49 protein-coding genes (1 of these 49 running past the window's edge) are annotated in these 57,671 nt (G+C 56.3%); 21 read left to right on the forward strand and 28 right to left on the reverse strand.

Annotated features, from left to right (window positions below; translation table 11 throughout):
* Positions 1–246, forward strand: a 246-nt coding sequence (locus L991_RS17825) for a hypothetical protein (protein WP_231550561.1), incomplete at its 5' end; no start/stop codon positions are given.
* A 135-nt stretch (positions 247–381) separates the two neighbouring features.
* Positions 382–1,149: a nuclease-related domain-containing protein gene (locus L991_RS13725; RefSeq protein ID WP_047396571.1), complete on the forward strand. Its 768-nt coding sequence runs from the start codon at positions 382–384 to the stop codon at positions 1,147–1,149.
* Between the two features lie 38 nt (positions 1,150–1,187).
* Here the strand turns inward: L991_RS13725 and L991_RS17880 are convergent, their stop codons facing one another.
* Positions 1,188–1,319, reverse strand: a complete 132-nt coding sequence (locus L991_RS17880) for a hypothetical protein (protein WP_255350792.1) — start codon at positions 1,317–1,319, stop codon at positions 1,188–1,190.
* Between the two features lie 213 nt (positions 1,320–1,532).
* Here L991_RS17880 and L991_RS13730 point away from each other — a divergent pair, with 213 nt between their 5' ends.
* Positions 1,533–2,564 (forward strand): GTPase, encoded by a 1,032-nt coding sequence (locus tag L991_RS13730; RefSeq protein WP_047396573.1) that lies wholly within the window; start codon positions 1,533–1,535, stop codon positions 2,562–2,564.
* Between the two features lie 22 nt (positions 2,565–2,586).
* Here the strand turns inward: L991_RS13730 and L991_RS13735 are convergent, their stop codons facing one another.
* The 7 genes from L991_RS13735 to L991_RS16660 all read right to left on the reverse strand — a co-directional run bounded on the left by L991_RS13735 (position 2,587) and on the right by L991_RS16660 (position 11,135).
* Positions 2,587–3,186, reverse strand: a complete 600-nt coding sequence (locus L991_RS13735) for a metal-dependent hydrolase (RefSeq protein ID WP_052190902.1) — start codon at positions 3,184–3,186, stop codon at positions 2,587–2,589.
* Between the two features lie 144 nt (positions 3,187–3,330).
* The gene (locus tag L991_RS13740; protein WP_047396576.1) at positions 3,331–4,242 is read right to left on the reverse strand and encodes a DUF808 domain-containing protein; all 912 of its coding nucleotides are present in this window, start codon (positions 4,240–4,242) and stop codon (positions 3,331–3,333) included.
* Between the two features lie 51 nt (positions 4,243–4,293).
* On the reverse strand, positions 4,294–4,524 hold the full coding sequence (locus tag L991_RS13745) for a DUF1653 domain-containing protein (protein WP_047396579.1): 231 nt from the start codon (positions 4,522–4,524) through the stop codon (positions 4,294–4,296).
* Positions 4,525–4,631: 107 nt separating this feature from the next.
* Positions 4,632–7,250 (reverse strand): alanine--tRNA ligase, encoded by a 2,619-nt coding sequence (gene alaS, locus L991_RS13750; protein WP_047396581.1) that lies wholly within the window; start codon positions 7,248–7,250, stop codon positions 4,632–4,634.
* A 298-nt stretch (positions 7,251–7,548) separates the two neighbouring features.
* A complete protein-coding gene (recX, locus tag L991_RS13755) occupies positions 7,549–8,046 on the reverse strand; it encodes a recombination regulator RecX (protein WP_047396746.1) in 498 nt (165 codons plus the stop codon).
* A gap of 94 nt (positions 8,047–8,140) precedes the next feature.
* Positions 8,141–9,187 (reverse strand): recombinase RecA, encoded by a 1,047-nt coding sequence (gene recA, locus L991_RS13760; protein ID WP_028450780.1) that lies wholly within the window; start codon positions 9,185–9,187, stop codon positions 8,141–8,143.
* Positions 9,188–9,281: 94 nt separating this feature from the next.
* Entirely contained in the window at positions 9,282–11,135 is a 1,854-nt protein-coding gene (locus L991_RS16660; RefSeq protein ID WP_051259096.1) for an ATP-binding protein, read from the reverse strand.
* Positions 11,136–11,365: 230 nt separating this feature from the next.
* Between L991_RS16660 and L991_RS13770 the strand changes: the two genes are divergently transcribed.
* On the forward strand, positions 11,366–12,625 hold the full coding sequence (locus tag L991_RS13770; protein ID WP_047396583.1) for a D-amino acid dehydrogenase: 1,260 nt from the start codon (positions 11,366–11,368) through the stop codon (positions 12,623–12,625).
* 108 nt (positions 12,626–12,733) lie between these two features.
* Here L991_RS13770 and L991_RS13775 read toward each other — a convergent pair whose 3' ends face one another.
* From L991_RS13775 to L991_RS13785, 3 genes are all read right to left on the reverse strand, one after another.
* Positions 12,734–14,323 (reverse strand): peptide chain release factor 3, encoded by a 1,590-nt coding sequence (locus tag L991_RS13775; RefSeq protein ID WP_047396585.1) that lies wholly within the window; start codon positions 14,321–14,323, stop codon positions 12,734–12,736.
* Positions 14,324–14,389: 66 nt separating this feature from the next.
* Positions 14,390–17,194 carry a PAS domain S-box protein gene (locus L991_RS16665; protein WP_052190903.1) on the reverse strand — a complete coding sequence of 935 codons (2,805 nt, stop codon included), beginning with the start codon at positions 17,192–17,194 and terminating at the stop codon, positions 14,390–14,392.
* Between the two features lie 97 nt (positions 17,195–17,291).
* Positions 17,292–19,208 (reverse strand): ATP-binding cassette domain-containing protein, encoded by a 1,917-nt coding sequence (locus L991_RS13785; protein ID WP_047396587.1) that lies wholly within the window; start codon positions 19,206–19,208, stop codon positions 17,292–17,294.
* 109 nt (positions 19,209–19,317) lie between these two features.
* Between L991_RS13785 and L991_RS13790 the strand changes: the two genes are divergently transcribed.
* From L991_RS13790 to L991_RS13800, 3 genes are all read left to right on the forward strand, one after another.
* A complete protein-coding gene (locus L991_RS13790; protein WP_047396589.1) occupies positions 19,318–20,721 on the forward strand; it encodes a transglycosylase SLT domain-containing protein in 1,404 nt (467 codons plus the stop codon).
* Positions 20,722–20,932: 211 nt separating this feature from the next.
* On the forward strand, positions 20,933–22,402 hold the full coding sequence (gene pyk, locus L991_RS13795; protein ID WP_231550562.1) for a pyruvate kinase: 1,470 nt from the start codon (positions 20,933–20,935) through the stop codon (positions 22,400–22,402).
* Between the two features lie 97 nt (positions 22,403–22,499).
* Positions 22,500–23,348 carry a S4 domain-containing protein gene (locus L991_RS13800; RefSeq protein WP_052190904.1) on the forward strand — a complete coding sequence of 283 codons (849 nt, stop codon included), beginning with the start codon at positions 22,500–22,502 and terminating at the stop codon, positions 23,346–23,348.
* A gap of 58 nt (positions 23,349–23,406) precedes the next feature.
* Here the strand turns inward: L991_RS13800 and L991_RS13805 are convergent, their stop codons facing one another.
* Positions 23,407–24,534: an HD domain-containing phosphohydrolase gene (locus L991_RS13805; protein ID WP_081986686.1), complete on the reverse strand. Its 1,128-nt coding sequence runs from the start codon at positions 24,532–24,534 to the stop codon at positions 23,407–23,409.
* Between the two features lie 129 nt (positions 24,535–24,663).
* Here L991_RS13805 and L991_RS13810 point away from each other — a divergent pair, with 129 nt between their 5' ends.
* Both L991_RS13810 and L991_RS13815 read left to right on the forward strand, forming a co-directional pair.
* A complete protein-coding gene (locus L991_RS13810) occupies positions 24,664–25,302 on the forward strand; it encodes a YceH family protein (protein WP_047396592.1) in 639 nt (212 codons plus the stop codon).
* Positions 25,303–25,527: 225 nt separating this feature from the next.
* The gene (locus L991_RS13815) at positions 25,528–25,731 is read left to right on the forward strand and encodes a cold-shock protein (RefSeq protein ID WP_028450771.1); all 204 of its coding nucleotides are present in this window, start codon (positions 25,528–25,530) and stop codon (positions 25,729–25,731) included.
* Between the two features lie 147 nt (positions 25,732–25,878).
* Here L991_RS13815 and L991_RS13820 read toward each other — a convergent pair whose 3' ends face one another.
* Both L991_RS13820 and L991_RS13825 read right to left on the reverse strand, forming a co-directional pair.
* Positions 25,879–26,457 carry a lysophospholipid acyltransferase family protein gene (locus tag L991_RS13820; protein WP_028450770.1) on the reverse strand — a complete coding sequence of 193 codons (579 nt, stop codon included), beginning with the start codon at positions 26,455–26,457 and terminating at the stop codon, positions 25,879–25,881.
* Positions 26,457–26,732: a hypothetical protein gene (locus L991_RS13825; protein ID WP_028450769.1), complete on the reverse strand. Its 276-nt coding sequence runs from the start codon at positions 26,730–26,732 to the stop codon at positions 26,457–26,459. Before L991_RS13825 ends, L991_RS13820 begins: the two co-directional genes overlap by 1 nt.
* Positions 26,733–26,798: 66 nt before the next feature.
* Here L991_RS13825 and L991_RS13830 point away from each other — a divergent pair, with 66 nt between their 5' ends.
* The 3 genes from L991_RS13830 (at position 26,799) to L991_RS13840 (ending at position 28,489) form a co-directional block, all read left to right on the forward strand.
* Complete coding sequence (locus L991_RS13830; RefSeq protein WP_047396594.1) at positions 26,799–27,113, forward strand: nucleotide pyrophosphohydrolase; 315 nt, start codon at positions 26,799–26,801, stop codon at positions 27,111–27,113.
* Positions 27,114–27,184: 71 nt separating this feature from the next.
* On the forward strand, positions 27,185–27,955 hold the full coding sequence (locus L991_RS13835; RefSeq protein WP_231550563.1) for an HAD-IIA family hydrolase: 771 nt from the start codon (positions 27,185–27,187) through the stop codon (positions 27,953–27,955).
* 63 nt (positions 27,956–28,018) lie between these two features.
* Positions 28,019–28,489 carry an SRPBCC family protein gene (locus L991_RS13840; RefSeq protein ID WP_028450766.1) on the forward strand — a complete coding sequence of 157 codons (471 nt, stop codon included), beginning with the start codon at positions 28,019–28,021 and terminating at the stop codon, positions 28,487–28,489.
* A 27-nt stretch (positions 28,490–28,516) separates the two neighbouring features.
* Here the strand turns inward: L991_RS13840 and L991_RS13845 are convergent, their stop codons facing one another.
* From L991_RS13845 to L991_RS13860, 4 genes are all read right to left on the reverse strand, one after another.
* Entirely contained in the window at positions 28,517–29,434 is a 918-nt protein-coding gene (locus tag L991_RS13845; protein ID WP_047396596.1) for an RnfABCDGE type electron transport complex subunit D, read from the reverse strand.
* Positions 29,431–30,780, reverse strand: a complete 1,350-nt coding sequence (gene rsxC / locus L991_RS13850) for an electron transport complex subunit RsxC (protein ID WP_052190905.1) — start codon at positions 30,778–30,780, stop codon at positions 29,431–29,433. Before rsxC ends, L991_RS13845 begins: the two co-directional genes overlap by 4 nt.
* Before the next feature lie 109 nt (positions 30,781–30,889).
* Positions 30,890–31,195: an RnfH family protein gene (locus L991_RS13855; RefSeq protein WP_047396599.1), complete on the reverse strand. Its 306-nt coding sequence runs from the start codon at positions 31,193–31,195 to the stop codon at positions 30,890–30,892.
* 3 nt (positions 31,196–31,198) lie between these two features.
* Entirely contained in the window at positions 31,199–31,627 is a 429-nt protein-coding gene (locus tag L991_RS13860) for a type II toxin-antitoxin system RatA family toxin (protein WP_028450763.1), read from the reverse strand.
* Between the two features lie 108 nt (positions 31,628–31,735).
* On the opposite strand from L991_RS13860, the gene dnaB reads away from it, so the two are divergent.
* From dnaB to L991_RS13885, 5 genes are all read left to right on the forward strand, one after another.
* On the forward strand, positions 31,736–33,184 hold the full coding sequence (gene dnaB, locus L991_RS13865) for a replicative DNA helicase (protein WP_047396601.1): 1,449 nt from the start codon (positions 31,736–31,738) through the stop codon (positions 33,182–33,184).
* 102 nt (positions 33,185–33,286) lie between these two features.
* Positions 33,287–33,658, forward strand: coding sequence for a cupin domain-containing protein (locus L991_RS13870; RefSeq protein WP_052190906.1), 372 nt, complete (start codon positions 33,287–33,289; stop codon positions 33,656–33,658).
* A 2-nt stretch (positions 33,659–33,660) separates the two neighbouring features.
* A complete protein-coding gene (locus L991_RS17085; RefSeq protein WP_231550564.1) occupies positions 33,661–36,978 on the forward strand; it encodes a DNA translocase FtsK in 3,318 nt (1,105 codons plus the stop codon).
* Between the two features lie 182 nt (positions 36,979–37,160).
* On the forward strand, positions 37,161–39,491 hold the full coding sequence (locus L991_RS13880; protein ID WP_047396603.1) for a serine/threonine protein kinase: 2,331 nt from the start codon (positions 37,161–37,163) through the stop codon (positions 39,489–39,491).
* A 105-nt stretch (positions 39,492–39,596) separates the two neighbouring features.
* Complete coding sequence (locus L991_RS13885; RefSeq protein WP_028450759.1) at positions 39,597–40,151, forward strand: phasin family protein; 555 nt, start codon at positions 39,597–39,599, stop codon at positions 40,149–40,151.
* A gap of 47 nt (positions 40,152–40,198) precedes the next feature.
* Here L991_RS13885 and putA read toward each other — a convergent pair whose 3' ends face one another.
* Both putA and L991_RS16670 read right to left on the reverse strand, forming a co-directional pair.
* The gene (gene putA / locus L991_RS13890; protein ID WP_052190907.1) at positions 40,199–43,687 is read right to left on the reverse strand and encodes a bifunctional proline dehydrogenase/L-glutamate gamma-semialdehyde dehydrogenase PutA; all 3,489 of its coding nucleotides are present in this window, start codon (positions 43,685–43,687) and stop codon (positions 40,199–40,201) included.
* A 29-nt stretch (positions 43,688–43,716) separates the two neighbouring features.
* Positions 43,717–45,348 (reverse strand): methyl-accepting chemotaxis protein, encoded by a 1,632-nt coding sequence (locus tag L991_RS16670; protein WP_052190908.1) that lies wholly within the window; start codon positions 45,346–45,348, stop codon positions 43,717–43,719.
* A 158-nt stretch (positions 45,349–45,506) separates the two neighbouring features.
* Here L991_RS16670 and L991_RS13900 point away from each other — a divergent pair, with 158 nt between their 5' ends.
* Positions 45,507–45,896, forward strand: a complete 390-nt coding sequence (locus L991_RS13900; RefSeq protein WP_047396605.1) for a group II truncated hemoglobin — start codon at positions 45,507–45,509, stop codon at positions 45,894–45,896.
* Between the two features lie 265 nt (positions 45,897–46,161).
* On the opposite strand, the gene L991_RS13905 is transcribed toward L991_RS13900, so the two are convergent.
* Positions 46,162–46,626, reverse strand: a complete 465-nt coding sequence (locus tag L991_RS13905; RefSeq protein WP_028450757.1) for a tRNA (cytidine(34)-2'-O)-methyltransferase — start codon at positions 46,624–46,626, stop codon at positions 46,162–46,164.
* A gap of 90 nt (positions 46,627–46,716) precedes the next feature.
* Here L991_RS13905 and L991_RS13910 point away from each other — a divergent pair, with 90 nt between their 5' ends.
* Together L991_RS13910 and purU are read left to right on the forward strand one after the other, a co-directional pair.
* Positions 46,717–47,091: a hypothetical protein gene (locus L991_RS13910; protein WP_047396608.1), complete on the forward strand. Its 375-nt coding sequence runs from the start codon at positions 46,717–46,719 to the stop codon at positions 47,089–47,091.
* A gap of 76 nt (positions 47,092–47,167) precedes the next feature.
* Positions 47,168–48,022: a formyltetrahydrofolate deformylase gene (gene purU, locus L991_RS13915; protein WP_028450755.1), complete on the forward strand. Its 855-nt coding sequence runs from the start codon at positions 47,168–47,170 to the stop codon at positions 48,020–48,022.
* A gap of 140 nt (positions 48,023–48,162) precedes the next feature.
* Here the strand turns inward: purU and L991_RS13920 are convergent, their stop codons facing one another.
* The 7 genes from L991_RS13920 to L991_RS13950 all read right to left on the reverse strand — a co-directional run bounded on the left by L991_RS13920 (position 48,163) and on the right by L991_RS13950 (position 55,989).
* A complete protein-coding gene (locus L991_RS13920; protein WP_231550565.1) occupies positions 48,163–50,736 on the reverse strand; it encodes a [protein-PII] uridylyltransferase in 2,574 nt (857 codons plus the stop codon).
* Between the two features lie 76 nt (positions 50,737–50,812).
* Entirely contained in the window at positions 50,813–51,622 is an 810-nt protein-coding gene (gene map / locus L991_RS13925; protein WP_047396612.1) for a type I methionyl aminopeptidase, read from the reverse strand.
* An 87-nt stretch (positions 51,623–51,709) separates the two neighbouring features.
* Positions 51,710–53,023, reverse strand: coding sequence for a chloride channel protein (locus L991_RS13930; protein ID WP_047396614.1), 1,314 nt, complete (start codon positions 53,021–53,023; stop codon positions 51,710–51,712).
* Between the two features lie 127 nt (positions 53,024–53,150).
* Entirely contained in the window at positions 53,151–53,414 is a 264-nt protein-coding gene (gene minE / locus L991_RS13935; RefSeq protein WP_028450751.1) for a cell division topological specificity factor MinE, read from the reverse strand.
* 3 nt (positions 53,415–53,417) lie between these two features.
* Positions 53,418–54,227: a septum site-determining protein MinD gene (gene minD, locus L991_RS13940; RefSeq protein WP_028450750.1), complete on the reverse strand. Its 810-nt coding sequence runs from the start codon at positions 54,225–54,227 to the stop codon at positions 53,418–53,420.
* 38 nt (positions 54,228–54,265) lie between these two features.
* Positions 54,266–55,009 carry a septum site-determining protein MinC gene (gene minC / locus L991_RS13945; RefSeq protein ID WP_047396616.1) on the reverse strand — a complete coding sequence of 248 codons (744 nt, stop codon included), beginning with the start codon at positions 55,007–55,009 and terminating at the stop codon, positions 54,266–54,268.
* 161 nt (positions 55,010–55,170) lie between these two features.
* Positions 55,171–55,989, reverse strand: a complete 819-nt coding sequence (locus L991_RS13950; protein WP_028450748.1) for a pyruvate, water dikinase regulatory protein — start codon at positions 55,987–55,989, stop codon at positions 55,171–55,173.
* 169 nt (positions 55,990–56,158) lie between these two features.
* Here L991_RS13950 and ppsA point away from each other — a divergent pair, with 169 nt between their 5' ends.
* On the forward strand, positions 56,159–57,671 hold the 5' portion of the coding sequence (gene ppsA, locus L991_RS13955; protein WP_047396619.1) for a phosphoenolpyruvate synthase. It continues 860 nt past the right edge of the window; the window shows 1,513 of its 2,373 coding nt (coding positions 1–1,513); the start codon lies at positions 56,159–56,161; the stop codon falls past the right edge of the window.

Consider the following 57,671-nt stretch of genomic DNA (forward strand, 5'->3'; position numbering starts at 1 on the left):
CACCGCCTGCGCCAGCAGGCTAAGCATCACCTGCAAGATCGCATTCAACTTGGATTGGCGGCTGCGCAACTTGGCCTGCGGCCTTCGAACAGTGCTCGCCGAAACACCGCCCCGCTTGTTCCTCGCTCGGCGGCGCTGAAGGGGAGAACCCGCCCCAGCTTCACCAGCGCGGTAAATACTGGCGGCAGTATTGTGCTGAAGGTATTGCTGTACTTTGGTTTGGTGCATATACCCCTGCTGGTGTGAGCACGGATCGCCTTTTGAGCTGCGACGCTAGCGTGCAGCGAGTTTTGCGGCGCAAAAGCGACGCGATAATTAGCTCGCCTGCGAGCCACTCCCTGAGCTGATATATTGCTTACACAATATTGATGGGAGAACAGGATGAATCCTTTAATACAGCAGCTGAGCACAACTTTGCTGTGGTTGGTGCCATTCGCAATTGTGGCGGGCTTCTTTCGTTCGGCGACATTCAAGGGCTGGATGGGGGAACAGATGGTGCGTTGGTCTGCTCGATGGCTACTAGATCGCGAAAGCTATCAGGCGATTCACAATGTTACGCTCCCAACTCTGGATGGTACGACCCAGATTGATCATATTTTTGTTTCCCAGTACGGCATTTTTGTCGTGGAAACCAAAAACTATAGCGGGTGGATTTTTGGCAAGCCAGAGCAGGCAAGTTGGACGCAGAAACTCTATCGCCATTCCAATCAGTTTCAAAATCCATTGCTGCAAAACTATAAGCATGTCAAAGCGCTGGAGGCGGCATTAAATCTGCCCGCTGAAAAGTTCAAATCAGTGATCGTGTTTGTTGGGGGGAGTACGTTTAAAACAGACATGCCGCCAAATGTGACTTACGCCGGCGGTTATGTGCGGTACATCAAGTCTTTTCGTGAGGTCATCTTGAGCGTGCAACAGGTTGAGGCAGCGGTGGGCGCCATCCAGTCCGGTCGTCTCAAACCCAGCATGGCGACCAATGCGGCACATGTGCGTCATTTGCAGCAACGTGCCGATATAACAGCAGAACGACTCTGCCCGAAGTGCGGCTCTGCCCTAGTGGTTCGTACCGGTAAAACTGGCAAACAGGCTGGCCAGCGGTTTTGGGGTTGTAGCCAATATCCGCGCTGTCGCTTCACACAGTCTGTAGGTTGAGCTGGGGGCATAGCCGCCGAGCACACTGCCACTTCGCATCACTGCACATAGCGCTTGCGCGCTGTTTTGCTGTGCTGCAGCCAACCCACCACCGCGCTGATCGGTAAGATCAGCAAGGGAAAAAAGATCACGGCTGCCAGCAGGGCGAGTAAGAGTTGAATGTCGTTCATACGAGCTCCGCGCACAAGATAGTCGCTATAGCCTACGGGGCTGGGGCTTAAAATAGTGTCAATTCTGCGGCGGGCGGAATATAAAATGCGTAAAAATCTGGCTGACTCTTTGGTCAGTGGCTATGCGGCGGCCGAGTGAAGTCTCAGCCGTTTAGCAAATTGGGAACCCTCAGCCCCTGCGCTGGTCGCATTTATTTTGGGCGGAACTTTGCGATGACAGCCACCGAACAACAAGCCATTCTGGCGATTACTTTGCTGGCCGCGTTTTGCGATGGTGATAAAGATCATCGCGAGCGTGATGCGATTAAGGGTATTGCGGCTAATCTGGGCACGCAGGGCGTCGATTTGCCGCGGCTGTATCAAGATGTTTTGCTGGCGCGCTATACCCTCAGCGATGCCGTAGCCGCCTTGCCGCTGGGGCCGCTGCGGCAATTGGCCTATGAAATGGCGGTGTGTGTGGTGGATGCCGATGGGCGGCAAACGGCGGCGGAGGCGGATTTTTTACTGCAATTGCGCGAGGCGCTGCAGCTCAAACACGAGGCCAGCCAGATCGAGGCGGAAGCCAATGCCTGGTTCGGCTACGATAGCGCCCCAGCCGCTGTGCCGGCGGCGGCGATGGGCGCCGGAATGGGGGCAGCGACTGCTGCGGCAACGCTCAACCCGGCCGCAGGGATTAGCCCAGCAACACGCCCAGATCCGACCGGCCTGATTGTATTGCCCGAGGCGGCGGCACAGCAGCTGGATCAAAGCGTGCTGCGCTTTGCGATTGTATGCGGGGCGCTGGAGCTCTTGCCGCAATCCTGGGCCACCATGGCGATTGTGCCGCTGCAGCTCAAGCTAGTGCACAGCGTGGGCAATGCCTATGGCGTCGAGCTAGATCAGGGCCATGTGCGCGAGTTTCTGGCCGCGGCTGGTGTGGGGCTCACCTCGCAATATGTCGAGCAATTTGGCCGCAAATTGCTGGGCGGGCTGCTGGGTAAATACGTGGGCAAAACCGCCGGCAAAATCGGTGGTGCGGCCACGGGCGTGGCGATGTCGTTTGCCACCACTTACGCGCTGGGGCAGCTTGCCAAGCGCTATTACGCTGGCGGGCGGCAAATGCAGATGGCGGTGCTCAAAGACACCTTTAACCAGCTGCTGGGGCCGGCCAGACAGCTGCAGGCGCAGTATTTACCGCAGATTCAGCAACAAGCGCGCCAGCTGGATGCGGCCACGGTGATGAAGCTGGTAAAAACCGGGGTGTGAGGCAGGCTGGTAATCTGTGCGGCTAGGCGAGGGCGCGCACCAGGGTGACTACCCATTCGGCCAGTCGGCCGCTGCTGTAGATCACCTGCGCTTGCCCCCACTGCCATAGGCTTTCGCGCAGCGGGCGCAGCCAGGTTTCACCGGGGCGGTGCATGGCCACCCAGATGAAATACAGCACGCCCGCCCAGCAGGCGAGGAATATCAGGTTTTCCATCGGGCCATTGGCTTTAAAGAGATTAAGGCTGAATTTCTTGCGCACCGGCCACAGCAGCGGTACGCCCGAGGGCGTGAGCAAATCGCCCAGAATATGCGACAAATAGCCAATCACCAGCGGCAATACCGGCCATTCGCGCTCACCTGGGTGCGTGAGCAAAAACCAGATCACCAGCCCCACCATCAATAGCGAATGGGTAATGCCACGGTGGCCAAACAACTTGGCCAGCGGTATCGAGATATACGGCACAATCCGCCCCAGTGTGGATTTGGGGTGATCCAGATCGGGCAATAGCCCAGCCGCGCCGGCGATAGCCACTTCATAAATATGCGGCATGCGCCCTAAAATTCCCACACTGCAGCCAACCATTAGCAGCGAAGCAAAGGCAATATGGGTTTTGGCGATCATGATGGCGGGGCGCTAAATCTAAACGGCGGCGGCGGGGCAGCGAGGGTAGCTGATTTTTGACCGTTTGTCAGCTCAAACGCAGCCAATACGCCATAAAAAAACCGCCTAAGCCGGCGGTTTCGTTATGTTGGTGCTGCGCGAGCTTTAGCGGCCGCGCAGTTTACCCACCAGGGTGACGACTACCAGCGCTACCGCACCGGCAATCACACCCACTAGCAGATTGCCAATACTGGGCACTACGGCGCCAAGCACATTGCCACTTTCGGCGGCCAGATGTTCCAGCCCGTGATGCAGCTGCGGAATACCGTGCACTAAAATCCCGCCCCCCACGAGGAACATCGCGGCGGTGCCGACGATGGTCAACAGCTTCATCAGCTTGGGCGCCGTGGCGACAAAGCCGCTGCCCAATAGCTGCGCCACGGGGCGATCTTGTTTTTGCAGCCAAAAGCCGATGTCATCCAGCTTCACAATCCCGGCCACCAGCCCATACACCCCCACGGTCATAATCACGCCAATGCCGGCCAGTACGGCAAATTGGGTGCTCATCGGTTGGCCCGCCACCGTGCCCAGCGCAATCACAATAATCTCGGCCGAAAGTACAAAATCGGTGCGGATCGCGCCTTTGATTTTTTCTTTTTCCAGCGCGGCTAGGTCAATGCTGCCATCGGCCAGGGCTTGCAGATGGCTATCGTGCTCGGCGCTGTCTGCGGCTTCATCATGCGGCAGGAATTTATGCGCGAGCTTTTCGACGCCTTCAAAACACAGATACAGCCCGCCGATCATCAGGAGCGGAATCACCGCCCACGGCGCCAAGGCGCTGATCAATAGCGCAGCCGGTACCAGAATGATTTTGTTTTTCAGCGAACCCACGGCCACCGCCCAGACCACTGGCAATTCGCGCTCGGCACGCACACCGTTGACTTGCTCGGCATTGAGCGCCAGATCGTCGCCCAGGACCCCAGCGGTTTTCTTGGCGGCTACTTTGGTCATGACGGCGACGTCATCCAAAATGGTGGCGATATCGTCCAACAGCGTCAGTAAACTGGCTCCAGCCATGATGTTTCCTCTCCGTGCAGATTAATTTTTATTAAGCTTGGCAGTGTGCCGTTACTCGTCCACTTTGGCAAATCGCGGCTGGGCTTGGCCATCAATGGTGACGTCTTCCAGAAACATCGCCAGCGGGCGCGCCCACCAGCCCCGCTCGCCATACTGCGGCTGATAGATCACCAGCCATTCATCGGTTTCGGAATGACGGGCGATGTCGAGCGCGCGATACAGATTGCCTTTGTAATGCCGGTAAAGGCCGGGGGTGAAGTCGGGTTTTGGGATGTCGCTCATAGGTATGTCTCGCTAAATTACGATGGGATTGGCTTGTGGGGCCATACCCTATAAATCTAGGGCAAAAAAATGGCCACCCGCAGGTGGCCATGTGCTGTGTACTGCGTTTACAGCTTGCCTTCCAGCCAGCTGGCAGCGGCTTGCAGCGCGTCGCCGACTTTGTCGGTGTCCGGGCCACCAGCTTGAGCCATGTCTGGGCGGCCACCACCTTTACCACCGACCACTTGCGCGGCCACATTCACCAGCTCGCCCGCTTTCACTTGGCCAGTCAGATCTTTGGAAACGCGCGCGATCAGGCTCACTTTCCCTTCGTTCACGCAGGCCAGCAGCGCGATACCGCTTTGCAGGCGATCCATCAGCTTGTCGCTCATCTCGCGCAGCATGCCGGCTTCTACGCCTTCCACCACGCTGCCGATGCATTTCACGCCACCGATGGTGCGCATGCCCACGCCAATCAGCTGATCAAGCTGCGTGAAGGCCATCTGGCCTTTCAGCGCCGTCACTTCTTTTTGCGCGGCTTTGAGTTCGGCTTGCAGTTTTTCCAGCTTGCTGATCAGCTCGCCACCTTGGGCGCCAGTCAGGCTGGCGGCGGCTTTAAGCTCGGCATCTTGCGCTTGCACTGCGGCCAGCGCCGCAACGCCGGTAATGGCTTCAACGCGGCGTACGCCTGCGGCCACGCCACCTTCCGATACGATCTTGAAGAGGCCGATATCGCCAGTGCGGCCAACGTGCGTACCGCCACACAGCTCGGTCGAGAAGTCGCCCATTTTCAATACGCGCACTTCATCGCCGTATTTTTCGCCAAACAGCGCCATCGCGCCGGATTTGATCGCATCGTCGTAGCTCATCAGCTTGGCCACGGCTTCTTCATTGGCCATGATCACGTGATTCACCAGGCTTTCGACTTTGCTCAGCTCTTCGGCGGTCAGCGCTTTGGGGTGCGAGAAGTCAAAACGGGTGCGCTCGTGAGTAACCAGCGAGCCTTTTTGCTCCACGTGGCTGCCCAGCACTTCGCGCAAAGCGGCATGCAGCAAGTGCGTGGCGCTGTGGTTACGCTGGCTGGCTTGGCGCTTGGCAATGTCGATGCTGGCCGTGACCGCATCGCCCACTTTCAGGCTACCGCTGATCAGCACGCCCTGATGGCCAAATACATCGGCTTTGATTTTCTGGGTGTCGGTGACGTTAAACACGCCCGCGCCAGCGATCACACCGGTATCACCGGCCTGACCACCAGATTCGGCGTAGAACGGCGTGTGATCCAGCACGATCACGCCTTCATCGCCATCGGCAAGGCTGTCTACCGGCTCATTGCCTTTGTACAGCGCCACCACTTTGGCCGCGCGGCTTGCTTCGGTGTAGCCGTGGAAGCACGACGCCTCGCCTTCGTAAGCCAAACCAGCGGCCATTTTGAATTGGCCCGCGGCTTTAGATTGCTTGCGCTGCGCTTCAAGCGCGGCTTCAAAGCCCGCGATATCAACAGTGACATTGCGCTCGCGGCACACGTCAGCCGTCAGATCGATCGGGAAACCATAGGTATCAGACAGCTTGAATGCTACATCGCCATCGAGCACTTGCTTGCCGCCGGCCAGTACCGTGTCGAGCAGGGTCATGCCGTTTTCCAGTGTGCGGCCGAAGATTTCTTCTTCGGTCTTAAGTGCATCAATGATGTGCTCTTTACGCTGGCGCAGCTCAGGGTAGGCGTCACCCATAATCTCGGCCAGTGGGGCCACCAGTTTATGGAAGAAATAGCCTTTCTGGCCCAGTTTGTAACCGTGGCGGATGGCGCGACGGATGATCCGGCGCAATACATAGCCACGGCCGTCATTACTTGGTAGCGCGCCATCGGCGATCAGGAAAGCACACGAACGAATATGGTCGGCAATCACTTTCAGCGAAGGAGAATCTGCATCCGTGGCGCCGGTTTCGCGTTGCGCCGCAGCCAGCAAGTGCTGGAACAAATCGATTTCGTAGTTGGCATGCACGCCTTGCATCACGGCCGAAATCCGTTCCAGCCCCATACCGGTGTCAACCGATGGTTTGGGCAGTGGATGCAGCACGCCCGCTTCGTCGCGGTTGAACTGCATAAATACGTTATTCCAGATTTCGATATAGCGGTCACCGTCTTCTTCCGGCGATCCTGGAGGGCCACCCCAGTGTTGTGGGCCGTGATCGTAGAAAATTTCGGTACATGGGCCACATGGGCCGGTATCGCCCATCTGCCAGAAGTTATCCGACGCGTACGGCGCGCCTTTATTGTCGCCGATGCGGACGATCTTTTCCGCCGGTACGCCGACTTCTTTGTGCCAGATGTCATACGCTTCGTCGTCCGTGGCGTAGACGGTGACCATCAGCTTTTCTTTTGGAATGGCCAGCCACTCGGGCGAAGTCAGAAATTCCCAGGCATACAAAATGGCTTCGCGTTTGAAGTAATCGCCAAACGAGAAATTACCCAGCATTTCAAAGAAAGTGTGGTGACGCGCGGTGTAGCCGACGTTTTCCAGGTCATTGTGCTTACCGCCGGCGCGCACGCATTTCTGGCTGCTGGTGGCGCGGGTGTATGGGCGCTTATCAAAGCCCAGAAACACATCCTTGAACTGGTTCATCCCGGCGTTGGTAAACAGGATGGTCGGATCATTGGCCGGAATCAGCGATGAGGAAGCCACCACCTGATGGCTCTTGCTGGCAAAAAAGTCCAGGAACTTCTGGCGAATCTGGGAAGATTTCATAAGACGTTACACACGGGCACGGTTTAAATTCAAGACCATCGATTTTAAAGCAAAGCGCGGCGGGCGGGTAGGGTAACAGCCCAGACTGTGCTGGTCTTTGGCGCTGATGGCAGCGGTGGCGTTGCTGTTGGGGCTTTGCACCAGCCCGCGGGGTGCGGGCACCGTGCTTGCGCTGCGAGATTGAGCGGGCTTTAGGCTGCGCTATTGCGCAAGTAGGGTGCTGCCTGATGATTTAGGTTGGGGTATATGGCTGTAGCTTAATTGAATTATTGATCTTAAGCTTATACTTGGCTGGGTATCAATCAAAATCGGGTGCGAAGTCCATGTCGTCCTCATCCATGCCGCCACCCTGTACCACTTTGTAAATCACACCGGTGCTAAAGCCACGGCTGGCTAAAAAGCGCAGTTGCTTGGCGCGCTCTTTGGCGTCTTGCGGCGGCTGGCCAAATTTTTTCTGCCACAGGCGGCGCGCGGTGGCTTCTTCCTGATCAGCTACTTGCTCCAGACTCTGCTCAATCAGCTCGCTGGCCACGCCTTTTTGCCGTAATTCTTGCTTAAGCCGCCCGGGACCATAGCGCTGGCTGCGAAAATGTGTCCATTGCTCTGCAAAGCGCTCATCCGAGAGCCAGCCTCGTTGCTCGAAATCATCCAAAATCTGCTGCAGCTCGGCCTGTTGGGCTTCTAGCTGCTCGGGGTCGAGCTGTAGGCGTAGCTTGCCGGCTAGCTCGGCGCGCGAGTATTCGCGTTTGCTTAAAAATTGCAGCGCCTTATTGCGCAGACTGAGCGGTGGTTTCATCTGGGTAGAGGCTGGTGAGTGGATTAAGTGAGGCGTGTGCTGGTTTGGCAGGGCCAAGAAAAAGCCCCCGCAGGGCGGGGGCTGTGGGGTGGGCTTATTCGCCCAGATCACCATCCAGATCGCCGCCCATTTCGATCGGCAGCGGTGCGCCGCCAATTTTCTCGCGGACTTTATTCACGATTTCTTCGGCCAGCTCGGGGTTGTCTTTCAGGAATTGGCGGGCGTTTTCCAGGCCTTGACCAATCTTATTGCCGTTGTAGCTGTACCAAGCACCAGATTTATCGATGATCTTGTTGGCCACACCTTGCTCGATGATCTCGCCTTCGCGGGAAATGCCTTCGCCATACATGATGTCAAAGGTGACCACGCGGAATGGCGGTGAAACTTTGTTTTTGGCGATTTTGACTTTGGTTTGGTTACCGATGATGTCTTCGCCTTTTTTCACTGCACCAATCCGGCGGATATCCAACCGTACAGAAGCGTAGAATTTCAGCGCATTACCACCGGTGGTGGTTTCTGGGCTTTGCCCTGGCATCATTGCGCCGATCTTCATGCGCAACTGGTTAATAAAGATCACCAGGGTGTTGGTGCGTTTGATGTTACCGGTGAGTTTACGCAGCGCCTGGCTCATCAGACGTGCCTGCAGGCCCACGTGCACATCACCCATCTCGCCTTCGATCTCGGCTTTGGGCGTCAACGCGGCAACAGAGTCCACCACGATGATGTCTACCCCGCCTGAGCGCACCAGCATGTCAGCGATTTCCAGCGCTTGCTCACCGGTGTCAGGTTGGGAAATCAGCATTTCTGATACGTTTACGCCCAGTTTTTGGGCATAGACTGGGTCGAGCGCGTTTTCTGCGTCGATATAGGCAGCCACACCGCCCAGTTTTTGAATTTCGGCCACCACATGCAGACACAGCGTGGTTTTACCGGAAGACTCTGGCCCGAAGATTTCAACAATCCGGCCACGTGGCAAACCACCCACACCCAGCGCCAGATCCAGGCCCAGCGAGCCGGTAGAGACGACTTGCAAGTCGTTTTCAATCTGGTTGTCGCCCATTTTCATGATGGCGCCTTTACCAAACTGGCGTTCGATTTGGGCTAGGGCGGCGGCGAGGGCCTTGCTTTTGTTGTCGTCCATGGTCATGTCCTGCGCGATTGGGTTTGGATGGAGTGATTATAGAACAATCGTTCTGTATTGCAATAGCTGGCGCAAAATTGTTGCGTGCAGCAAATTAGAAATTGAGCGAGATCTCGGGGCTACTTGGCAAGGTGAAGTAGAAAATCGTGCCTTCGTTCGGGGTGGATTTGGCCCAGATGCGCCCGCCATGGCGGCTGATAATCCGCTGGGTGGCGGTGAGGCCAATACCGTTGCCGCTGTATTGACTTTGCGAGTGCAGGCGGTAGAACGGGGTAAAGAGCTGCTTGGCCTGCGCCATATTAAAGCCGACGCCTTCATCGGCCACATAAAACACCCGCTGGCCATTGACCAAGGTCTGGCTGAAGGTGATTTTAATGACATCGCAGTGCTGGGAGAATTTCCATGCGTTTTCCAGCAGATTGTAGAGCGCGATGCGGATCAGTTTGGGATCGGCTTCGGCGCTCAGCGCCTCGCTGATATTGATGTCTTTGGCCCGATCTGGCTGCAGCATGGTGATTTCATCCATGATGTCTTGCGCCATTAAGCTCAGGTTGATTTCCTGCGGGCGAATTTCGGTGGCGAGGAATTGCTGCAGCATCAGCAAATCATCAATCCGGCTGCTCATGCTGCTGATGCTGCTGCGTATCCGCTGCAGATAATTGCGCGCATTGTTATCGAGCTGATCTTGGTAGTCTTCCAGCAAGACCTGATTAAAGCCTTCCACCGTGCGCAGCGGAGTGCGTAAATCCTGCGTGAGAATATTGATCAGAATTTCCAGCTCATGCTTGGTGGTGGCGAGCTCGCGGCTGCGCTCTTCCACCACTTCTTCGAGGTGATTGCGATAGTTTTCCAGCTGAATTTCATTGGCGCGGCGGCTGGAAATATCAAACAGAAAACCCTGCAAATGCGGCAGGCCGTTGGGGTCGAGATCGCAGCTGGCGCTGATTTGTACCCAGACTTCTTTGCCGCTGGCGGCCAGCAGCCGACATTCAAATTCATAAATCTGCCCCGGCTCATGTACATCGGCAAACAATGGATAGGCAAAATGCCGGTCATCCGGGTGCAGATAGCTGGTTAAAAAGCCTTCGCTATACCATTCGGACAGCGGATAGCCCAGTAATTGCTCGGCCTGCGGGCCCACATAGGTAAAGCGCCATTCTTCCGGGCGCGCATCCCAAGGGATCAGGCGGGTGGATTCCACCAGCCGGCGCATGCGATCTTCACTCACCCGCAGGGCGGATTCGATCTGCCGGCGGCTCATCAAGTCAGCTTCGAGCTGCAGGTTTTTTTGCTCGAGGGCGCCAATCATGTCTTTCAGTGCCAGGCGGTTGCGTTCCAGCGCGCTACCCAGCTGGCCGATTTCATCTTCGCGCTGCCATAAAAACGGCTGATCAAGCTGATGGCTGGCCAGCTGGCCGGCCTGTTTGGTTAAGCGCTGCAGGGGGCGCAAGACGCGGGAATTAAGCAAAAAGAGAATCAGGCCCAGGCTAAACACCACCTGTAGCACCACCGCCACCAGATACTGGCGTAGCTTATTGCGGATATTTTCGGTCGCAAGGCCGTCATCCAGCTCCAGCGTGACATTGCCGATCACATTGCCTTGCTTGCTCACCAGATGCGAGAGTGACGAGAGCTGGCCTTTGCGGCGCTCGGGTTTGTCACTACTTAGAAAAATCCCCAGCGAGGCATCGTTCACCACGATGCGCACCACGCGCTGATCGCTCATCACCGATTCGAGTAGCGGTTTGCCCGATTCGGGGGCCAGATTCCACAGCGGCTCCTGCATGCCCAGCACCAGAATGTCCACCAGCCGCTCGTGGTCTTGCTGCATATAGTTTTCGGCTTGTTGCAGTTCGGTGCGGATGCTCAGGTAGCCATTGAGCGTTGCGGGCAGCAACAACCCAAGCAAAATTGCCAGAATAACCGCCGGACGCAGAGACAGATTCATGCCGGAATGCTCGATTCATACGGTCTTAACACAGATACCTTGCAGTCTAATCGAGTTTATTTATTCAGACCATGTCTTGTTCTGGCGCAAACTTGATCTGCACAACCGCGCCATCTGGGGCCTTGCCCGCATGGGATTTGATTTGTAGCAGCTTGCGCCGAAAATCCGCTGGGGATCACTGCACGCGCACGGCATAATAGCGGGCAAACAAACCATAACAGGGGCTCGCCATGAAAGTGATTGTTTTGGGTGCCGGGGTCATCGGGGTGACCACCGCCTGGTTTCTGGCGCGGGATGGCCATCAGGTCACCGTGATCGAGCGGGCGCAAGAGCCCGCGCGCGAAACCAGCTATGCCAATGGCGGGCAAATCTCGGTGTGTCACGCCGAGCCATGGGCTAATCCGAAAGCGCCGTGGAAAACCTTGCAATGGCTGGGCGAGGAAGACGCGCCGCTGTTGTTCCGCCTCAAGCTGGATTGGAATCAATGGCGCTGGGGTCTGCGTTTTTTGCAGCAGTGCACGCGCGAAAAAGCCAAATTCAATCTGCAAAATCTCGTCCGTTTGGGCCTGTATAGCCGCGATACCTTGCAAGGTCTGCGGGCGCAAACCGGGGTGGAATACAAACAGCGCACCGAAGGGATTTTGCATTACTACACCGATCCGGCCGAATACGCGGCAGCGATTCCGGCGGCGGCACTGATGCGCGAAGTAGGGCTAGATCGGCAAGTGAAAACTGCCGCCGAGTGTTTGGCAATTGAGCCAGCGCTGGCCAAGTCGCGGCATCCGATTGTCGGCGGCACCTATACGCCAAGCGATGAATCGGGCGATGCGCGGCTGTTTACCAATGAGCTGGCGGTGCGCTGTAGCGAGCTGGGCGTGGAGTTTCGCTACGACTGCGCCATCGAGGCGCTAGAGAAAATCGGCGACGATGTGCAAACCGTACGGGTGCGCAGCGCCGAGCAGGGCGTAGAGCGGCTGAATGCGGATCAAATCGTGGTTTGTCTCGGCAGCTACAGCCCGCTGCATTTGGCGCCGCTGGGGATTACGCTGGATATTTACCCTGCCAAGGGCTATTCGGCGACGATCCCGGTACTTGACCCGAGCCAGGCGCCGACTGTGAGCCTGACCGATGATGGCTACAAGCTGGTGTTCTCAAGGCTGGGCGATCATTTGCGTGTGGCCGGTACGGCCGAATTTAATGGCTACAATCTGGAGCTTAATCCGATCCGCTGTAAGGCGCTGATTGAGCGAACCAGCCAGATTTTCCCTGAGGGCATGGATTACGCGCGCGCTGAATTCTGGACGGGTTTGCGGCCGGCGACGCCGGGCAATCTGCCCTATATCGGCCAAACCCGTTATCCAAGTTTGTGGCTCAATACCGGCCACGGCACGCTGGGCTGGACGGAATGTTGCGGCTCGGCCAAGGCGATTAGCGATCTGATCGCCGGGCGGGTGCCTGAGGTGGATTATCCCTTCCTGCGGGGGATTTAATCGGGGCGAACTCGAAATGACAAAAGGGGTATTGCTCACCAAGGCTTGTAATAAAAAGCTTGGCGGGCAATACCCCTTTGATTCGGTGCGGGCACTCGCCGCGACGTATTACAGCTTCACCGCATGCTCACGCGTGGCGTGGAATTTCAGCTCAGGCCAGCGTTCCGTGGTCAGATCCAGATTCACGCGGCTGGTCGCCAGATAAGCCAGGCTATCGGCGGCATCGCGGGCCAGATTGTTCACCAGATTTTTCTCGAAGTCGGCGAGTTTTTTCGCGTCTTCACAGCTGACCCAACGGGCGGTGTAGATGGGCGACGATTCAAAAATCGCTTCCACGCCGTATTCGTTCAAGAGGCGTGAGGCCACCACTTCAAACTGCAGTACACCCACTGCGCCCAGAATCAAATCGCCGCCATTGAGCGGCTTGAATACCTGTACCGCGCCTTCTTCGCCCAGCTGTTGCAGGCCTTTTTGCAGCTGTTTGATTTTCAGCGGGTTTTTGATCCGCACCACGCGGAACATTTCTGGCGCGAAGAACGGAATACCGGTAAAAGTCAGCAGCTCGCCTTCCGAGAATGAGTCGCCAATCTGGATATTGCCGTGATTGGGCAGACCGATAATGTCGCCGGCGTAGGCTTCTTCGACTTGCTCGCGGCCTTGCGCCATGAATGTCACCACCGAATTGGCGGCGATTTCACGGTTGAGGCGCAAGTGTTTGAATTTCATCCCGCGGGTAAATTCGCCCGAGCATACGCGCAAGAACGCAATCCGGTCGCGGTGTTTCGGATCCATATTGGCCTGAATTTTGAATACAAAGGCCGAGAATTTTTCTTCGGTAGGCGCCACGTCGCGCTGCATGGTTTCCGATTCGCTCGGTTGCGGCGCCCAATCGACCAGCGCATTTAAAATCTCGCGAATACCGAAGTTATTAATCGCCGAGCCAAAGAACACCGGCGTGAGCGTGCCGGCGAGGAATTCTTCCAGATCGAACGGGTGCGATGCGCCGCGTACGAGCTCAAGCTCCATGCGGGTTTGGTCGATTTCGAGTGGGAACAGCTCATCCAGGCGTGGGTTATCAATGCCTTTGATGATTTCCACTTCATCCAGCGGGCCTTGGCCGGGGGTGAAGAGGATAATTTCATCCGACAAAATGCTGTACACCCCACGGAAGGTTTTGCCCATCCCGATCGGCCAGGTAATGGGCGCGCAGCGAATGCCCAGTACGCTTTCCACTTCGTCCAGTAGCTCCAGATTATCCCGCACTTCACGGTCGTACTTATTCATGAAGGTGATAATTGGCGTATGGCGCATGCGGCAGACGTTCAAGAGTTTGATCGTTTGCGCTTCCACCCCCTTGGCGGCATCAATCACCATCAGCGCCGAATCCACGGCGGTGAGTACGCGATAGGTGTCTTCCGAGAAATCCTGGTGACCCGGGGTGTCTAGGAGATTGACCACGTGCTCGCGGTAATCGAACTGCATGACCGAAGAGGCCACGGAAATGCCGCGCTGCTTCTCGATTTCCATCCAGTCGGAGGTGGCGAACTTGCCGCCTTTTTTGCCTTTGACGGTACCGGCGGCCTGAATCGTGCCCGAAAAATACAGCAGTTTTTCGGTCAAGGTGGTTTTACCCGCATCCGGGTGGGAAATAATGGCAAACGTACGACGACGCGCCACTTCGCTGCGAATATCCGGCATAGTCAAAAGAGGGACGGCAGAAAAACCCGCCATTGTACGCGCAAGCGGCGTTGGCGGGTAGGGCGCTTAGGCGGTCGGCAGGGTGATCGGCAGCAAGATGGTAAACACCGCACCGCCTTGCAGGTGATTACGGGCGGCAATATGGCCGCCGTGATCAAGCATGATCTGCCGACTGATCGCCAGCCCCAGCCCGGTGCCGCCGCCGAGGCGTACCCGGCTACTCTGGATAAATTTATCGAAGATGGTTTCCAGTTCGTTATCTGGAATACCGGGGCCATGATCGCGTACTTCCAGCCCGATGGCCGGGCTGCCATCGTCGAGCAAGGCCACCGGTAGGGTCTGGATTTCGATCCGGCTGTGGTTGGCGCTAAATTTGATCGCATTCGAGAGCAGATTCACGATAACCTGCGTGATCCGCGCTTTATCAAACACGGTAATCAGCTCTTGCTCGCCTTCTTGGAACTCGATCTGCAGCTGTTTGCCGGCAATGAGCGAGCCCATTTCGGCAATGGCTTGGCGAGTGATCACCTGCAGGCTGTGCTGGCCTTTGTCGTAGCTCATCTTGTTGGCTTCCAGCCGCGACATATCCAGCAGATCATTCAGGAGCAACAGCAGCCGCTTGCCCGAGGCATTGATGCGCTCGTAATAGCGGTTGAGGTGATTGGTTTCCGGCCCATCGAGCTTGCCGGTTTTGGCCAGCCCCATTTCGGAGAAGGACAAAATCGCATGCATCGGTGTGCGCAGCTCGTGGCTCATATTGGCGAGGAAGGACGACTTCGCCAGATTGGCGTTTTCGGCCACTTCTTTGGCATCGACCAGCCGGCGCTCGATTTCTTTAAGTTGAGCAATATCGGTAAAGAAGGCGTAGGCGTATTCAATGTTTTCCTGCTCATCCAAGACCACGCCGCTGTTGATCAGGAAGGGGCGGATCTTGTGATGCTGATCGAGTAATTCGATATCCTTGGTGGTATGTTCCTGCAAGGCAAGATCCATCAGGTCGTCCGGGAAGAACTGGGTACAGGTATCGCCCCAAATCGATTTCGGATTCAGCCCGATCAGCGCTTCGCGCTGATATCCCAGCAGGCGGGTGAACGATTGATTCACCTCGCGGATGCGATGGTCTGCATCAATCAGCAAGAAGCCATCCGCGGTCTGGTCAATAATCGTCCGGTTCAGACGCTCGGATTGGCGCAGCGACTGGGCGGCAATTCGTTGTGAGGTGATGTCTTCAATTACCGCAATCATGCCCTTGCTCATATCGCCCGCTACCAGCGCTTTGGCATAGATCATGGCCCAGAATGGCGAGTGATCGCGCCGGTACAGCTCGGTTTCACCCCGGAACACGCCGCCGGTAGCAATGCGTGACCAGATGCGCTGGCGCAGTTCGTCGTATTTGTCGGCTGAGCTAAAGAGCTGGCCAGTTTCGGTGCCGATAATATCGCTGCTGGCGTAGCCGAACAGCAGCTCAAAGGCCGGGTTTACGAGTCGCACTACGCCATTCATCGTCAGCATAATCGCCAGCGGGCTGGCATCGAGCACCGTGCGGATTTCGGTCGTGCGCTCTTGCACCATTTCATGCAACTGATCGCGGTGCTGACGTAATTCCTGCTCGGCTTGCCGGCGCTCGGAAATATCGCGGGCAGTGCAGCAAATGTAGGCTTCACGTTGATATTTGATCAGCGAGAGGGTGAGCTCCATCGCCAGTTTGTCGCCATTGCTGGTTTGCAGTGGCGTATCCACGGTGAGCTGCTTTTGTTCCTGCAGCGCATGCCAGTAATCCAGCCAATTCAGGTCGGTTAGCTCGGTAAAGAGATCGACAAAATGCTGATGATTGAGCTCTTGGCGGCTATAGCCCGAATGGCTGGCCATGCTTTTATTGGCATAGCGGATAAGCCCGCTTTGATCGCACCAGAGCGTGAGATCGGGCGATTCATCGACCGTGTGCTGGGTGAGAAACAGCCGGCCCTCAACTTGTTCGAGGTGGCGGATCTGCCGCAGCAGGATATACAACAGCAGCGACACCACGGCCATCAGCCCCATCGCCACCAGTATGCGGGTGATGGTTTGTTCTTTGAATGGGGCCAGAATCACGTCTAGATCATGGCTTACCGTGATAATCAGCGGCAGACCGGCCTGATTTACATTAAAGGTCAGTAGCTGCTCGCGGCCATTGGCAAACTGGACGCGCTCGGTGCTATGCCGACGCAAGCGCATCTGCTCGAACAGCAGCGTGTCATTTTGGCGCACATTGGTCGCAAGGCGGCTTTCATCGTAGGGGTAGTTCACCAGCACCACGCCATCACTGCGCAGCAGGTTGATGGTCACGCCCGGGGCGAGATCGAGAGATTCGTAAAAGCGCAGGAAATAGGTAGGTTCCATCCCCGAGAGCAATACGCCGCCAAATTCGCCCTGCGGGGTGTTAATGCGACGGGTAAGAGCGATGAGCCATTTGCCATCGGTACGCGACAGGATGGGTTCGCTGATAAATGGGGCGGTGCTATTGGTTTGACTGTGGTAGTGGAAATACGCCCGATCGCTGAGATTGATGTGCCGCGCCGGGTATTCCAGCCCGTGGCTATGAATGACGCCATCTGGGCCAATCGTGATAATGCCACGAATCTGCGGCGTGAGGCGCACCTTGTCTTTTAGTGAAAGGTGCATCAGGTATTCGTCGGCGTGGGTTACGCCGCCGAGGCGATCCAGATCTTCGGCGATGTTTTGCATCGCCTGTTCGACCGACACAAAGGCGCGGGTGGCATTTTCATCCAGCGCCCGGGCCAGAGATTGATCGCTGCGTTGGGCTTCGGCCAAGGCCTGATGGTAATCGCGAACAGTAATCCATGCCAGCGACAGCAGCACCAGTAAGACCATAACCCCATAAAACCCCAGTAAACCGCTGCGCAGACCACGCAGGGTCTGCCGGGTTTTGTGATTATTGGGGTGACTGGCTTGCCGAATTGCGCCCAGACTAAAGATTTTGTTTCGCCTCCAGCGCTTCCCAGCGCTCCAGTTTGGCCATAACCAGCTCTTCAATAGCCGCAATTCTATCTTGCATTTCGCGGGCTTTCAGCGGCTCTTTGCGATAAAGCTCGGGATCAAGCAAAGATTGTTGCAAATTTGCTTGCTCGGCTTCCAAAGCCTCAAGTTCGGCAGGCAGCCGTTCCAGCTCGCGGGTTTCGTTGTAGCTGAGCTTAGTGCGTTGATTGCGCGGCTTTTCAGCGCTGGTTTTGGCCGCTGGCGCACTGCTTGCCGGCTTTTTGGCGTCTTGCTGGGCCAGCATGCGCTCGCGGGCACTCATCCAGTCGGCATAACCACCGGCGTTTTCCAGGAGTACGCCATTGGGTTCAAAGACGATGGTCTGGGTGACGACATTATCCAGGAATGCCCGGTCGTGGCTGACCACAAACACGGTGCCGGGGTAGCTGGCTAGCAGCTCTTCCAGTAATTCGAGGGTATCGATGTCCAGATCATTGGTGGGCTCGTCAAGCACCAAGATATTGGCCGGTTTGGTAAACAGCCGCGCGAGCAAAAGGCGATTGCGCTCGCCGCCCGAGAGTGATTTCACCGGGCTGCGGGCCCGTTCGGCGGGGAATAGAAATTCTTCCAGATAGCCCATCACATGCTTGCGCTGGCCGCCGATCTCGACGTAATCATTGCCTTGGCCCACGGTGTCGGCGACCGATAGTTCTTCGTCCAGTTGTTCGCGGAACTGGTCAAAGTAGGCTACCTGCAAATTGGTGCCTTGTTTGACTGTGCCGGTGTCGGGCGCAAGCTGACCCAAAATCAGCTTCAATAATGTGGTTTTACCGGCACCATTGGGGCCGATCAGCCCGACCTTGTCGCCCCGCAGCAGGCGGGTGGTGAACGATTTGATCAGTACTTTTTCGCTGCCGTCCGGGTTGGGGTAGGCTTTGCTCACGTTTTCCAGCTCGGCAATCAGCTTGCCACTCCGCTCGCCGGCATCAAGCTGAAAACTAACATTGCCCACTCGTTCGCGTCGGGCGGCGCGATCGCGGCGCAATTGCTCGAGCCGACGTACGCGGCCTTCATTGCGGGTACGGCGGGCTTCAACGCCTTTACGAATCCAGACTTCTTCCTGCGCCAGGAATTTGTCGAATTTACGATTAACGACGTCTTCTTGCGCCAACATTTCGGCTTTTAGATTTTCATAGGCGCTAAAGTTGCCCGGAAAACTCGCTAGCTGGCCACGGTCCAGCTCGATAATCCGGGTGCTGATATTGTCGAGGAAGGATCGATCGTGGGTAATAAACAACACGCTGCCGGCAAAGCCCTTGAGCAAGGTTTCCAGCCACTCGATGGCATTCACATCCAGATGGTTGGTTGGTTCGTCCAGTAGCAGTAGATCAGGCTCGGTGACCAAGGCTTGCGCAAGGGCCACGCGTTTTTTCCAGCCGCCGGACAGGGTTTTAATCTGCACATCGGCGGGGAGTTTTAAAATCGACAGAGTATTGCTGATCAGCGAGTCTAGCCGCCAGCCGTCTTGCGTTTCCAGCGCATGCTGCAAGCGCGTTAACTCGTCCATGCTCTGCTGGCTGCCATCCAGATGTTGGGTGGCGTGGTGATAATCAATCAGCAGCTGCCGCACATTCCCTAGCCCTTCGGCCACAGCTTCAAAGACAGTGTGATCTGGATTAAACGTTGGCTCCTGCGGCACAAAGGCCATTCGGGCATCGTTAACCAGACGGATGGTGCCATCATCCAGCTTATTGACCCCGGCAATCGCCTTTAGCAAGGACGACTTGCCCGCGCCATTGCGGCCAATCAAACCAACCCTTTCACCCGGTTCGAGCACCAGGCTGGCGCCGTCCAGCAGCGGCCAGTGGCCATAGGCGAGGTGGGCATTTTCTACGAGCAAAACGGGCATGGTTTGGACACTAACTTTTTGAACGAAAGCACAAATTATACGGCCAGTGTTTGGACTATGACATCGCCCAAGCTAGAATCGAGGCCAATCTGACGATGGAGGCATCCGCATGCAGCGTGTTTTACTCCTGATTTTGCTGGCTTTTTTTGCCCTTAGCCCCAGTGTGTGGGCCGCGAAAAAAAAGCCGGTGGCCGCAGCGCAAGGTAGCACCCATCCAGCCATCGTGGCGGATAACGCCGATTTACTGGATGCGCCTTATGATCCGGCCAAGCCGCCAGGGCGATTGCGGGTGCTGGTGGCGTTGGGCCCTTCGACTTACTTTTTAAAAGATGGCCGCCCGCATGGGCTGGAATATGCGCTATTGCAGGGCTTTGAATCCGAGCTCACGCGCCGGCGTGGAAAAGGCCAGCCGCCAGTACGTTTACAGTTTATCCCGCTGGATGCCGGTGAATTGATCCCCGCCTTGCGCGAAGGGCGTGGGGATATTGCGGCAGGGCTATTGCCGCAGCTAGACGGGCTGAAAGCACTGGTGGGGGTTACCGAGCCTTATGCCCGCGACGAATGGTGTTTGGTCGGCAGCGCCAGCCGGCAGTTGGCGGGGCAGGACGAAGAAGTCGAGCTGCCTAGTTCCAGCTTTGGCCGGCGGCTGCTCAGTAACGAACAAACAGATCTCAAATTAAAAGACGCCGCCCTTGGCGCAAATGCCGAAATGATCTTGCGTGCGATTCAGCAGGGCGAAACCCAGCTTACCTTAGCCAGCCGCTTGGTTACGCGTTTGTGGAGCAGCCAATATCCAGCGTTGAAAGTCGGTGAATGCTTGGGGCAAAAAGTGGCTTATCAGTGGGCGGTGCGTCCCGATCAGCCGGCGCTGGTCGAGGATTTGAACCGCTATATCCAGAGCAAGCAGTTTACCAATATGGATAAAGCCATCGAGCTAACCCGCCCGCATTTGATTAGTGGCGCGAAAGTAGCGCGCAGTGATGACAAAGTGTCGTCGATGGATAAGCTGGCGATTTTTGCGCCGATTTTTCAAGCCGCCGCGGCGGCGAATAATCTTGATTGGCTGCTGCTGGCGGCCATTGGGCAGAAAGAATCTAAGCTCAACCCTGTGATCCGCCAAAAAGGCCCCACCGGCATTATGCAGATCAACCCGTCCACCGCCCGCGCCATGGGGGTGCGTGATCCGCATTCGCACGAAGGCAATGTCTCGGCAGCCGCGGTGTACCTCGATTACTTGCGCAAGATGTACAGCAAGCAGGGCATCAATGAAGAAAACCAACTGTATTTCATGATTGCCGCGTATAACGCTGGCGAAGGGCGGCTGGAGCAATTACGCCGACAAGCCAAAGCCAAGGGCCTCGATCCGAATGTCTGGGTGGGGAACGTTGAAAAAATTGCGCTCTCTACGGTCAGCAAGGGCATGGTCGATTATGTTTCGACTGTAAATCGCTACTATCTGGCCTATCAGGCGGCTGAGCGCGCACGGCAAAAACAGAAAAAAGCCAGCGAATAGGCAGTAGTCAGCTTCTTTGCGCCTGATCACGAAACGCGGGCGCGGCGCAGGGTATAATTGTTGCAATTTGTAATAAAACTACGCGATTTATTGCAGCAAATCGGGCTGAAATGCTGCAAAAAAAGTTGAAACAAAATACAGGTTTAGCTTTTTTCTCTGTGCTGGGTCATGTATTTACGCGTTTAACTGGCGTATCGTTCGGCCTAAAGTCATGTCTGTTTATCTTCGGAGAGTTCCATTTATGCATTGCGGCACCAAAATCGTGGCCACGCTGGGCCCAGCTTCTACTGATCCAGCGGTCCTGGAAAGCCTGATTCAAGCCGGTGTGAACACCGTGCGTCTGAACTTCTCACACGGCAGCGCGCAAGATCACATCGATCGCGCCGCTACTGTCCGCGCTATTGCTGCCAAGCTGGGCAAATCAGTGGCGGTGTTGGCCGATTTGCAAGGCCCGAAAATCCGGGTGGGTAAATTTGAAAAGAACAAAATCGAGCTGGCCAAAGGCGCGAAATTCATTCTGGACGCCGAATGCGAGCTGGGTAACCAAGACGTAGTGGGTCTGGATTACAAAGAGCTGCCCAATGACGTTGAGCCCGGTGCGATCCTGCTGCTGGACGATGGCAAGCTCAAGCTGGTGGTTGATCAAGTCGTGGGCGCCAAAGTGTTTACCACGGTGGTGGTGGGTGGCACCTTGTCGAACAATAAAGGGATTAACCGTCAAGGCGGTGGTTTGACTGCGCCGGCACTGACCGCCAAAGACATGGAAGACATCAAAACCGCGGCCAAGCTGGAAGCGGATTACATCGCCGTGTCATTCCCGAAATCATCAGCCGATATGTATATGGCGCGCACCCTGGTACGCGCGGCAGGTGGCCACGCGCTACTGATTGCCAAAATCGAGCGTACCGAAGCGATTGATAATCTGGAAGAAATTCTGGATGCCTCCGACGGCATTATGGTCGCCCGTGGTGACCTGGCGGTTGAAGTGGGCGATGCTGCCGTGCCTGCGCTGCAAAAACGCATGATCAAACTGGCGCGTAAAAAGCACAAACTGACCATCACTGCGACGCAAATGATGGAATCAATGATCAGCAGCCCAGTGCCTACCCGCGCCGAAGTGTCGGATTGTGCCAATGCCGTACTGGATGGTACTGATGCCGTGATGTTGTCGGCCGAATCTGCGGCGGGTAAATACCCGCTTGAAGCGGTACAAGCCATGGCGCGGACGATTGCCGAAGCTGAAAAATCGGGCGAAAGCAAAATCGAAGGCGAGTTTGACAATGTCAGCGACTTCGAGCGCATTGATCAGGCTGTAACGATGGCGGCGGTATATGCCAGCAGTAATATGCAAGTGAAAGCGATCGTGTGTATTTCACACTCGGGCGCTTCGGCGCTGTGGCTGTCACGCTATATCACGGGTGTACCGATTTATGTGTTCACACAAGAGATCAATACCTATCGCAAACTGGCGCTGTATCGCCATGTGCAGCCAGTGATGGTTGATCCAAATCTGGGCCCAGATCGTGAACAACATTTGGCCTTTGCCCAGCTCGAGCTGCTGCGTAGCGGCAAAGTGGTACCGGGTGATCGTCTGATTGTAACGCTGGCTTCGCCAGTGAATGGCGTGAATTCAGGCGCCAATACCATGCGTATCATCCAGGTGGCGCAAGGTAACCGCTAAGCGCTATCATGCGTCAGGCAACACGGCCGGTTGATCCGGCCGTTTTTTATTTTGGTGGGCACTATGCTGAAGTGGTGGCCATCTGTAGGAGCAAGACATGAAAAAATCGGCGGACAAACAGCCAGCCAGCCCACGCAGCCCGCGTAAGTCGCCCGCATCAGCGGCCAAACCCAGTCGAGCCAAGCCCGCCAAAGCGGCGGATGCCTTTAAGCCGGCCGGTGGCGAAGCGGTGCGCTTGGCCAAGCGTATGGCCGAGCTCGGCCTGTGTTCGCGCAGTCAGGCGGATCGGCTGATTGAAGCGGGCCGCGTCGAAGTCGATGGCCAGGTTGTCACCACCTTGGGTAGCCGGGTGTTTGCCGACCAGAACATCAATCTGCTGCCAATCGATCTGGAGCGCCTGGCCAATCAGCCGGAAAAAATCAGCATCCTCTGGCATAAACCGGCCGGCGTCGATGGCTGGGAAGTCGCCGATTTTCTCGCCGCTTTTGCCGAGCGCAGCCGTAGCCCGGATGATCAAACAGGCTACGCGTATTTGCAGCGCCACCGCCAGGGGCTATTGCTGCCGCTGGGGCTAGATCGGGAAGCCAGTGGCCTGCTGGTGCTGACGCAAGATCGCCGGCTGGCGCAAACGCTGAAGCAATACCGTGATTTCGAGCAGGAATATCTGCTGCAACTGCGCGCGCCAGCCACCGCCGCTCAATTGACGCAAATGAATGCGCTGAAAGAATTTGACGGTGAGCCGATGAAAGGCTGGAAAGTCACTCAACAAAACGAGCAGCAATTACGGCTGGTGCTGCGGGCCAATTCACCGTATCTGGTGCCGGATTGGTGCGAAGCAGGGGAAGTTGAAGGCGGCAATTACAAGCGCCTGCGGATTGGTCGCTTGGCGCTCGGCGGATTGGTCGAGGGCCAGTGGCGCTATTTGCACGCGGATGAACGCTTTTGATATTCAGGGGTATTGCCTAAAAAGCAAGCACTGCTGTGCTTTATAGGGCAATACCTGCCTAAGTATCTTGCTGGCCTTCCAGATGGCGACGGATCACCCGATTAAAGGCTTGAATCCAGTCACTGGCAAATTGCCGATCGCCGGCATTAATCTCGGCAATCGCGCGCAACAGCGATTTTTGCTGCCCACGGTGGCTGTGGCGCAGCAAAATCGCATCAAACGCATCAATAATCGCCAAAATTTTGGCGCCATCACAAATCTGCTCTGCTTTGAGTCCATATGGGTAGCCGCTACCGTTGGCTTGCTCATGGTGTTGCAAAATCATTTCCGCTGCGGCTTGCCAGCCAGGAATCCGGTTGCACCATTCTGCGCCCCAGCTCGGATGGCGTTTGAGCTGCTCGCGCTCGGCGGCATCCAGCTGTGCGCTTTTCAGCCACAGATGTTCGGGCAGAAACATCATGCCCAGGTCATGCAAATACACCGCCGCTTCCAGCTGCTGCGGATCGACCCGGTTGCCCACTTCGCGATTAGTGGCCAGGGCTAGCGTCAGATTGCGATCGGTGCGGCCCTGAAAGGCGTTTGAACGCGCTTCCAGCTGCAGGGCCAGCTCGCGAAAGTAACGCAGGTCATCGTCTTGCTCCAGCTTGCTGCGGGCCTGCAAGGCCGCTTCCCGCGCCGGCAAATGGCTATTACCGGGGCGAAAGCCGGTAATGGCTTCAATCAGCCGCGCCGCCGCATGATCAATCTGTGCCTGCTCGAACAGCGCCAAGCCTTCTAGCCCATCACACAGCGTGAGAAGGGCTAGTCCATTGGCGGGCTCATGGCGCTCCAATAGATCAATGGCCTGCTCCAGCCGATCGAGCGTCAGCAGAAATACTTCGCCGAGCAGATCGGTAAACAACAACTCGCCGGCGCGCATGCGAGTGAGCAGGCTTTCCACTGCGTGAATGAGCGGCAAGACAAACTCCAGCCGGCATAAGCCAGCATCGCCCTTGATATTGTGAAACGCGCGAAATAAATCGGCCACCACCGGCATCTGATTCGGTTGGCTGCGCAGCTGGGCAATCAGCGCCTCAATTTTGGGGGCGTTGTCGGCCAAGCCATCGCGAAAATCCCGAAAGGAATTCCAGTCTTCAACTTGGGGCTGATTCAGTGCCGCTTTATTGGGCAGGAAAGGGCTAGGCATGGGGCATCCGGCGAAAAGAGGGTAAAAGGGCATGGCTGTGTGCGATTGAGCGTTTCACGCGCGCGGCACATGCCGTAAGATTGATTCTCTTTGTTATAGCGCGGCGCGCGCCAATGGGGAAATTCAAGTATGAGCAGCCCAAGCCAGATTCTAAGCCCAGTGCAAGCCCGCATTTTGGCGGTCTTGATCGAAAAAGAACGCACCGTGCCTGATAGCTATCCGCTTTCGCTCAACGGCCTGCAAACCGGGTGTAATCAGAAAACCGCGCGTGAGCCGGTGATGGAGCTGAGCGAGAGCGAGATTCTGGCCGCGCTGGATGAATTAAAAAGTGCAGGCTGGATTACCGACCACTTGGCGGGGAGAGTGGCGCGCTACAGCCATCGCTTTGGGTCGCAGCTGGGGGTGCCTAGTCAATCGGTAGCGGTGCTGGCCACCTTGATGTTGCGTGGCCCGCAAACCGCGGCAGAATTGCGCAGCCATTGCGAGCGTCTGCATCGGTTTGCCGATATTTCGGCGCTGGAGGGTTTTCTGGCCGAACTGGCCGAGCGCAGCGCCGGCGCTTTGGTGCAGTTGTTGCCGCGTCAGCTAGGGGCCCGTGAATCGCGCTGGGCGCATTTATTGTGTGGTGAGCCGGTATTGGCCGAAGCGGTTGTCGCGAGTTCGCCACAGGCCAGTAGCGAATTGCTCGCGCGCATTGCAGCACTGGAAGAAGAAATCGTGACGCTAAAAAACGAGTTTTCTGCATTTAAACGTCAGTTTGAGGCGTGAAAAATCCCGTTTTGCGACAGTGAACGTCGTAATTATGCGATTTTGTTCAAATTAAGTGTTTTTTCTGCAAAAAACGCTTGCCAGTGCAGCAGGGCTCGGGGAAGATATGCATCGCAGGATCTTCAAGCAGTGGATGTGTGTGTCGTAATGGCCTGGCCGTACCGCAGTGCTTTCCCTTGATGTCGTGCATTCTTTTTATTTATTCCGCATTTTAGGATACAAAAAATGGCACAAGGTACCGTTAAGTGGTTCAACGACGCTAAAGGCTTCGGCTTCATCACTCCAGATGAAGGTGGCGAAGATCTGTTTGCTCACTTCTCACAAATTCAGTCTAAAGGTTTCAAAACCTTGGCTGAAGGCCAAAAAGTTACTTTCGAAGTAACTACCGGCCCTAAAGGCAAACAAGCTTCTAACATCCAGCCGGTTTAATTCTCCGTCTGCATGTAGTTGCAAAAAAACCCGGCGCTGCCGGGTTTTTTCTTGTCTGCTGTTTGGTTTCGCTTATAGGGTATTGCCATCTTAGCCTTATTTAGATTGGCTTAGCGGCAAATACCCCTGCGCTAAACGAGGTGGGGTTTACTGATTTTCCGGATATTTGCCCACTACCGGCGCATAGTAAGCCCGAATCTTTGCCATATCGGCCTCGATATCGCCGGTGGGGTAAAATAGCTCGCTGCAACCCGCGGCTTTACGCTTGAAGTCGATATAGCCCAGCGCAATCGGCAGCTTGGCGCCCAGTGCGATGTAGTAAAAGCCGGTTTTCCACTTTTCGACTTTTTTTCGCGTGCCTTCGGGTGGAATCCCGACCACCAGCTGTTCGCTTTGCGCGTACACATTCACGATCTGGTCGACCAGTGAATTAGCCTGGCGGCGATCAACGGCAATGCCACCCAGCCAGCGCGAGAGCGGGCCGAGCGGGCCGCTAAACAACGTATGTTTACCCATCCAGTAGATTTTCTGGCGCTTGGCAAAACACACCGCCAGCGCCACCGGGAAATCCCAGTTGCTGGTATGCGGTGCGCCGATCAGCACGTATTTATCCAGCGCCGGAAACTCCCCTTCAATGGTCCAGCCCAGCCGTTTTAGCGCCCAGCGACTGATGGGCGGCAAAATGTCGCGCAAAATCGGGGTGTCAAAAATGGTGGTGCGGCGCATTACTTTTGCAATCCTTGGCGCAGCAGCTCGTCGAGCAGATCGTTCAGGGTTTTGCCCTCAGCGGTGCAGCGCTCGTGCAGGGCGCTAACCAGGTCTTGTTTCAGTTTGCAGGCAAACGGCACCAAGCCTTGGGCTTGATCGAGTTTGCGCTGTTCTTTTTTATCGAGAACGCCACCGGCGCCCGCCGCAAAGCGGTTGGGGGCGCTAGCACCGTGCAGGTCGTTGTGCAGTTTTTCGGCTTTGCGCTTCTCGAGTTCGTATTTTTTCATTGGCATGCTGGTGATCCTTGAGGCGAAGGGCGTATTCTACGGATTCATCTGCAATCAGTCCTGACTTTACGCATGAATTTAGCTGAACTTGCGCGCAAAACCCGCGAATTTGCCGATCAACGTGACTGGCGCCCCTATCACAACCCCAAAAATCTGGTGATGGCGATGTCGGTGGAAATGGCCGAATTGCTTGAACATTATCAATGGCTAACGCCGGATGAGGCGGCAAACTTACCGGTGGATACCACCTCACTGGTGGCACAGGAAATGGCCGATGTGATGCTATATATGCTGCGTTTGGCCGACGAAGTGGGGCTGGATCTGGAAGCCGCAATTTTGCACAAAATGCAGTTAAATGCCCAAAAATACCCTGCCTTGCCGCGCTAAGTTGATCGATGTATTGCCCGGTAAGCCTTATTTTAATTAGTCTCTAGCTCAATACCCCAAGAGGATGCCCGATGGTGACCAGTGTAATTTCCGATATGGATGGCGTGATTTACCGCGGTAAGCAGCTGATTCCCGGTGCCAATGAGTTTGTGCAACGCTTGCTGGCGGCCAAAACGCCATTTTTGTTTCTAACCAATAATGCCGAGCAAACCCCGCTGGATTTAAAGCTCAAACTCGAATCTTTGGGGATTCATGGCCTGACGGAAGACAATTTCATCACCAGCGCGATGGCTACGGCGATGTTTTTGCGCCAGCAAAAAGAGCGTGCCAAGGTGTATGTGATTGGCGGCGGTGGCCTGATCAATGAGCTGTACAACGTGGGGTTTTCGATTTCCGAATCCAATCCCGATTATGTGGTCGTCGCCAAATCGTCGACCTTTAGCTTCGAGCAGCTGAAAAAAGCCGTGCGCTTTATTGATCATGGCGCCAAATTTATCGGTACCAATCCCGATATGATCGATCCGGTGGAGGGCGGCAATGAGCCGGCGGCCGGAACGATTTTGGCGGCGATTTCAGCGGCCACCGGCAAAAAACCGTATATCGTCGGCAAACCCAATGCGCTGATGATGATGCTGGCCAGCCGCAAACTGGGTGTGCACCCGGAAGAATGCGTGATGGTGGGCGATCGGATGGATACCGACATTGTGGGTGGCATGGAAGCTGGCATGAAAACCGCGCTGGTGCTTTCGGGGGTTACGACCATGCCGATGCTGGATGAATTTCCCTACAAGCCCGACTATGTCTTTAACCATGTCGGTGAAATCGATTTTCAGGCGCTGTAGTCTAGGCTTGGGGCGCTCGGCGGCTTTTTGTATAATGCCGCCTTTTTCAGCAGAGGATAGGTCATGCGTTTTGAACATCTGGTGCAAATCAACGATCTGCAACAACCCGGTCCGCTGCTGCTGACTCGCAATCAGCTCTGGCAAGGGCTGGTGCTACGGGCTGAGTCGCCCATGGAGTTTGTTGAGCACATCGATGAAAGCGAAGTGCTGCAACGTAGCGCCCACGGCCTTCAGCGCCGCGTGGTGATGGGCCAGCTGGAAGTACTCGACCACATCGCCTACCAGCATGAAGAGTCCGTGCATTACGACACCCAGCCCAGTGCCAAACATCTGGGTGGGCAGATGTGGATGAAAATCGAAGAGCCGGAAAGCGGCGCGCTGTTCGTGCGCTTTATTTACGAAACCCCACATCCCGATGATCCCGATCCTGAGCTGGAAAAATACCTGCGCTATCTGCAATCTGCGTGGCAGCAAATGGATCTTGATACCGTCATCACCATTCGTGAAATGGCAGCGAGTGGACGTCTCGGGTAATCGGGTGGCGGGCGTGGTGGGGTACGTTCAGGCTGTTTGGCGGTTTTGCCAGCGCCAGAGCCACTGATCGAGATGTGGTGTGATGAGATTGCCGGCCAAAATGGCAAAGGCGATCCCATCCGGGTATAAGCCATTGCAGCGGGCTAGGCTGACAATGGCGCCAATCAAGCCACCATAAATCCAACGCCCTAGCTGGCTGAGCGGGCTGGTGACTGGGTCGGTAGCGATAAAGAATGCCGCAAAGACTAGCCCCCCCAAGCCAAATCGCTGGCAGGCCTGCCACAAGCTATGACCCATCAATATTTCGAAAGTGACATAGCTCAGCAAAATAGCCACAGGAATCTCTAGGCGGATGATTTTCAGCCGAGCCAAAATCAATCCTCCAAACGCGAAACTCAACCAGCTCCAGCTGTAGGCCCCAGCCGAATTGCCACGTGTTAAGGGCGTGGCTGAGCTCATCCCATCAGGTAAGCTCGGTAGTGAGGTGCTGAAAAAGTGGAGAAGTACTTCCTGCCACGGCAGCGTGCGGATATACGAGGCATTCATTTCACCACTTTGATGAAGTGGTTGGTAAAAACACAGTGCCATTACGGCGAGGGCGACCATGGCTGGATTAAGCCGGTTTTTCCCAAGGCCACCGGCGCCATACTTCACCACTCCAACGGCAATGAAGGCGGCGCCCAAGCAATACGGGGCCGGGGTAAAAGGGGGGAGGGATTTGGCGAGCAATATTCCCGTTACCAGCCAGCTGAAATTGCTTAATGGTGCCGTGTGCAATTTCAGCCATTGATTGCATAACCATTCTACAAATGCACAGCAACTACAGCACCAAAGTAGTTGGACTGGGACAATCAAACCCCATTCCGTGGTGAAATGTAGCATCCCAGGTAGCAGGCAGGCAGATACCAGTAACATCAGCCGAGGTAAGGTGAGGGCACTATTCATCGGCGTTTTTGCTGGCGGAAGGTGTCGCGAAGTGGGATATGGCTTGGGCACACGCTGCTACAAGCGCCACATTCGATACAGGCGCCGAGGCGATGTTGCTGAATTCGCTGCTGGTCCTGCTGCTGAATGGCACGATAAAGCTCGACCGGTTGTAGCTGCGCCGGACAAGCATCGACACAACGCGCACAGCGGATACAGGGTAGCTCTGCTTGCGGAGTAATGGCTTGGCTATGGATAACGATGCAACTATTGGTTTTGCCAATCACACTACTGAGATCATCCTGCCAGCTGCCCATCATGGGGCCGCCTTGCCACACCCGATATTGCGGATTGCGTGGTTTTACTTTGTGCAGCAACTGACTCAAGGTGGTGCCCAGCGGTACTTCTAGATTACATGGCCGTTGAATGTCGCCAGTTAAGGTGACGACACGATGAGTCAGCGGCTGACCATAGAGTAGGGCCTGTCCAATCGCATACAGTGTGGCCACATTTAAAACCAAAATCCCGTGTTGATTAGGATGTTGTCCGGCTTGCATTTGGATATTGGTGAGCGACTTGATCAGTGATTGCTGGCTGCCGGCGGGATAAACCGTGGGTACCGTCACAACGTCGATCGCCGTGCTGGCTGCCTGGCAGGCAAGCTGCATCGCTTGAATGGCTTTGGGTTTATTGCTTTCAATGCCAATGCGGATGTAGCGTGGCTGAATAATTTGTGCCAATTGGGTGAGGCCGCGCACTATTTCCATCGCGCGTTCACGCATGAGCCGATCATCAGCAGTGATATAGGGTTCGCATTCAACCCCATTAATCAATAAGAAGCGGACATCATCCAGCAGCGAGACTTTTTTTCCGGCGGAAAACCCCGCGCCTCCCATGCCAACAATTCCCATTTCATGTAAAAACTGCGGCAATTGTTCGCGACTAGGTCGCTGAGGTGTTGATTCAGGTAATCCGATGTCAAGGCCGTCAGCTTGCAATTCAACTAGCAGCTGTGGAATGCCATTGGCATTCTGGCCGTTAATAACCCGTACAATATGACCTGAAGTGGGGGCATGACACCAAGGAACTTGGTCAGAACGGCTGAGTGATTGCTGTTTGAGTACGCGCTGCCCAATATGGACCTGCACGGTACTGGGGTCTTGGGTGCCAAGGGGAATCCGCAAAAGCGCCTGCCCTGGGCGCAAGCGGGTGATGGCCTTGTTACGGGTTAGTTGTTTATTGCCGGGGAGTTTTATGCCCCCGCGCCAGTTCTTTTCAGCATGCCAATGTGGATTGGCTTGGGTAAGGAACTCAAGTTGCTGCGGGCTGGAAAAAGGCTTAAGCGCCCGAAAAACTTTGGCAAACATGACGCAACAGGTAAAACACTGTACGGGAAAACCCGAATATTAGGTTGTATTCCCTGTCTTGTCCTGTTAATACCTGTCAGGTGTTGTACAAATCACCGCAGTTGGCGGTTTACTCCCCACCGCCTTTCTTCATAACTTTTCCTTCTGCCGCCCGCTGACGACGTACTTCTTTTGGGTCTGCAATCAATGGCCGGTAGATCTCGACCCGATCTTTTTCCCGCAAAATAGTATCGAGTTTGACCGCTTTGGCGAAAATGCCGATCTTCTGCTGCGTTAAATCGATCTCAGGGAACTCGGTCAAGATGCCGGATTGTTCGATCGCCTGTTGGGCGGTGGTGCCGGTAGGCACTTTGAGGCTCAACAGTTTTTGTTTGCTGGCGGTGGCGTACACCACCTCGACGGTAATTTGGCTCATGGTTTATCCGTATTTGCGGTCGGCTTCTTTCACAAAAGCATCGACAAAAGTGCTGGTGATTTTGCCAAACACCGGGCCGATCACGGCGTCGAGGGTGCGGCTGGAAAATTCGTAATCAAGTTCGAACTCGATTTTACAGGCGTCTTCCATTAGCGGTTGAAAGCGCCAGATGCCGGTGAGGGCTTTGAAGGGGCCGTCGACAAAATGCATGACGATTTCGTTTTCGGTTTTGGTATCCCGAGTGCGAAAGAAAGTGCTGACTTTCAAAAATTCGATCCGCACGGTGACATCGAGTACCGTTTCGCTGCGCTCATGCACTTCGACGCCGCCACACCAAGGTAAAAACCGCGGGTAATCCTCCACCCGGTCAACCAATTCATACATCTGGGCGGCGGAGTGGGGGACAAGGACGGTTTTACGAATGGACTGCATGGTCATCAATGGGCTGGCGGGGTAAAATACACGGCTCGCAGCAGCAGGTGCTAACCGATGTCGCGCGGTGCTGGAAATCAGGCCGCGTTTTGTCGCCATAGAGTGAAAATGAACGAATATCCTACCGAGCTAGAACACGACACGCAAGCCGATTACCGTCAGCCGGCCCCGGTGGATGAAACCGCCAGCTTCCGGATGCCCCCGCATTCGGTCGAGGCCGAACAATCGGTGCTGGGTGGTTTGATGCTGGAAAACACTGCCTTTGACCGGATCGCGGATATCCTGACCGAACAGGATTTTTATCGCGAAGACCATCGGCGGATCTTTCAGGCGATTATCAAGCTCATTGAGCACAACCGCCCGGCGGATGTGATTACGGTTAAAGAATCGCTCGATACTACCAATGATCTGACCTACGTGGGTGGGCTGTCGTACTTGGGCTCGCTGGTGCAAAACACGCCTAGCGCGGCCAATATCCGGCGCTACGCTGAAATCGTGCGCGAGAAATCGGTGCTGCGCCAGCTGGCCAGTGTGGCCACCGATATTGCTGACGCCACTTATTTCCCGAATGGGCGCGATGCCAAAGAGCTGCTTGATGAAGCAGAATCCAAGGTGTTCCAGATTGCCGAGCAATCGGCCAAAGGGCAGCAGGGTTTTCATACCATGCCGCCGATTCTGAAAGAAATCGTTGAGCGTATCGATTATCTGTATCAGCAAGAAAATCCATCCGAAGTCACCGGCACGCCAACCGGCTTTATCGATCTGGACAAAATGACATCGGGCCTGCAGGGCGGCGATCTGATTATTGTGGCTGGCCGGCCTTCGATGGGTAAAACGGCGTTTTCGGTCAATATTGCCGAGAATGTGGCCATTCATTGCAAGCTGCCGGTGGCGATTTTCTCGCTCGAGATGGGCGCGGCCCAGTTGGCGATGCGGATGGTGGGTTCGGTGGGCAAAATCGATATGCATAAGCTCAAAACCGGCCGCTTTGAGGATGAAGATTGGCTCAAGCTTACCCACGCCGTGGGCAAGCTCTCGGAAGCGCCGCTGTTTATCGAGGAAACCGGTGCGCTGACCGCACTGGATGTGCGCACCCGTGCGCGCCGCTTGGCGCGCCAATGTGGTGGGCAATTGGGCTTGATTGTGATCGACTACTTGCAGCTGATGGCCGGCCGCGCGGGCGCGAAAGACCAAAACCGTGCCACCGAGCTGGGCGAGATTTCGCGTTCGCTCAAAGGTCTGGCCCGCGAGCTGAAATGCCCGATTATTGCGCTCTCGCAATTGTCGCGTTCGGTCGAGCAACGGACCGACAAGCGCCCGATGATGTCCGATTTGCGTGAATCGGGGGCGATCGAGCAGGATGCGGACTTGATCATGTTTATGTACCGCGATGAATACTACAACCCCGACAGCCCGCACAAAGGCTTGGCCGAGTGCATTTTGGGCAAGCACCGGAATGGCCCGGTGGGGCGGATTCCGCTGGTCTTTCAGGGTATGTACTCGCGCTTTGATAATGCGCTGATGCGCCCAGATGGCTGGAATAGTGATCTGGAGTAAGCTGCGACCCAATCTGCAGCCGCTGTAATCAACGTTCAAGCACGCCAGCCCATTGCCTTGCCTTCGGCAGGATGGGCTGTCGCGCAGTAGAGGAAAAACCGCATGAATACGCCAACGATTACCCATTTCCAGCAAACCGTGCCGGTAAGTATTGATTACCCGCGCCCAGAGCGGCTGGTGAGCGGTAATCCGCAACGCCAAACCTGGACACACTACGAATCGAGCGATCGGCAACTGAGCTGCGGGATTTGGGCGTGCGAAGTAGGTGCCTGGCAAATTCGCTTTGCCGCCGACAAAGAAGAATTTTTTTGCGTGATCAGCGGCAAGGTCTGCCTGCACGGTGCCGATGGTAGTGCCGTGATCGTGGCGGCGGGCGAAGCGGCGGTGATTCCGGCCGGCTTTGAAGGTCGTTTTGAAGTATTGGAACCGGTGCGCAAGTATTTTGTGGTGCTTGATCGCTCCGCCCGAGGTTAATGATGAAGAAATTTCAGCAGCTGTTCGACACGCTGAATCGCAAACTAGAAGGCGATCTCTCCGGGGTGGAGCTACCGAAAGCGCCACCGGCTGCCGAGTCTGGCTTAGGTGAGAGAGCCGCTGCGCCGGGTGAGACCGAGCCGGCCACTAAAGATCGGCTCGACCCGCTGTTTGCGTTGCCGATTGCACCAATTACCGATGCGGCCAGCAAAGGCCTTTCGTCGGCCAAAGAATTACTCAGCCCGGTGGCAAGCAAATTGGGCGCCAAAGTCGCTGCAGCGTGGCAAAGCGGCGCCGAGCAGCTGAAACAAGTGGCCCAGCGCCGCGAAAAAGACTCTGCCGCCGAGCTGGCAGAGCTCGATAGCGACGCCATCTTATTCGGCCCACGGGCGGCCAAACCAGCCGCCAGCTCTGCTGCGCCCACGGTGCCAGCCGTTGCCGACGAAGCGGAAATCCTGCAGGAGAATTTTGCACCGGAGCAGGGGTATATCCGCAGCGCTCATTACGAGAAAGGTCTGCATCGGCATACTGAGGCAGGTATGCCAGCTGCCGGTGCAGCTGAGCCCTTGGCTGCAGCTGCGGTGGCGCCAGCGACGGCGCGCAATCCGGAATTCTTAACCCCGCCGGCGCGCAACGCTGCAGCAACACCCGCGGCGTTTGCTCCTGTCGCGCCCGTGGGCGTGCAGCCGCAGGCTGAGGTGGCGCCCACGCCCCGCCCGCCGGCGGCATCTACAGCCAACGGCGATGTTCAAGCAGCAGCTCCGCGCACGCAAGCCGCTACATCAGTGCGCCCCCCCGCCGAGGTCAACGCCGAGCCCGTGGCGAGCGCAACGACGGCGAACGTGGCGGCGCCTCGCGCAACTGAATTTAGCGCAGATGTAGCTTCGACCGAAGCCCCGCCCGCGCAGATCACCGATCCTTTGCAATACGCGCCGCCCGTACGCGAATGGCCACGCAAGCAGCGGCGTGAATTGCCGGTGATTGATATGCAGCACATCCAGCGCAATCTGGAGCGCAGCGCGCGCAAATTAACGCTGGAAGGCGCCAAGCTGCCGCCTGCAGAGCCGGTTGAGCCCTTGCCGGTGATCAAGCCTGAAGAAATTCGCGAGCGCCTGCAGGATATTCACGCCAATAAGCGCCCGTCGGCCAAGCTGGCGCCGAGCGAAGTGCGCCATGCGCGCGCGGATGCTCCCGCCCCAGCCGCGCGGCCCGCTGCCGTCGCTGCGGCACCGCATAGCCCTGCACCGGTGGCACCTGCTGCGCCAAATCATCCTGCAGCCGGCAAAACTACGGCTGTGGCAGTCACTCCAGCCGCCCATGCCGCGGAGTTACCGAGCACGCCCATCGCCCGGGCGCCGGCGCCGGAAGTGATTCGCGTGTTTCAAGTGCCCGGTGCAGCGGTGGCCGCGCCGGCTGCGGTGAGCGCCGTAGTGGCTACGCCCAGTGTGCATCCGGCTGAAGTAGTCAGTGAGGCGAGCACATCAGCCACTGAAACTGCTCCTCAGCTTGATCCGTTTGCGCATCTAAGCGACGAGCAATATTACCCGCCTATCGCGCCGGAGCTGGCAGAGCCGCTCGCGCCGGTGGCAACGCAATGGATTCAGCCGCAGAGTCAGCCCTTGCACACGAGCTCAAAACAGGGGGTGAACCATTGGTTGTCTCCTGCAGAGGTATTGCCTGCAGCACTTGATAATCCGCCGTTTGAGAGTGATGCCCCTATTGGGTATGTGGAGTCGGCACTGACCCCAGCGGCCGAAACGCCGGTCGCGCGCCCCAGCCAGTTTTTACGGCCTGATGAACTTGCGGCAGCGCCCAAAGCCAACACAAATCAGTGGCGCACCGAAGATGGATTGTGCCTGCCGCTGGAATTACTGCGTCCACCAGCCGCGCAGGCGATCCCGGTGACGCAAGAAGAGCTGCTGGAACGCAGTATTCTGATTGAAGAAAAGCTCAATGAATTTAAAGTCAAAGTCAGTGTGCTAGATGCCTATGCCGGCCCGGTGATTACCCGCTTTGAGGTTGAGCCGGCTACCGGGGTGCGCGGCGCGCAGGTGGTGAATCTGGCCAAAGATTTGGCGCGTTCGCTGGGCCTGGCTTCGGTGCGGGTGGTGGAGACCATTCCGGGCAAAACCTGCATGGGGCTGGAGCTGCCCAACCCAAGCCGGCAGATGATTCGGCTATCCGAAATTCTGTCTTCGCCCGAATATCAGCAGCAAAGCTCACCCTTAACCATCGCGCTGGGTAAAGACATTAGCGGTATTCCGGTGGCGACAGATTTGGCCAAAACCCCGCATATGCTGGTGGCCGGTACCACCGGCTCGGGTAAATCGGTTGGTGTGAATGCGATGATTCTGTCCATTCTGTTTAAAGCCACGCCCGATGAAGTGCGCATGATCATGATCGACCCGAAAATGCTGGAGCTATCGGTGTACGAGGGCATTCCGCACCTGCTGGCGCCGGTGGTGACCGATATGAAGCTGGCGGCCAATGCGCTGAATTGGTGTGTGGGCGAAATGGAAAAACGCTACCGGCTGATGAGTGCGTTGGGCGTGCGCAATCTGGCCGGCTACAACCAGAAACTGGCCGAAGCCGCCGCACGCGGCGAAAAACTAAGCAATCCGTTTACGCTCACGCCCGAGCAACCCGAGCCACTGGAAAAGCTGCCGCTGATTGTAGTGGTGGTGGATGAATTTGCCGATTTGATGATGGTGGCCGGTAAGAAAATTGAAGAGCTGATTGCGCGGCTGGCACAAAAAGCCCGCGCCGCCGGTATACACCTGATTTTGGCCACCCAGCGCCCGTCGGTGGATGTCATTACCGGGCTGATCAAGGCCAATATTCCGACCCGGCTGGCTTTTCAGGTGTCGAGCAAAGTGGACAGCCGCACCATCCTGGATCAGATGGGCGCCGAGGCTTTACTGGGGCAGGGTGATATGTTGTTCCTGCCGCCCGGCACCGGTTATCCGCAGCGCGTGCACGGTGCGTTTGTCGATGATGCCGAAGTGCATTGCGTGGTTGAATACCTGAAACAGCTGGGCGAACCGGATTACATCGAAGGGGTGCTGTACCCCGCCAACGAGGCTGAAGCTAGCAATGGGAGCGGCAGCGTGGCGGAGGGAGAAGAGAGCGATCCGTTGTATGACGAAGCGGTGGCCCATGTGATTCGTAGCCGGCGGGCGTCGATTTCGGCGGTGCAGCGGCAGTTTCGCATCGGTTACAACCGCGCAGCGCGGCTGATTGAGCAGATGGAAGCTGCTGGGATCGTAAGCAACATGGAAAGCAATGGTAATCGCAGCGTGCTGGTGCCATCGCACGAATAGTTTAATACCACTTTCACTTCCCAACCCGCTACGGCGGGTTGTTTTTTGCCTGAAAATCGCCATGCGAACGGCATTTTTGCTGCTGCCAAGCCACAGCCGGCGCTGCTTCCACGATAGTCCTGTAATCTAAGTCACAAAGCAGGCTATGATTTCAGAATAAAAGCACAAAGTCTGGATGAGAGATGAAATCGTTTGCCGATGGTCGCTTCGTGGCCGAGAAAAAACTCGGGCAAGGTGCGCAGGGTTTGGTGTATTTGGCGACCGATACCCAGTTAAACCGGCCAGTGGCCCTCAAGGTATTGCACACCCAGCCGGTTGAGGCTTTGCGCGAAGCGCGCATGATCAGCCAACTGAATCACCCCAATCTGGTGACGCTGCACGATGCCTTTGCCCATGAGCAGCATCCCTGTCTGGTGTTTGAATATGTGGCCGGAGAAACCCTGGCCGCCCGCTTGCAGCGGCAAGGGCCGCTGGAGCCGGTAGCGGCGGTAAAACTCATGGCTGCGGTGCTGGAAGGCCTGTATGCCGCGCATCAGCGCGGCATTGTGCATCGGGATATGAAGCCGCAAAACATCATGCTGGATGAGCACGATCGGCCGCGGATTATGGATTTTGGGGTGGCTAGTAGCGCCGGCGAGCGCGACCCACAGCTGAATGGCACCGTGGGTTATATTGCCCCAGAAGCAATCAGTAATCTGCCGGTCAATGCTCAGGCCGATGTATTTGCTTGCGGGGCGATGCTGTACCAGATGCTGACCGGCCAGCCGGTCGTGAAAGCCGAGTCGATGTTTGCCATGTTGCATAAAACCGTCTCGGCCACGGTCGCGCCGCCCTCTAGCCTGAATAGCCAGATTAATGACCAGCTCGATCATCTGGTGCTCACGGCGCTGTTTAAAGACCCGCAGGCGCGCTTTGCCGATGCTGGCGAAATGCGGGTAGCCCTGCTCGATTGGCTCGAGCAAAGCGGTGAAGCGGGAGCCGCCGCCAATGATGGTCGGCACAGCACGATTGAATTTTTGCTCCGCCGTATGCGCCATTCGGCCGATTTTCCAGCGCTATCGCAGACCATTCAGGCGATTAATCGGGTGGATGATTCTGAAGCGGAACGCATACAGAGTCTATCGGGCGTGATTTTGCATGATATTTCGCTGACGAATAAGCTGTTAAAAATGGTGAATTCGGCCAGCTTTGGCCAGTTTGGCGGCACCATTAGTACCATTTCGCGGGCGATCGTGATTTTGGGCTTTGATCGTATTCGCAGTCTGGCGGTGACTTTGCTGCTGTTTGAGCACATGCAGAACAAAGGCCATGCCGCCCGCCTGCGTGATGTGGTGCTGGAGATCTTCTTTGGTGGCGTACTCTGTCGGCGGCTAGCCGATAAATCGGGTTGGCGTGATACCGAAGAAGCGCTGATTTGCGGCATGTTTCAACATTTGGGCCGTTTGCTCACGCATTTTTATTTCAACGAAGAAAGCGTTGAAATCATGAAACGGGTGGCCCAAACCGGCGAGGCCGAAACGCTGGCTGCGCAGGCGATATTGGGCGTAGGCTATGCCGAATTGGGCGAGGCGATTGCAAAAGAATGGAACTTCCCCGATCGCATTGTCACCAGCATGCGTCCTTTACCAGAGACCAAAGTGCGCGAGCCGGCCAATCAGGGGGAGCGTTTGCGGGTTTTTGCCAATCTGGCCGGTGATTTGTTGCCTACTCTGGCACAAAGCCCGCAGGTTGCCGCAGGCCATTTAGCAGGCCTCAGTAAACGCTATGCCGCCGCGGTGAGCTGGAAAGAGCGCGATCTGCATGATCTGATGCAAGAAGCGGCTGAGCAATACCTCAATTATCTATCGGTGCTGGGGATAGACCCAGGCCCCACCAAGTTTGCTAATCAACTGCGAGCCATGGTGGGGCGCCAGCCGGTGGCGGCCCCCGCGGCCCCATCCGAGCTGGCAGATATCCAGGTCTCGACCACGGCCAATGGCACGTTGGCCAATCCGGCGGCGGTGCTCTCGGCTGGCATTCAAGACATTACCAGTACCCTCGTTGGCGATTACAACCTCAACGATGTACTACGGATGATTTTAGAAACGATGTATCGCAGCATTGGTTTTGATCATGTGCTGTTTTGCACCCGTGACATCAAGCGCGGTTTGATGGTAGCCCGCTTTGGCTTTGGCGATGACATTGAAGCGCTGCAGCGGCAATTTAGCTATCCGCTGGCACCGGTGCACGATGTGTTTCAGCTGGTGATGCAAAAGGGCGCTGATGTACTGATTGAAGACATCGATGCCGAAAGCATCAGCCAGCGCATTCCGGCCTGGTATCGCAGTGCTTCGGCGGCCAAATCGCTGATTGTGTTTCCGGTGATTATTGATAAAAAGCCATTGGGGCTGTTTTACGCCGACCGGCTGGCCGCGCATTCACTGCAGTTGCCACATGAGCAGTTGAATTTACTTAAAACCTTGCGCAATCAGGCGATTTTAGCGATCCGGCAAAAGCAGTTTGCCGCAGGATGATGTTTGTGTGAACTTTTGTGCGACGCACAAAATAATGCTTGACCTCGCGGAGGCAAGCAGCAACAATGCAATTGTTGCGATGCACAAACTTACCTGGAGATTGCCATGTTTGCCACTCAGAAACAATTTGCTGAACTGAATCAAGCCAATCTGGAAAAATCACTGCGCCTGACGAATATCGCGCTGGGTGGTGCTGAGCGCCTGTTCCAGCTGCAACTGTCACTGGCTCGTGATCTGTTGGCCGAAAATGCTGAAACAGCTAAATCACTGTCACAAGTTAAATCAGTTCAAGAGCTGGTTGATCTGCAAAAAACCCTGACTCAGCCTAGCGTTGAAAAAACCATCGCTGTAGCCCGCACTGTGTACGAAGCTGCGAGCAGCACGCAAGCCGAGCTGAACAAACTGATCGAAGAGCAAGTACTGGAATTCAACAAAAACCTGGTATCTTCACTGGAACAAGCTGCGCAACAAGCGCCAGCTGGTAGCGCCGCTGTGGCACTGCTGAAAAACGCGGTTGAAAGCGCCAACACTGCATTTGATACCGTACAAAAAACCAGCCAGCGCATCGCGGCTAACCTGACCGAAGCGACTGTGGCTGCAGTTGAAACTGGCGCCAAATCAGTGGCTGCCGCCAGCAAAGCGGGCAATAAAGCCGCTTAAGCTGCTGAGCAGATCTAAATAGAGCCACACCCTAGGGTGTGGCTTTTTTATTGAGCCAGCTGGGTTAGCAGACCGATATCGCCGCCCTGCGCGGCGGTATTGCGGCTGACGGTGATTTCGGCCACCAGCTGATAAAGCGGCCAATGCCCATCTTCAAATGGCAAAATGAGCGGCACAATCGCGCCGCTGCGCTTAGCCAATTGCTGTCGCAGCAGGTGCGCATCGGGGCCGCTGTACATCGCCGCGGCCAGTTGTTCGGCGAGCGGTTCGGCACAAAAGATGACCCGCTCACCTAATTTGCGCGCCCAATCTTGAATACGGTCTGTCGCAGGTAATACCGGTGTATTGCCGGTGAGCAAGGCGATACCCGCTTGCTGCAGCCGCAGCCATTCGCTATGCCCCAAGCAGGCGACCAAACCGCGCCCTTGATAGTGCAGGGTATTGTCTTCACCGGTCGGGCCGGGCAAGGGCAGTGGCTGGCCGAGTGGGCTGCGCCGGGCTGCGTCCTCCCATAAGATTTCCAGATCAACGCTCTGATCCAGATCCGGCCACAACCCACTGAGGCTGCGCAGGAAACTGAATGTGTCGGCGAGCTCTGCATAATGCGGCTGGCAGGGATCGCCATCGCGAGTCCAGCGCCAGATCGCCCACGGGCCGCCGGCTTTCGGGCCTGTGCCTGAGCCCGCGAGCCCCCCAAAGGGTTGCCCCCCCACCAGCGCGCCAATCTGATTGCGATTGATATACACATTGCCGACCGGGCACAGCGCTCGACAGCGCTGAATGGTTTCTTCCAGTCGGGTATGTATGCCCATGGTTAGGCCATCGCCCAGCGCCGCGACATCACGTAAGTGTTTGTCCAAGCCTTTGCGCGGATAGCGCAACACTTGCAGCACCGGGCCGAATACTTCGCCGCCCGCTTGCTTGAGGTCCGTAATTTCAACGAGTGTGGGGCTGAGATAATGCCCACTGCTTGGCAGCACGCTGCGAGTACGCCACACCGCTAAACCTTGGCTTTGCCAGGCCTGGATACGCGCTTCAACCCGTTGTTTGGCGGCTGCAGAAATCAGCGGCCCCATTTCGGTGGCTAATTCGCTGGGGTCGCCGACACAGAGCTCAGCCAGCATCTCGCGCAAGCGCGGCAAGATTTGGCTGGCTAGTGGCTCCTCAATACACAAAATACGGGCGGCCGAGCAGCGCTGGCCAGCGCTATCAAAGGCCGACTGAACCAGATCACGTAATAATTGCTCCGGGTGGGCAGTGTTGTCGGCCAACAGAATATTCACCCCGCCGGTTTCGGCTACCAGCACGCGGTCAGCGCCAAATGCAGCAATCGCCTGCTCAATTTTCCTGGCGCTAGTCAGCGAACCGGTAAAGGCCACCCCCTGGCAGCGATGATCGAGCGTAAGCGCTGCGCCCACGTCTGCGCCACCTAGCAGCAATTGCAGTACATCGGTGCCGATGCCGGCGCGGTGGAAGCATTGCACGGCCAGGCTGGCAATCAGCGGCGTTTCTGGGGCCGGCTTGGCCAGCACCGGATTGCCGGCAATCAGCGCCGCGGCAATTTGGCCCGTAAAAATGGCCAGCGGGAAATTCCACGGGCTAATTGCCACCAAAACGCCCAATGGCTGCGGTGCTTGCTGTAGCCAATGCTGGCGGGCTTGCTGTGCGTAGTAGCGACAAAAATCAATGGCTTCGCGCAGCTCTTGCTCGGCATTACGCCAAGTTTTGCCCGCTTCGCGCACCAATAAATTGAGCAAGGGCGCGGCTTGCTGCTCCAGCAAATTCGCGGTCTGCTCTAGCGCTTGCGCGCGTTGCAACACGGGCGTTAGGCGCCAGCGCGAGGCGGCGGCTTCGGCCGCAGCAAAGGCGACATTAATCTCGGCCAGTTGACTGGGGCAATAGGCGCCAAGTCGGTCGGTATTTTGGGCGGGATTGAAGCAATCAATTTTAGGGGTATTGCTTGCAGTGTATTGATGAATAATCCCTGTGGCTAGATACTGGGTGCTAGTATGTTCATTAATGCTGGCGATGCGGGTTTGCCATTGCGCCAGCATCGCCGGGTCGATTTGCGCGGGCGTCTCGCGGGGCAAATACAGTTTATTGGGCGGTTTTAAGCGTTTGCTGGCAGTGGGCGGAGCCACCGGAGGGTGAAACAGTTGATGCATAAACGACGTATTGGCCCCGTTTTCTAAGAAACGGCGTACCAAGTAGGGCAACAACTGGCGGCTATCGCCCACTGGCGCATACAGGCGGCAAGGGCGTTCAATGCCCATTTCACTGGCGGCTTGGTAAAGGCCTTCGCCCATGCCCAGCAAGGCCTGATATTCAAATTGCTGCTGCTCGCCCATTAAATGCAGCTGGGCGATGGTAAAGGCATTGTGGGTGGCAAACTGAGGAAAAATACGGTGCGGCGCCTGCAATAGTACTTGCGCGCAGGCTAGATAATGCTGGTCGGTGCGGCTTTTTTCGGTCCAGACCGGATAGTGGCTTAAGGCGGCTTGCTGCGCCAGTTTGATTTCGCTATCCCAATACGCGCCTTTAACGAGGCGGACACTAATCGGTTTGTGTAGCTCGCGGCTTAGCTTATTCAGCCATTTCACCACCTCGAGCGCGTTTTTTTGATAAGCCTGTACCGCAATCCCCAACCCTGCCCATTCGCGCAGTTTGGGCTCGTGCATCAGTCGGGCAAAAAGCTGTAGGGTTAAGAGCTGGCGTGCGCTTTCTTCGGCATCGATGGTGAGCCCAATATCCAGCTGCATCGCGCGCTCGGCTAAGGCATACAGCTGTGGGTAGAGTTGCTCTTGGACTGCGTCGGCCTGCTCAAGCTGAAATTTCGGATGCAAGGCCGAGAGTTTCACCGAAACACTGGGGCCAAAATACCCAGCCCCCTGGCTGTATTGGCCCACCGCCTCAATGGCTTGGGCATAGGCTTCTCCATAGCGCCGCGCTTCGCTCTGGCTCATTGCGCTTTCGCCCAGCATATCGAATGAATAGCGAAATTCGCTGGCTTGTTGTTGTAAGGCCTCTTGAATGTGATCCGCAATCACAAATTGGTTCGCCAGCCGCAACAGCGCATGGCGGATCGATTCGCGAATCAGCGGATCAGTTAAGCTAGACGACCAACTTTCGGCCAAATCCAGACCCAAAGTGGCCAAATTGATTTGCCAGGAAGGGCTTTGCCCACGTAGGGCATGCCAATCGGCGGCATGCAGCTGCTCGGCAATTAAGGTCGAAACGGCCGCATCATCCGGGATGCGCAGCACCCCTTCGGCTAGATTTAATAATGCGCGCCCAGCCGGGGTATGCAGCGGAAACTGTGCCAGCAAGGCATCCAGCCCACCAGTGGCTTGGCGTAGCTGGCGCACTTTCTGGCTCAGCAAATGCCCCATGGCATCGGCCCGTAATTGCTGTTCGCTGCCCAGTATGCAGGTGCAAGGCTGCTGGCCTGCCAAGCGCGCTTCGTCGGCCGCGCGCAATTGCGTCAGCGCGAGTAAATCGCGCGGTAAATCAAAGAGGGCAGTGGGCAAGCGCAGCATATGGGTCCCTTGGCCCGTGGGCGCAGTGCTTATACCGTAAAGCGGCGAATGGTTTTATCCAGACCTTCGGCAATCTGGGTTAGGCGGCCGGCTAGTTGATTGGTGTTTTCGGCGGCGCTATGGTTTTCCTCGCTGACCTGCGCGATTTTCTCCACATTGCGGGCGATTTCCTGGCTCGCAATACTTTGCTCTTTGATGGCGCCGCTAATGCTGCCAATGTGCTCCACACTGCGGCGGGTGACGTTTTCGATGGCGCTTAAGGCATCGGCCACACTTTCGGTGCTGCGCACGCCGCTTTCTACCAACTGCCCAGCGGAGCGCATGCCCTCTGCGGCGAGCGACGTATCGCGTTGTACCGAGTCGATTTTGCTGGTGATCTCAACCGTGGCTTGCGTGGTGCGCTCGGCCAATTTGCGCACTTCATCAGCCACCACCGCAAAACCACGCCCCAAATCGCCGGCCCGCGCCGCTTCGATCGCGGCATTGAGCGCCAGCAGATTGGTTTGATCGGCAATGTCTTTAATCACCATGGCAATGCTGCCAATTTCATCCGAGCGTTGATTCAGCTGCACAATGGTTTCAGACGAGCGATTGATCGAATCGGCAATCTGGTTGATCTCTACCGCGGCTTTTTTGGCAATCGCCGTACCTTCGCTGGCGGTGACCGAGGCCTCGCGCGCTTCGCTTTCCATGGTGAGGGTGTTATCGGCAATCATGTTGACGCTGACCGACATCTGCTCCACCGCGGCAGCCGTCGAAGCAGATGCTTCCGCCTGTTGGCGCGAAGCTTGGGCAATTTGTTCCGAGGCATTGGTGAGCTCGCGCGCCGCGCTCAATAGCTCGCCCGAATTGCGGTTGGCTAGGCCAATTACTTCGCACATGCCAGTAAACAGGCGATTTAGTGCGGTAGAGGTTTGGCCGATTTCATCATGCTGATTGGCGGTGAGGCGACGGCCAATATGGCCGGTGCGGTCCATTTCATCAATATCACGCTGCATCTGATTCAATGGCTGGCGCACGCTGCGTGAAATCACCACGGCGGCAATCACTGCGGCCGCAATCGCCAAGAGCAGCAGCACAATTGTGATTTGATTGGTGGCCGCTCGCTGGGCTTCGACTTTGCCGGCAATCGCCTTCACTGCCGTCATCGCTTCTTTGGCGTGTTCGGCGGAGTCTTCACCGAGTTTGCGTACGACTGCTTTGTGTTTATCAAAGGCCTGATTGGCTTCGCCGGTGCTGGCGTATTTGCCGGCGGCGACTTCACCAGCGACTTCATTAAAGGCCTTGGCGTAATCATCGAGCCCGGTTTGCAGCTCGGCGATGGCTTTTTTGCGCTCATCGTTGGCGACCGGCGCGGCTTTATCAAGTGCGGCTTTGGCGTCGCCTAGGGTTTTATCCCATTTGGTTTTGTATTCTTTTACTTTTTCCGGATTGCTCAAATTAATAAATAGGTCTTTTTCAAAGCGGCGTAAATGCAGCACATTTTCGCCCAGCTCATTCATCGCAATGCCATATTCCAGATCGGTGCTTAAGAGTTCTTGCACTACATTGGCCGATTGGCGCAAGCCCATCAGGCCGGCCAAGCCTACGGCGATAATTAATACGATCATAACCACAAAACCGAGCGTGATTTTGGCGGCAATGGTGAGTTTGGACGACATGAGCGACTCCGAATTAGTCATTTAATCATCAGTCTAGGTTGGCTTAAGCATTCTGCAAGTTACGGTGATGATTTCATAAAAATGTCATATTTCAACGGTCAGGTGAGCTTGCGGTGAATCGGGTAAAATCGGCTTTTTGCTGTTTACCGAGCTTGAGCATGACCCAGGTCACAGAATTAACGCCGTATGAATTACTCGGTGGCGCGCCAGTGTTGCGTCAGCTGGTTGATCGCTTTTATGACCTGATGGCGAGCGACCCGCGCGCAGCGACAATTCAGGCCATGCATGGCGCTGACACTGGCTTGATTCGGGAAAAACTATTCGAATTTTTATCTGGCTGGCTGGGTGGCCCGCAGTTATTTATCGAAAAATATGGCCATCCGCGCTTGCGTGCCCGGCATATGCCGTTTGCGATTGGTGAGGCCGAGCGGGATCAGTGGTTGCTGTGCATGTATCAGGCAATGAACGACACCCCGATGCCGACCGAAGTGCGCAGCCATCTGGAAGAAGCGTTTTTCCGCACTGCCGATTTTATGCGTAACCAATAAACTGGATTATTACAGGGGTATTGCCCTGTAAGTATTAGCTGGATTGATTTTAAAGAGGATACCTAAATGGGGTATCTGTAGATTAATAACAAAGCTCACTCGCGAAGCGAGGCTCCCCTCAAGGAGGGGACGGGTGGGGTGGGAATAGAACATCAAGGCTGCAGACTAAACGCCTTATTCCCTAGGCTCGGCTTTGCTCCGACTCGCAGAGGATTGTTCTTCCACTTGGCCAGCAGCCTGAGGATACCCGACTGGGTATCCTTTTTTATTGGCCGCCGGCAAAGTCATTTTGCCGCCAGGCTTCATACACTGTGATGGCCACGGCGTTAGCCAGATTCAGGCTGCGGTTATTGGGCAGCATCGGTAGGCGGATACGCTCGCCCGGCGCGAATTCGGCCAAGATTTCGGCCGGTAGGCCACGGCTCTCGGGCCCAAATACCAGCACATCCCCGGGGGCATAGCTCACGGTATCAAAGCGCTGCGAGCCCTTGGTGGTGCCAGCAAAAAAGCGCCGCCCGGCTAGTGCGGCGCGGCAGGCGGCCCAGTCTTCGTGCACTTGCATCTCGGCGTATTCATGGTAATCCAGCCCCGCGCGGCGCATTTTGGTATCGTCCAGCGGAAAACCCAGTGGCTTGACCAGATGCAGGCGCGCACCGGTATTGGCGGCCAGACGAATGATATTGCCGGTATTGGGCGGAATTTCGGGCTGGTAGAGGACAATCTCAAACATGGTGATCCGTGGTGCAAGACAAATAGATTTACCCTTGACGGGCAGGGCGCTGATTCTACACTGAGATTCCATCGAGCTGGGAGTGCGTGTATGAGCGTGCCACTGACGCAGGAAATCTTGCAGGCCACCGCAGCCATGGCGCGGGCCGATGGGCTGAGTCCTGCGCAAACGCTGGCCTTGCTGTTTCGTGCGCTCGATCACTGGCTGCCCGCACCGGATGCCACGCCGTTTAATCCGGCGCGCACCCAAGGTTTTGCCGCGGCCTGCTACGCAGCCCAGCACGGCTGGCCGCTGGCCTTACGGCGTGATCGGCACGCGCCCAATGGTTGGCGCTGGCAGGCTGAACTCCCCGCCAGCTGTGCTCCTGCGCAGTTGGGGCATTGGCTGTTGGCGGCACAACTGGAAGTCGGCCAACAGCGGGCGCGCACAGCGCAGCTGGCGCGGGCTGATTCTGCGCAAATCTAGGGCTATTTCGCTGTCCGATCCGGGGTGGGGCTGATAGAATCGAGAGCAAATTTATTTTGCCAAAGACTGTTCTCGTATGACTCATACCGCCACGCTGCTGATCAGCTGCCCTGATCAGAAAGGCATTTCGGCTGCGATTGCCAATTTCCTGTTTACCTACAACGCCAATATCGTTCATTCCGATCAACATCAGGACAACACCGATAATCTGTTTCTGATGCGCATTGAGTGGGATCTGGCCGACTTCACGCTGGACATGAATGCGTTTGCTGCGGCCTTTCAGCCGATTGCCGACCGCTTTAGCATGACCTGGAAAGTTGCGCTGTCGAATAAAGCGCAAAAAGTCGCAATTTTCGTTTCTAAATACGATCACTGCCTCGTGGATTTGCTGCATCGCTACAAGAGCGGCGAACTGAAATGCGAAATTCCGCTGATTATTTCCAATCACGAAGATTGCCGCGCGCTGGCCGAGTTTTACGGCATTGAATACCACGTTATTGCCGTCAACAAAGACAATAAAGCCGCCGCCGAAGCGCAGCAGCGCGCGCTGCTGGCCGAAAAAGGCATCGATCTGATCGTGCTGGCACGCTATATGCAGGTGTTAAGCCATGAATTCACCGCCGCCTACCCGCAGCGCGTAATCAATATTCACCACAGCTTCCTGCCGGCATTTGACGGTGCCAAGCCGTATCACCGCGCGTTTGCCCGTGGCGTGAAGCTGATTGGCGCCACCAGCCACTACGTGACCGAAATCCTCGACGATGGCCCGATTATCGAGCAAGACGTCACGCGCATTTCACACCGTGATGATGTCGAAGCCCTGATTCAAAAAGGCCGCGATCTGGAACGCGTGGTGCTGTCGCGGGCGGTGCGCTGGCATCTGGAACACCGCGTGCTGGTGTATTCAAACAAAACCGTGATTTTCAACTAAACGTTCAACTAAACGCCTTGGCCGCCGGCTGCGTACACTAACGTGCACGGGGCAGCGGGAATGGCTTGCTGTAAATCAAACAGGGGTATTGCTGGCTAGGCCTTTGGGGTTAAGGCTTGGCGGGCAATACCCCTTTGTTGTTAATTCGGGCTCAGCGCTTGCAGCAGATCGTTTTCCAGCTGCAGCAAGGCGCGCTCGTCGTTGAGCACGCTGCCGGTAATCAGAAAATGATCTTCCGCCCGCTCGCCCAAAGTCATGATCTTGGCCGACTGAATCTCGATCCGCTTGGCGGCCAAAATCCGCGCAATGGTGGATAACAGCCCGGGCCGATCGCCAGCCGCCACCGACAGAATATGAAATTTGCCTTTTTCATCGGCGCGAATCTGCACATGCGGCTTTACCGGAAAATGCTTTTGCTGGCGCGATAGCCGCGCGCTGGGTGCGGCGGGGAGCGGCAGTTTTTTGGCGATGCGCTGTGCCAGCTCGAATTCCACGTAATTGATCAGATCGCGATACGAGGCATGGCGGCTATCGGGGATAAACACGTAGAAGGTGTCCAGCGCATAGCCGTGCGTGGTGGTGTGGATATGTGCATCAAAAATGCTGTAGCCGGCGTGCTCGAAAAAGCTGCAAATCTGCGCAAACAGATCGGGTTGATCCAGCGTATACACCACCACCTGCAGGCCTTCGCCGGACTCGGACAGCTTGGCTTTGACGGTGGGCTCGGTGGCATGCATACGGTTGAGCAATACGCGGGTGTGCCAGGCAATATCGCGGGCATCCTGGCGCAGAAAATACACGGTATCCAGCAGCTTCCAGAACGGTTGATGCGCATCGCTGCGAAAGCCATACAGCCGCAGCAGGCGCAAAGCCTCATCCTGCCGCTCGGCCAGCCAGGAATGCGCGGTGATATTCTGGCTATTCAGATAGCGGGCGGTGCCTTTAAATAGGTCTTCCAGCAGCTTGGCTTTCCAGGCGTTCCATACTTTCGGGCTGGTGCCGCGAATATCCGCTACGGTGAGCAGGTACAGCGCATTCAGATGCCGCTGATCTTTCACCAGCGCGGCAAATTCGGCGATGACTTCCGGATCGTAAACGTCCTGTTTTTGCGCGACTGAAGACATGGTGAGATGGTGCGTCACCAGCCAGACGATCAGCTCGCGGTCGGCCTCGGGCAACGGATGGCGCGCCACCCACTGGCGGGTAATCTCGGCGCCCAGCAGCGAATGATCGCCGCCGCGGCCTTTGCCGATATCGTGAAATAGCGCCGCCAGATAGATGACTTCGGGCCGCTCAAATTCGGCCAGCAGGCGCGAACAGAGCGGATATTCATGGGTAAAGGCGGTCACGGCAAAGCGGCGCACATTGCGCAGCACCATCAGCGTGTGTTCATCCACCGTATACACATGAAACAGATCATGCTGCATCCGCCCAACAATATCGCCAAACTCGGGGATATAGCGCCCCAGCACCCCATATTGATTCATGCGCCGCAAAATACGGGTAAGGCCGCGCGGCTCGCGAAACAGTGCGATAAAGAGCTGGCGATTATGCGCTTCGGCCAGAAAATCATCATCGATTAAATGCCGCGCATGCCACAGCGCCCGCAGCGTGGCCGGTGCGATATCGCTGGCTTCGCGGCGCTGCTCGAAATGCAGAAACAGCGCCAGCATGCTGGAGGGTTTGCAGGTGAATAAATCCGGGTCAATGGTTTCCAGCAGCCCATCTCGAATCTGAAAATCGGCGCAAATCGGCAGTGGCTTGGTGCCGATTTGCGAGAAAATCCGCGCCCGCAGTGCATGCAGCAACACCGGCACCAGCTGCGTCACAATCCGCGCGGCCAGATAGTATTCGGCCATAAAGGCTTCCGAGGCGCGCTGGGTAATCCGCCCGGCGCTGGCCAGATCATCCAGCCCGAAGGCTTTGGCCAGCGGATGTTGGTAATCAAATAAAATCCGGTCTTCCCGCCGTTTGGCGCGCCAGTGCAGGGCGATGCGGTAAGTGCGCAGCACGCGCTCGGCTTCGCACAGCTTGCGGTTTTCTTCGTCGGTGAGCATGCCCATGGCCGCCAGCGCATGCCAATCGCGGCCCAGCCGCTGGCTGGCGGCAATCCAGCCGATCAGATGCAAATCACGCAAGCCACCCGGGGCTTCCTTGATATTGGGTTCGAGCTTGTAGGTGGCGTTTTGAAAGCGGCCGTAGCGGGCTTGCTGCTCGATCAGTTTGGCGTCGAAAAATTCTTTCGGATCGATATGCCGGTGCACGGTATCCAGAAACTGGCTAAAGCGGGCGGTATCGCCCACCAGCAGACGAGCCTCCAGCAGCGCGGTTTGCACGGTGATGTCTTTTTCGGCTTCATTCAGGCAATCGGCCAGCGTGCGCACCGAGTGGCCAACCTCCAGCCCGATATCCCAGAGCTCGCCCACAAAAATCTCGAGTTTTTCCAGCAGCGCCGGGCTGGGTTGATCGGGCAGTAAAATCAGTAAATCGATGTCGGAGTAGGGGTATAGCTCGCCACGCCCATAGCCACCTACCGCAGCGAGCAATACCTCGCAGGCAAATTCATGTCGATTCCATAGCTCGCTCAGCGTTTGGTCGGTGAGGCTGGCTAGCTCGCTCAACAGCGGCGCGGTTTTGGCAGGTTCTGTAAAACGCGCTTGCAACTCGGTTTTGCTGCTGGCGTAGCTTTGGCGGATGGCGGTGACGGAGCGCATAGATAATCCTGCGACGGCGATGGACATAAAAAAGGGTATTGCGCTGCAATACCCGATTTGTAAAGCTTTGCTGAGATTACCCCAGCAGGTATTTCTCTGGTTTGGCCGGCGTACCCGCTGACACGGTTAGCACTTCGTAGCCAGTCTCGGTCACCAGAATCGTGTGTTCCCACTGGGCCGATAGGCTGCGATCTTTGGTCACAATCGTCCAGCCGTCGTTCATTTGTTTGATCTCACGCTTGCCGGCGTTAATCATCGGCTCGATGGTGAAAATCATGCCCGGCTTTAGCTCGGGGCCAGTGCCGGCTTTGCCATAGTGCAGCACTTGCGGCTCTTCGTGAAACACCGCGCCAATGCCATGGCCGCAGAATTCGCGCACGACCGAGTAGCCGGCTTTTTCGGCGTATTTTTGAATGGCGGCGCCAATATCGCCCAGTCGCGCGCCAGGTTTCACTTGCTCGATGCCGATCCACATGCAATCGAATGTCACTTGCGACAGGCGTTTGGCATGCGCCGGCACCGCATCGCCCACCAGAAACATCCGGCTATTGTCGCCGTGGTAGCCGTCTTTGATCACGGTGATATCAAGATTAACCACATCGCCGTTTTTCAGCGGTTTGTCGTTGGGAATACCATGACAAATCACGTTATTGACCGAAGTACAAATCGATTTCGGATACGGAATATATCCTGGCGGGCAGTAGTTGAGCGGGGCAGGGATGGTGCCTTGCACATTCACCATGTATTCGTGGCACAGGCGATCGAGCTCGCCGGTGGTCACGCCAGGCACAACGAATGGGGTGATGTAATCGAGTACTTCGGCGCCCAAACGGCCGGCAACGCGCATTTTTTCGATTTCTTCAGCGGTTTTAATGGTGATGCTCATGGAATCCTCAGTGGGTGGGCTGGCCAGCAGCCGCGATCAATTTTTACGCAATTATAACACTGCGCTGCGACACCCCACAGCCGGTTTTTACCGTAGGCGGCTCAGGGCCTGATCGGCCAGTGCGTGATAGAGATTCACTTTAAACTGCCGCGCCACGGCGCTAGCCAGCATGGCGGCCGCCAGGCTGGAAATCACCATATCGTGCCCATCGGTCATTTCCATCATGATGACCGCGGCGGTGAGCGGCGCCCGGGTCACTGCGGCCAGTAGGCCCACCATGCCAATCGCCATCAGTTTGACCGGGGGCGTGGTGGCAAATAGCGGGGCAAACCAGCTGCCCACCCCGGCACCGAGTGAGAGCGAGGGCGCAAAAATCCCGCCGGGCAGGCCGGTCAGGAAAGTGAGCACCATGCCCGCCCATTTCAGCGGAGTGAAATACCACGGCAGGGCGCTACCCTGATTGATGGCGGCGCTGGTAATTTCGGCGCCGCTGCCATGAATCGGTGCCAACAAACCCAAGAGCGCTATCAGTAGCCCGCACAGCGCCACAAAGCGATACGGCGCTTGCGTGCGCCATTGCTGCACGCTGGCGGGTAGCCAGCGCTGGGCATGGATACAGGTCCAGCTAAAGATCCCGCCCACCAAGCCCGCCACCCCGCCGATGAGTACAATCGGCAGCAACATCGCGGCCGAAAAGCCCGGCACATGAATGCGGCCGAAATACACATAATCACCGAGTAAGGCCAGCGACACCACCCCGGCGATAATCACCGCGCCGAGCAATTTGCCCGAGGTTTGTTCCTCGACCGAGCGGGCCAGCTCTTCAAAGGCAAACACAATCCCGGCTAGCGGGGTATTAAACGCGGCGGCAATCCCGGCGGCACCGCCGGCCAAAATGAGCTGGCGGCGGAACAGCGGCGTATCGATGCGGGCAAAGCCATGCAGGCTGTGCATGAGGCTAGCGCCAATTTGTACGGTGGGGCCTTCGCGACCCAGCACAAAGCCGCTGGCCAGGCCAGCTACAATGCCGATGAATTTGGCCAGCGCGATGCGCAACGATAACAGCTGCGATGTCCGCGCCGGTGCGTGGGTGGTTTCCAGCGCGGCTTTGGTTTGCGGAATGCCGCTGCCTTGCGCGCCTTCGCCCAGCCGGCGCATCAGCCACAGCGCGGCCACGCCGCCAGCGGGCACCAGCAAGAGCGGCGCAAAGCGCCATTGCCCTTGTGCCCAGCTAAAGAGCCCAAAAGCATATTCGGCCGCCTTGGCCAGCAAAACCGCCACCAGGCCCACCAGCGCTGCACCCAGCCACAGCAGCGCGGTTTGGCGGCTACTGGTCGAGGCTTGCTGTACGGTATGACTGAGGCGCAGCCAGTAATGGCGCAGAAGGCGAGGTACAGACATGGGCATAGGGGCGATGGTGAAGTAATGAGCATGCGCGGTAGCTAGAGGGAAGTCCAGTACCTAATACCATACCGCGTGATAGCCGCACGGCGCGCAGCAAAAAGGCCCCGGAGTGGGGCCTTGCGGATTAGCTTGGGCGGCGCGTTTCCGGCAGCACGATATTGACTTCCAGTACTTCGAAATCGTCTTTTTTATCGAGCTGCACTTTAATATCGGCCGGATCAATGGCCACATATTTGGAAATCACTTCCACCAGCTCTTTTTGCAGCTGTGGCAGGTAATTAGGTGCTTCGCGGCCACTGCGCTCATGCGCCAGAATAATCTGCAGGCGCTCACGTGCGACCGAGGCGGTTTTTTTCTTTTCGCCAAAGAAATAACTCAGGATCGACATCGCTTAACCTCCAAACAACCGTTTCCAGAACGGCTGTTTTGGTACTTCGATAAAGCGCATCGGTTTTTCTTCGCCCAGGAAGCGGCCGATCACGTCTTTGTAGGCTTCCGATACATCAGTGCCGGCATTATGAATCGCTGGCGTACCGGCATTCGAGGCCTGCAGTACGGTTTCAGATTCCGGAATAATCCCGATCAGCGGAATGCGCAGCAGATGTTGCACATCATCCAGCGACAGCATTTCGCCCGATTCCACGCGCGATGGGCTGTAGCGGGTGATCAGCAGGTGGGTTTTTACCGTGGCACCTTCTTCGGCTTTGCGTGATTTGGCATCCAGAATGCCGATAATGCGGTCTGAGTCGCGCACAGATGAGACTTCTGGATTAGTCACCACAATCGCTTCATCGGCGAAATACAGCGCCAGAAACGCGCCGGTTTCGATACCGGCAGGGCTATCGCACACGATGTAATCAAAGCCGTCGTGTTTAAGCTCGTTCAGCACCCGCTCAACGCCTTCTTTCGAGAGCGCATCTTTATCGCGCGTTTGCGAGGCGGGCAGTACAAACAGATTGTCGCAGTTTTTATCTTTGATCAGCGCCTGGCGCAGCGTAGCTTCACCTTGGATGACGTTGACGAAATCGTAGACCACGCGGCGCTCGCAACCCATGATCAGGTCGAGATTACGCAGGCCCACGTCAAAGTCGATCACAGCGGTTTTAAAGCCGCGCAGCGCAAGGCCGGATGCGAAGCTGGCGCTGGTGGTGGTTTTACCCACGCCGCCTTTGCCTGAAGTTACTACGACGATTTTGGTCACGGTGATCCCCTGATGTTGAAATGTTGGAAAGCTCGCGCTTAGTTCAAGTTGGTTAAAGCTTCGATGACGATTTTGTTTTCATCGAGCAGAATTTGGCTCGGTTTGCCGCGTATGGCATCGGGCAGGTTTTCATCCAGCGCGCGATACACCCCGGCAATCGAAACCAGCTCGGCTTCCATGCAGGTAGTGAAAATGCGCGCTTCGGTATTGCCACGTGCGCCCGCCAGCGCCCGTCCCCGCAGTGGGGCATAGACATGGATATTGCCATCGGCGATGACTTCGGCGCCGTTGGAGACTAGCGCCAGCACAATCAGATCACCGCCCTTGGCGTACACCTGCTGCCCTGTACGCACCGGGCGGGTAATGATCGTAGCGCCTTGTGGGGCAATGATTTCCGGCTGATGCGCTGGGGGGGTATGTTGCGCGGGTTGGCTGGTGCTGGTGAGCTCGGTATCCAGTAGCACCACGAGACCGGCTTCTCGCGCGGCAACTTGCTGATCTTTATTGCCACCCTGCACGGCGATGGGCGCGAGGGCAAATTGCCGCAGCAAATTCACCATGGCCACAATTTCAACCGCGCTGGGGATTTGCGGCAGGCTATTGAAATCGATCACGACCTGCTCGCCGCTCAGAAAATGATCGGTGCCGCCCAATTGCGCTTGCAAGGCAGATTGCAGCTGATCGCAATCGGTGGTGACCGGAACAAAGGCCGTCAAACGGGTGGTAGAGCTTTTGAATTCAAACAGGCTGGCCGTCGATTCCGGGTAGGCGAAACTGGTCATGAGCGTCACAAAGACAAGGGTGGGAATTAAACCCTGCAGTTTACCGTTTCAACCTCGCGCTAGGAAGCTGTAAAACCCTGTCAGCGAATGAAAACAACGCCCCGCCGGTCAGATCTGGCCATGCGGGGCGCTGGCATGTGGTTTTACTGCGTTGGATAGGCTTAATAAGCGCGGCGAGTGAGGCCGGTGCGGTGCATGATGGTGGTGGCCAATTCTTCGATCGACATCCGCGTGGTATTCAGAAACGGCACGCTGGCTTGGCGCATCAGTGCTTCGGCCTCGGCAACTTCAAATTGGCAGGTTTCGAGCTGACAATAACGGCTTTCCGGCTTTCTTTCTTGCCGGATTTGCCGTAAGCGCTCGGGGTCAATGGTGAGGCCAAACAATTTATTACGATACGGTAACAAAAGTTTAGGCAGCGTGTGCTGGCCGAAATCTTCCGGGGTCAGCGGATAGTTGGCAGCCTTAATCCCGAATTGCAAAGCCAGATACAAACAGGTGGGCGTTTTACCCGAGCGGGAGACACCGACCAGGATCAAATCGGCCTCCTGCAAATCGCGTGGCATTACGCCATCATCGTGATTGAGCGAGAAATTCACCGCGTTGATCCGGTTGTTATATTCCTCAAAATTGCTGATTTCATGTGCGCGGCCGATGGTGTGCGACGATTGCACGCCCAGCTCGTCTTCCAGTGGGCCAATAAATTGGGCAAAAAAATCAAAGGATTGGGCGTCGGGCACCTGGATTTTGGCGCGAATGCTCGGATCGGCGATGGTGCTGAATACCAGCGGCCGGCAGCCATCAATCAGGGCCTGTTTGCGGATTTTGAGCGCGACTTCTTCGGCTTTTTCCAGTGTATCGACAAACGGCAACACAATCCGGTTAAAGGTCACGTCCACAAACTGCGACAGCAGCGAATGGCCCAAGATTTCTACGGTGATCCCGGTGCGGCCAGAGACAAAAAAAGCGGTGCGACGCATAAGATATTCTTCCTTTTTCCCTAGGATAAACTGACGATCAGGGGAAAACCAGTAGATACAATTACTTACTTTGGTCAAAAAAAAACTATGTTTAACTTATTCTCCATTAAGTTGCGCTGCAACAAAGACGCACACCAATAAACAACTTCCTCACGAAGGGGTCGATACGATGACTGAACAGTACGTAGTGGATTTTGCACATCTGCGGATGAGCGATGTCGAACAAGTAGGCGGCAAAAACGCCTCGCTGGGCGAGATGATCTCGCAGCTGACCGAAAAGGGCGTGCGCGTTCCTGGCGGTTTTGCTACTACGGCTGAAGCGTATCGCACCTTTCTGGCCCACGAAGGGCTGGCTGATCGCATTGATGCGGCGCTGGCCACGCTGGATGTTGATGACGTCAAAGCCTTGGCCGAAACCGGCAAGCAAATCCGCGACTGGATTATGGCTACGCCCTTGCCACCGCAGCTGGAAGCCGAAATGGCCGAACACTACGCCAAGCTCGGCGACAACGTCACTGTCGCGGTGCGCTCATCCGCCACGGCTGAAGACTTGCCTGATGCCTCGTTTGCCGGTCAGCAAGAAACTTTCCTGAATATCGTCGGCTACCAAAACGTGGTGGATGCGATGAAGCAGGTATTTGCGTCGCTGTATAACGACCGCGCCATTGCCTATCGCGTGCACAAAGGTTTTGATCACAAAATCGTGGCCCTCTCGGCCGGGATTCAGCGCATGGTACGCTCGGACAAAGGCGCGGCGGGCGTGTTGTTCACCATTGATACCGAGTCGGGCTTTGATCAGGTGGTGTTTGTGACCGCCTCGTATGGCTTGGGCGAAACTGTGGTGCAGGGCGCGGTGAATCCGGATGAATTTTTCGTACACAAACCCACGCTGCGCGCTGGCCGCCCAGCGATTGTGCGCCGCCATCTGGGTGGCAAAGCCATCAAGATGGAATTCGATACCGAATCCAAAGCCGGTAAATCGGTGCGCACCGTGGATGTGCCGCTGGCCGATCGCCGCCAGTTCTCCATTTCGGATGAAGAAGTCCAGGAATTGGCACAATACGCGCTAATCATCGAAGAACACTATGGCCGCCCAATGGATGTGGAATGGGGCCGTGATGGCATCGATGGCAAGCTGTATATCCTGCAAGCCCGCCCAGAAACCGTCAAATCGCAAGAAAGCGGCTCAGAAAAACTCACCAAATTCCGCATGCTGGAAACTGGCGAAGTGCTGACCGAAGGCCGCGCCATTGGCCAGAAGATTGGTCAAGGCCGCGTGCGCATTATCCGTGATGTATCGGAAATGGATCGCGTGCAAGCCGGTGATGTGCTGGTCTCCGATATGACCGACCCGGATTGGGAACCCGTCATGAAGCGCGCGGCTGCGATTGTGACCAACCGCGGTGGCCGTACCTGTCACGCCGCGATTATCGCCCGCGAGCTGGGTATTCCAGCCGTAGTGGGCTGTGGCGATGCCACCAAAGCCCTGCGCGAAGGCGACGAAGTAACTGTCTCGTGCGCCGAAGGCGATACCGGCAATGTGTATGCAGGCTTGCTGAAATTTGAAAAACTGGATGTTTCGCTGGCCACCATGCCGCAAGCACCGGTGAAATTGATGATGAACGTCGGCAACCCGGAGCTTGCTTTCGATTTTGCCCAGCTACCGAACGAAGGCGTGGGGC

The sequence above is a fragment of the Chitinibacter sp. ZOR0017 genome (genome assembly GCF_000799095.1).
Taxonomy (GTDB): domain Bacteria; phylum Pseudomonadota; class Gammaproteobacteria; order Burkholderiales; family Chitinibacteraceae; genus Chitinibacter; species Chitinibacter tainanensis.

Coding starts and splice junctions, on each gene's coding strand:
- L991_RS13815 (WP_028450771.1), top strand. CDS start 25,528: ATGGCACAAGGTACCGTTAAGTGGTTCAACGACGCTAAAGGCTTCGGC.
- L991_RS16670 (WP_052190908.1), bottom strand. CDS start 45,348: ATGTCGTCCAAACTCACCATTGCCGCCAAAATCACGCTCGGTTTTGTG.
- L991_RS13725 (WP_047396571.1), top strand. CDS start 382: ATGAATCCTTTAATACAGCAGCTGAGCACAACTTTGCTGTGGTTGGTG.
- L991_RS13835 (WP_231550563.1), top strand. CDS start 27,185: ATGGTGACCAGTGTAATTTCCGATATGGATGGCGTGATTTACCGCGGT.
- putA (WP_052190907.1), bottom strand. CDS start 43,687: ATGCTGCGCTTGCCCACTGCCCTCTTTGATTTACCGCGCGATTTACTC.
- L991_RS13880 (WP_047396603.1), top strand. CDS start 37,161: ATGAAATCGTTTGCCGATGGTCGCTTCGTGGCCGAGAAAAAACTCGGG.
- L991_RS13860 (WP_028450763.1), bottom strand. CDS start 31,627: ATGCAGTCCATTCGTAAAACCGTCCTTGTCCCCCACTCCGCCGCCCAG.
- L991_RS16665 (WP_052190903.1), bottom strand. CDS start 17,194: ATGGTCTTACTGGTGCTGCTGTCGCTGGCATGGATTACTGTTCGCGAT.
- L991_RS13950 (WP_028450748.1), bottom strand. CDS start 55,989: ATGCGTCGCACCGCTTTTTTTGTCTCTGGCCGCACCGGGATCACCGTA.
- L991_RS13825 (WP_028450769.1), bottom strand. CDS start 26,732: ATGCCAATGAAAAAATACGAACTCGAGAAGCGCAAAGCCGAAAAACTG.
- L991_RS13820 (WP_028450770.1), bottom strand. CDS start 26,457: ATGCGCCGCACCACCATTTTTGACACCCCGATTTTGCGCGACATTTTG.
- L991_RS17880 (WP_255350792.1), bottom strand. CDS start 1,319: ATGAACGACATTCAACTCTTACTCGCCCTGCTGGCAGCCGTGATCTTT.
- L991_RS13730 (WP_047396573.1), top strand. CDS start 1,533: ATGACAGCCACCGAACAACAAGCCATTCTGGCGATTACTTTGCTGGCC.
- L991_RS13885 (WP_028450759.1), top strand. CDS start 39,597: ATGTTTGCCACTCAGAAACAATTTGCTGAACTGAATCAAGCCAATCTG.
- L991_RS13855 (WP_047396599.1), bottom strand. CDS start 31,195: ATGAGCCAAATTACCGTCGAGGTGGTGTACGCCACCGCCAGCAAACAA.
- L991_RS13805 (WP_081986686.1), bottom strand. CDS start 24,534: ATGCCTAGCCCTTTCCTGCCCAATAAAGCGGCACTGAATCAGCCCCAA.
- L991_RS13870 (WP_052190906.1), top strand. CDS start 33,287: ATGAATACGCCAACGATTACCCATTTCCAGCAAACCGTGCCGGTAAGT.
- L991_RS13900 (WP_047396605.1), top strand. CDS start 45,507: ATGACCCAGGTCACAGAATTAACGCCGTATGAATTACTCGGTGGCGCG.
- L991_RS13770 (WP_047396583.1), top strand. CDS start 11,366: ATGAAAGTGATTGTTTTGGGTGCCGGGGTCATCGGGGTGACCACCGCC.
- minE (WP_028450751.1), bottom strand. CDS start 53,414: ATGTCGATCCTGAGTTATTTCTTTGGCGAAAAGAAAAAAACCGCCTCG.
- L991_RS13905 (WP_028450757.1), bottom strand. CDS start 46,626: ATGTTTGAGATTGTCCTCTACCAGCCCGAAATTCCGCCCAATACCGGC.
- L991_RS13910 (WP_047396608.1), top strand. CDS start 46,717: ATGAGCGTGCCACTGACGCAGGAAATCTTGCAGGCCACCGCAGCCATG.
- L991_RS13775 (WP_047396585.1), bottom strand. CDS start 14,323: ATGCCGGATATTCGCAGCGAAGTGGCGCGTCGTCGTACGTTTGCCATT.
- L991_RS13800 (WP_052190904.1), top strand. CDS start 22,500: ATGAAAAAATCGGCGGACAAACAGCCAGCCAGCCCACGCAGCCCGCGT.
- L991_RS13920 (WP_231550565.1), bottom strand. CDS start 50,736: ATGCGCTCCGTCACCGCCATCCGCCAAAGCTACGCCAGCAGCAAAACC.
- L991_RS13810 (WP_047396592.1), top strand. CDS start 24,664: ATGAGCAGCCCAAGCCAGATTCTAAGCCCAGTGCAAGCCCGCATTTTG.
- alaS (WP_047396581.1), bottom strand. CDS start 7,250: ATGAAATCTTCCCAGATTCGCCAGAAGTTCCTGGACTTTTTTGCCAGC.
- purU (WP_028450755.1), top strand. CDS start 47,168: ATGACTCATACCGCCACGCTGCTGATCAGCTGCCCTGATCAGAAAGGC.
- L991_RS13740 (WP_047396576.1), bottom strand. CDS start 4,242: ATGGCTGGAGCCAGTTTACTGACGCTGTTGGACGATATCGCCACCATT.
- L991_RS16660 (WP_051259096.1), bottom strand. CDS start 11,135: ATGAATCTGTCTCTGCGTCCGGCGGTTATTCTGGCAATTTTGCTTGGG.
- L991_RS13745 (WP_047396579.1), bottom strand. CDS start 4,524: ATGAGCGACATCCCAAAACCCGACTTCACCCCCGGCCTTTACCGGCAT.
- rsxC (WP_052190905.1), bottom strand. CDS start 30,780: ATGTTTGCCAAAGTTTTTCGGGCGCTTAAGCCTTTTTCCAGCCCGCAG.
- L991_RS13785 (WP_047396587.1), bottom strand. CDS start 19,208: ATGCCCGTTTTGCTCGTAGAAAATGCCCACCTCGCCTATGGCCACTGG.
- L991_RS13845 (WP_047396596.1), bottom strand. CDS start 29,434: ATGAATAGTGCCCTCACCTTACCTCGGCTGATGTTACTGGTATCTGCC.
- recX (WP_047396746.1), bottom strand. CDS start 8,046: ATGAAACCACCGCTCAGTCTGCGCAATAAGGCGCTGCAATTTTTAAGC.
- L991_RS13830 (WP_047396594.1), top strand. CDS start 26,799: ATGAATTTAGCTGAACTTGCGCGCAAAACCCGCGAATTTGCCGATCAA.
- dnaB (WP_047396601.1), top strand. CDS start 31,736: ATGAACGAATATCCTACCGAGCTAGAACACGACACGCAAGCCGATTAC.
- minC (WP_047396616.1), bottom strand. CDS start 55,009: ATGACCAGTTTCGCCTACCCGGAATCGACGGCCAGCCTGTTTGAATTC.
- pyk (WP_231550562.1), top strand. CDS start 20,933: ATGTCTGTTTATCTTCGGAGAGTTCCATTTATGCATTGCGGCACCAAA.
- L991_RS17085 (WP_231550564.1), top strand. CDS start 33,661: ATGAAGAAATTTCAGCAGCTGTTCGACACGCTGAATCGCAAACTAGAA.
- L991_RS13735 (WP_052190902.1), bottom strand. CDS start 3,186: ATGATCGCCAAAACCCATATTGCCTTTGCTTCGCTGCTAATGGTTGGC.
- L991_RS13790 (WP_047396589.1), top strand. CDS start 19,318: ATGCAGCGTGTTTTACTCCTGATTTTGCTGGCTTTTTTTGCCCTTAGC.
- L991_RS13930 (WP_047396614.1), bottom strand. CDS start 53,023: ATGTCTGTACCTCGCCTTCTGCGCCATTACTGGCTGCGCCTCAGTCAT.
- recA (WP_028450780.1), bottom strand. CDS start 9,187: ATGGACGACAACAAAAGCAAGGCCCTCGCCGCCGCCCTAGCCCAAATC.
- map (WP_047396612.1), bottom strand. CDS start 51,622: ATGAGCATCACCATTAAAACCGCTGAAGAAATCGAAAAAATGCGCGTT.
- L991_RS13840 (WP_028450766.1), top strand. CDS start 28,019: ATGCGTTTTGAACATCTGGTGCAAATCAACGATCTGCAACAACCCGGT.